The following is a 57,671-nucleotide window of genomic DNA, read 5'->3' as shown; positions in this document are numbered from 1 at the left end:
GTCAGCGGCCTCGACGAGACCGTCGGCCTGTTCGTCACCGCCGGCAACGAGGACTTCATCATCCACGTCGCCGTCCGCGACAATGACGACCTCTACGCCTTCGTCATCGACGGGCTGACCCAGCGCCGCGAGGTCGCGGACGTCCGCACGTCGGTGGTCTACCAGCACCTGCAGGAGCACGTCGTGCTGCCGCTGGAGACCCGCGAGGGCGGCGGGCGGAGGAGCGGAGGCCGCTGACTCCGTGGGCCGATCGTGCGATCTGCAGGTGCGGCGCGCCGGGGAGCGCTCTCCGTCGCACGACCGGCTCCCGGCGGGGCGGATCACCCGCAGATCGCACCGGATCGGCGCGCGACTCCTCGAAAGTCGCGGTAGTCGAGCGCGACTACCGCAACTTTCGAGGAGTGAGTGAGGCGCGAACGAGCCGACCGAGGACCGGCCAGGCGCGAGGGCGTTGACCCGCTCGCGTCGTCGCGCCTAGGCTGCAGAGGCTGCGAAACAGAGGGAAACAGTTTCCTCACTGAGGATCGCACCCGCACTCTCGATCGGATCCACCATGACCGTCACCCCGTTCACCGCCGACTGGACGGTCAGGGCTCCCCGCGGGCCGTTCGCCGCCGCTCAGAGGGGCGCCGATGACGCCGTCGCGGTCACCCTCCCGCACGACGCCCTGCGCGACGCGGAGCGCGCGCCCGACGTGCCCGGCGCCGGCAGCGCCGCCTACTACCCCGCCGGCGCCTTCAGCTACCTCAAGCGGTTCGAGGTCCCGGAGGAGTGGGCCGGCCGGTTGGTCCGGCTCGAGGTCCAGGGGGCGTTCCGGCACGCCATGGTCTTCCTCAACGACGAGTTCGTCGGCAACCGGGCCGACGGCTTCGCGCGCTTCTTCGTCGAGCTGACCCCGTTCCTCCGCTTCGGCGCGACCAACACCCTGAGGATCGAGGTCCGCTCGGGGCAGGACACCCGCTGGTACGCCGGCGCCGGACTGCACCGTCCCGTGCTGCTGCACGTCGACGAGCCGACGCACATCGAGCCCGACGGCGTGCGCATCACGACGGTGCGCGTCGAGGACGACCAGGCCGTCGTCGAGGTGGTCACCAGCGTCGTCAACCGCGGCCTCGTCACCGCGAACCGCACCGTCGAGACGAGCCTCGCCTCCGGAGCGCGCGTGGTTGAGACCGAGCGGACGCCGGTCACCGTCGCGCCGGGCCGCACCGCGGTGGTGCGCCAGCGCCTGTACGTGCAGCAGCCCGAGCTCTGGAGCGTCGAGTCGCCGCACCTCTACACGGCGACGACGACGATCGGCGAGGCGGCCGTCAGGACGGTGCACGGCATCCGCACCGTGACCGTCGACCCGCGCAAGGGCCTGCGGATCAACGGCGAGCCGGTGCTGCTGCGCGGCGCCTGCCTCCACAGCGACAACGGGCCTCTCGGGGCGGCGTCGATCGCACGGGCGGAGTTCCGCCGCATCGAGCTGCTCAAGGAGGCGGGCTTCAACGCCATCCGCACCGCGCACAACCCGGCGTCGCCGTCGATGCTCGACGCCTGCGACCGCCTCGGGATGCTCGTGATGGACGAGGCGTTCGACATGTGGGCGCGCGGCAAGACCGACTACGACTACGCCCTCGACTTCGCCCAGTGGTGGCGGGCCGACCTCGAGTCGATGGTCGCGAAGGACTACAACCACCCCAGCGTGATCATGTACTCGATCGGCAACGAGATCGTCGAGGCCGGGACGCCCCACGGCGCGGTGCAGGCGCGCGACCTCGCCGAGCACGTCCGCTCGCTCGACCCGACCAGGCCCGTGACCAACGGAGTGAACGCGGCCCTCACCGTCCTCGACGAGCTGGACGACATCCTCCAGGCCGAGCAGGGCCTGAACGAGCTGATGGGCGAGTCGGGCGCCGACATGATGAGCGCGATCGGCTCCTCCGACGCCGTGACCCGGCGCACGGCCGAGTCGAGCTCGGTGCTCGACGTGCTCGGCCTCAACTACGCCGACGGGCGCTACGCCGCGGATGCCGAGACGTTCCCGCACCGCGTGATCGTCGGCTCCGAGACCTTCCCGTCGCGGATCGGCGACCTCTGGCCGATGGTGCTCGCGAACCCGAACGTGATCGGCGACTTCACCTGGACCGGCTGGGACTACCTCGGCGAGGTCGGCATCGGCGCCACCTCGTACGCCGAGGACCCGGCCGCGAACGGCGCCCTCGAGCGCGAGTTCCCGTACCTCACCGCCTGGTGCGGCGACCTCGACATCACGGGGCACCGGCGCCCGGTCTCGTACTACCGCGAGATCGTGTGGGGCCTGCGCTCCGAGCCGGCGATCGCGGTGCTCCGCCCCGAGCACCACGGCCACTCGATCACCATGCAGTCGCCGTGGGCGTGGAGCGACTCCGTCTCGTCCTGGACCTGGCCCGGCTCCGAGGGCCGCCCCGTGACCGTCGAAGTGGCGGCCGACGCGGACGAGGTCGCGCTGCTCCTGGACGATGTCGAGGTGGCCCGCGCGACGGTCGGCGGGGTCCGCCCGATGCTGGCGACGCTCGAGACGACCTACCGACCGGGCACGCTCGTCGCCGTTGCGCTGTGCGGCGGAGTCGAGACCGGCCGCACCGAGCTCCGGACGGCGACCGGGGCGGTGCGGCTCGTCGCCTCGGCCGACCGGTCGGCGCTCGAGGCCGGCGACGAGGATCTCGCGTTCGTGTCGCTGGAGCTCCGCGGCGAGAACGGCGTGCTGGTCACCGGCGACGACCGCGCCGTGACGGTCACGGTCGACGGAGCCGCCGTGCTCGCGGGCTACGGCAGCGGCGCTCCGGCGACGACCGAGCGCTTCGACGCCGCGACGCGGACGACGTTCGACGGGCGCGCGCTGGCGATCGTCCGGCCGACGGGGCCGGGCACCGTGACGGTGCGCGCGTCGGCGGAGGGACTGGCCGACGCGGTGGTGGAGCTGACGGTCGCCTGACGCCGAGCTCCGGCTCGCAGGACCACGTCCGGCTCGCTGGATTCGCCGGATCCGACGAGCCGAACGCGATCCCGCGAGCCCGAGGTGCTCCGCGAGCGACCGCGACTGAGCGGGGCCTGTGCGAGTTCTCAGTGTCCACTCCACGGAACGGCGGGAGCGACCGGGGCTGCCTACGGTCGTTCACAGGCACGACGGCGTGCACGACTCCCCCTCGAGATCCGCTCCGACCGGAAGGCCCGCCATGACCGCCACGCTCGACCACGCCCCCGCCGCTCCCACGACCCACCGGGCCGCTCCGCTCGGATCGTCGCTCGGCCTCCTCGTCCTCCGCGTCGCGCTGGGCGCCGTCTTCCTCGCCCACGGCTGGCAGAAGGTCGCGGTCGACGGTCTCGCCGCGACGACCGAGGGCTTCGGAGCGATGGGCATACCGTTCGCGGCCGTCCTCGCCCCCGTGGCGGCGTTCACCGAGCTGCTCGCCGGCGCTGCGGTCATCGTCGGCCTCCTGACCCGGATCGCCGCCGCCGGCCTCGCGATCACCGCACTCGTCGCGCTCGTCGTCGTCCACCTGCCGAACGGCTTCTTCGCGGCGACCGGCGGGATCGAGTTCGTCCTCGTCCTGGCCGCCGGATCCGCGGCGCTCGCTCTCACCGGCGCCGGCCGCCTCTCGGTCGACGCCCTGCTGCGCCGCCGCCGCTGACGCCGGGCCCCCGCAGCACCTCCGGCTCGTCGAATCGTGTTCGGCTCGCGAGAACCGCCGATTTCTAAGAGCCGAACCGGATTCAACGAGCCCGAGGCACCTCCGGACCCGCTTCGGCTCGCAGAACCCGCTTCGGCTCGAGAGAACCGCCGAATCCTGCGAGCCGAACCGGATTTCACGAGCCGGAAGTGCGTCCGAACCTCAGCCCGCCGCCCCGCGCGGCGCCGCCACAGAGGCCCGCTCGATCAGACGCGTCTCCAGCTCCATCCGCGTCGCGCTCGACGACAGCGGCCGCGACGAGCGGTGCGCCTGGTGCAGCATCCGGAAGGCCGCCGCGCCCATCTCGGCGATCGGCTGCTGCACGGTCGTCATCGGCGGCGTCGCCCACGCCGCCTCCTGCACATCGTCGAATCCGATCACGCTCAGGTCCTCCGGGATCCGCAGACCGGCGTCGTCGGCGGCCTCGTAGACACCGAGGGCCATGACGTCGGAGCAGGCGAAGAAGGCGGTGGGCGGGTCGGAGGCGTCCAGCATCGCGCCCGCCGCCGCCCGGGCCCGCTCGCGATCCCAGTCGCAGTAGGCGACGCGGGCGCCCGAGACGCCCGCCGCGCGGAGCGCCGTGCCGAAGCCGTCGATCCGCGCGCTGCTGTAGAGCTGGGTTCGAGCCCCGCCGAGGATCCCGATCCGCCGGTGACCCAGACCGAGCAGGTGCTCGGCCGCCATCCGCCCGCCGTCCCAGTTGGTGGCGCCGATGCTCGCCACATCCGCCGGCGGCCGGGTGCTCGGATCGACGACGACGACGGGGATGTCGGCGCTCGTCAGCAGGTGCAGCTGGGCCGGCGAGACGTCGACCAGCACGACGATCGCGCCGAGGGAGGTCCGGCGCAGGAGGCGGCTGACCCAGCCGCCGTCGGGCCGCGCGCGGGTGAGCACGAGGTCGACCCCCGCAGCCGACGCCTCCTCCTCGATCCCGCCGAGGACAGGGCCGATCCAGCTGCCGCCGAGGTGGCTGACGACCACGTCGACGATGCCGACGACCCGCGGATCCTCGACCGGCGGGCGGAGCTTCGGCCGCCTCCGGTAGCCGAGCTCGTGCGCCACCGCCATCACCCGCAAGCGCGTCGCCTCCGACACGTCCGTGCCTCCGTTGAGCACCTTCGAGACGGTCGGCACACTCGTCGCCGCGAGCTCGGCGATGCGGGCCATCGTGGGCCGCGGAGTCTCGTCGGTGCCGTCCATCCGCCCACCGTACCCGCCCGGTAGTTGCGCAACTAGTGGTCACTCCCGAGCCGCCTCGCCCTTGCCCGCGGTCATGAGCACCGGCAGAATGATCGGACGCCCTGCCGCAGACCATGCGACTTGCGCAAGTTCGAGGACGAACGCGGAGCGATCCGCCCGCCAAGCGAGGACGACGATGACCGACCCCACACCGACCTCCCCCGTGAAGAGGGCGCTCGTCGTCCGCGGCGGGTGGGACGGGCACCAGCCCGTCGAGGCGACCGAGCTGTTCCTTCCCTTCCTCGCCGAGAACGGCTTCGAGGTGCGCGTCGAGGAGTCGACCGCCGTCTACGCCGACGAGGAGTACCTCCGCACCGTCGACCTGATCGTGCAGGCGAACACGATGACGTCGATCGAGTGGCCCGAGTTCGTGGGCCTCCGCACCGCGATCGAGAACGGCACCGGTCTGGCCGGCTGGCACGGCGGCATCGCGGACTCGTACCGCAGCACCGCCGACTACCTCCAGCTGATCGGCGGTCAGTTCGCCTCGCACCCCGGCAAGCACCCCGACGAGCGCACCGGCGAGCAGTCCGACAACTACGTGCCGCACCGGATCGAGATGACGCCGGCCGCCGCCGACCATCCGATCACGCAGGGCATCGGCGACTTCGAGCTGACCACCGAGCAGTACTGGGTGCTGCACGACGACTACAACGACGTGCTGGCGACCACCACCCAGGCCGTCCGCCCGTGGGACCCGTGGCACCGCCCGATCACCTCGCCCGCGATCTGGACCCGCCGGTGGGGCGCCGGCCGCATCTTCGTCTCGACCCCGGGCCACCGCGTCGAGATCCTCGAGGACGCGAACGTCCGCACCATCATCGAGCGGGGGCTGCTGTGGGCCTCCCGCTGAGAGTCGGCATCATCGGAGTCGGGAAGATCAGCGAGCAGTACCTCGCCAACCTCCCGACGTTCCCCGGGCTGCGCCTGGTCGCCGTCGCCGATCTGAACACCGAGCGCGCCCGCGAGGTCGCCGACGGGCAGGGCGTCCGGGCGCTCTCGGTCGACGAGCTGCTCGCCGACCCCGAGGTCGACGCGGTGCTCAACCTCACGATCCCCGCGGCGCACGTCGAGATCGGCACGCGGGCGCTCGAGGCCGGCAAGCACGTCTTCGCCGAGAAGCCGCTGGGCCTCGACCCCGCGGAGGCCGCGCCGATGCTCGACCTCGCCGAGCGCCTCGGCCTGCGCGTCGGCAGCGCGCCCGACACAGTCCTCGGCACGGGCATCCAGACCGCCCGCCGCACCCTCGACTCCGGACTGATCGGCGACCCGATCGCCGCGCAGGTGCAGTGGACGGCGCCCGGGCACGAGCGCTGGCACCCGGCACCCGAGTTCTACTACCAGCCCGGAGGCGGACCCCTGCTCGACATGGGCCCCTACTACCTGACGGCGCTCGTGCACTTCTTCGGACCGGTCGTCCGTGTCACCGGCCTCGCGACGCGCTCCGCCCGCCCGCGGATGATCGAGACCGGGCCCCGAGCGGGAACGCCTCTGCCGGTGGCGGTCGACACGCACATCAGTGCACTGCTCGAGCACGCGAGCGGCGTGACCTCGACCGTCACCGTGAGCTTCGAGGTGTGGCGGAGCCGCGCCCCGCAGTTCGAGATCTACGGCACGGAGGGGACCATCGCGGTCCCCGATCCCAACCGGTTCTCGGACCCCGTCGAGGTCGCGGTGCGCGACGGCGAGTGGCGGAACGTCCCCGACTCGGCCGGCGTCGTCGACACGGGCCGCGGAGTCGGGCTCGCCGATCTCGCCGACGCGATCGAGGAGGATCGGCCGCACCGCGCCTCCGGTCGGCTCGGTCTGCACGTGCTCGAGATCATGGACGCGGTCCTGCGCTCGAGTGCCGACAGGGCGGTCGTGGCGATCGCCAGCACCGCGGAGCGGCCCGCCGTCGTGCCGCTGCAGACGACGGCGGGCGATCTCGTCGCCGAGGACGGAGCACCCGCATGACCACCCTCCGCGTCGCGATGATCGGCCACTCCTTCATGGGCCGTGCCCACGCGCAGGCCTGGCGGACCGCACCGCGCTTCTTCGAGCTGCCCCTGCAGCCGCAGCTCGCGGTCGTCGTCGGTCGCGACGCCGGCCGGGCGTCGGCCGCGGCGCAGAACTTCGGCGCCGAGGAGTCGTCGGACGACTGGCGCGCGGTGATCGCCCGCGACGACATCGACCTCGTCGACATCTGCACCCCGGGCGACCAGCACGCCGAGATCGCGATCGCCGCGCTCGCGGCGGGCAAGCACGTGCTCTGCGAGAAGCCGCTGGCGCGATCGGTTCCGGAGGCGGAGGAGATGACCGCGGCGGCCGACGCCTCGGACGCCCTCGCCATGTGCGGCTTCAGCTACCGCCGCACGCCGGCCCTCGCCCTGGCGAAGCGCTTCGTCGAGGAGGGGCGGCTGGGCGCGATCCGCCACGTCCGCGCGCAGTACCTGCAGGACTGGCTGAGCTCCTCCGAGGCCCCGCTGACCTGGCGCCTCGACAAGCAGAAGGCGGGCTCGGGCGCGCTCGGCGACATCGGCGCGCACAGCATCGACACCGCTCAGTGGCTCACCGGGCAGAGCATCGCGGGCGTCTCGGCGATGCTGCGGACCTTCGTCACCGACCGCCCGGTGCTCGCCGAGCAGGCCGGTCTCGGCGGTCGCGCCGAGGAGGGCGCCGAACGCGGGCCGGTCACGGTCGACGACGCCGCCGCCTTCACCGCGACCTTCGCCGGCGGGGCGCTCGGGGTCTTCGAGTCGACGCGGATGGCTCTCGGGCGCCGCAACGCGAACCGCATCGAGATCAACGGCGAGCTCGGCTCGGTCGCTTTCGACTTCGAGCGGATGAACGAGCTCGAGTACTACGACGGCCGCGATCCCCAGGAGGCGCAGGGCTTCCGGCGCATCCAGGTCACCGAGCCGTCGCACCCGTACACGGGCGCCTGGTGGCCGACCGGTCACGGACTCGGCTACGAGCACGTCTTCAGCCACCAGGTCGTCGACCTGGTCACGGCGATCGCCGAGGGCCGGCAGCCGACGCCGTCGTTCGGCGACGCCCTGCAGGTGCAGCGCGTGCTCGATGCGGTCGAGCGCAGCGCAGCGGATGCGTCGCGGTACACCTCGGTCTGAGCCTCCGCCCCCTCGCCCTCTTCTGCGCCCCCTCGTCCTCTTCGGCCGGTCGAGCACGCGACTTCACCGGCCGTGAACCGCGTCCGTCGAACCGCGCCAGCGGGTCGGGCCCCTTTCGGGGGGAATTACCCGCCGGATAGTCCTAGAATCGGCCTTTCGGGGGGTGTCGCCATGCTCTTCGTCGGGCGCGGGGGGACGGCACGTGGGAGTGGGATTCCGACACGAGGGTGAGCTGCGGAGCCTCTCGGGAGCGCGGCTGCGCCCTGTCGTGGGCCCGGCGCTGACCCGGAACCGTGAGCGCTCCCGCCTCTCGGCGGCCCTGACGATGCCGAGCGGCCCCGGACTGGTGAGGCCGTCGGCCGTCGCCCAGGCGTGGGAGGCACCGCTGATCCGCCTCATCAGGGCGGGCGCTCCCGCCGCCGCGCTGCACGACGCGACCGCCGCCTCGCCCGAGGGATCCCGTCTGGCCGCCGTCATCGAGCTCGTGCGCGATGCGCTCGCGCGCCCCGAGGACGACCGGGCGATCCGCCTCGCCGGCTGGCTGGTGCGCACGCGCTACGACCCGGCCGCCGACCCGTTCCTCCGCCGCTACGGGATCGGTCTCACGGCGCACCTGCCGCTGAGCGCGGGGCTCGACGTCGACGTGCCGCTCGATGCGACGGCTCTGCGCCTGCTCTACGCCGAGCTGGCCTCGGCCGACGACCCGACGGGTGCGACGGCCGCCGTCGAGTCGCTGGAGCCGTCGACCCTCGCGGCATCGACGCTCTCGGCGCTCTACTCGGCCCGGCGGAGGTGGAGCGACGTCGCCCAGTTCTCGGGCAGCGTCGTCAACGTCGACGCGGCGTCGGCGGCGGTGCTGATCCGCCGCGGCATCGCCCTGCGCGAGCTCGGGCTGATCGAGAGCTCCCTCGACGCCTTCGACCGGGTGGTGCGGCCGAACGTGACCACGGCCCGCCCCGTCGAGCTGCGCGTCGAGGCGCTCTTCGAACGGGCGAGCACCCACCTGGCCGACGGCCGCCGCGCACCGGCCCGCCGCGACCTCGAGCGCGTCCTCGCGCTTTACCCCGAGAGCCCGGAGGCCCGGGAGCTGATGGCGGCGGCGAGCCGCTGACGCTGCACGCAGCCGCTGCCTCGCTGATCGAGTAGCCCGGGTCGGAAGCCTGATCTGCTGAAGCCGGCGGGTCTCGATACGCCTCCTGCGGCGGCTACTCGACCAGCAGGCTTGCGAGGGTCTCTTCCCCTTGCATCTGCAGCAGCGACGTCTTTCCCAGCGGCCCCTCTTCGCTGATCGAGTAGCCGCGGAACGCGGCGTATCGAGATCCACCAGCGTCAGAAGTCCAGGGCAGAAGCCCGATCTGCTGACGCCGGCGGGTCTCGATACGCCGCCTGCGGCGGCTACTCGACCCGCCGGGAGAGCGCGCGCTGCTCGGGCTTGCGGAGGCTCAGCCCTCGGCCTTCGACGGCTTCCCGTCGGCCGGAAGCACCTCGACCGGGGTGTCGAGCGCGTCCTCGCCCTCGGCCTGCGAGGGCTTGTCGGGCTGGTCCAGCGGATCCTGCACGGGGCTCGGCGTCTGGTCGTCCATCGACGTCGAGTCGCTCATCGGAATCCCTCCGGCCGGTCCGAGGTGGCCGAGGGCTCGGGGTGCGCCTCGAACTCCATCCAGGCCCGGTCGAGACCGGCCTGGGCTTCGGCGGACTCGCTGGCGAAGTAGCCGTCGTAGATCGCGCGGCCGCCGTGCTCGGGCAGGTCGTCGCGGTCGGCGAAGGCCTGGGCGAACCCGCCCACCTCGTCGTCCCTCTTCTCCTGGTCCCGCAACCATGCGGGGAAGGTCTGCGTCATGGGACACCTCTCTCTGTCGTCCCGCCAGCCCACCGCTTCGCCGCCCGGTTGGCAACCCCTCGACTCCTCGCCACCCCGCGCGTCACGCGGACACCGGGGTCGAGAGGTGCAGGCGGGCGTCGCACCAGCCGGCGACGGAGTCGTCGTGGGTGGCGACGACGACGCTCGCGCCGTGGCCGGCGAGCTCGCCGAGCACGTCGAGGACCATCGCGGCGTTGCCGGCGTCGAGCGCGCCGGTCGGCTCGTCGGCGAGCACGACGGTCGGGCTCTTGACCAGGAGGCGGGCCAGCGCGACCCGCTGCTGCTCGCCTCCGCTGAGTCGCGAGACCCGCTCGCGCCCCCTCCCGCCGAGCCCGACGCGGTCGAGGGCGCTCTCGAAGCGGCCCGCCCTGCCGCGCCGCTCCCCCAGGGCGATCGCCAGGTTCTGCTCGACCGTGGCGGTGTCGACGAGGGCGTAGCTCTGGAACAGGTAGCCGAGCCGGTGCCGGCGGAACCGTCGCCGGCCGCCCGCCCGCAGCCGGGTGATCTCCTCGCCGTCCACCTCGATCGAGCCGGAGTCGGGGGCGTCGAGGAGCCCGAGGCAGTCGAGCAGCGTCGACTTGCCGCTGCCGCTCGCGCCGGTCAGGGCGAGGGTGCTCCCGGAGGCGACGGTCACGTCGAGTCCGCTCCAGAGCGCGCGGCGGCCGTAGCCCTTGGTCAGGTCGGTGGCGAGGATCACGGTGGTCCCTTCGGAGTTCGGAGGTCAGGAGTCGACGGAGCGCGACCGCGCCGCGCGGACGTGGGCGAGGGCGAGGCACGCGAGGAGGAGCGCCCCGCTGAGCGCAGTCAGCCCCAGCGCGAGCGCGGTCTGCTCGACGACGAACGTCTCGGTGTCGACCGACCCGAGGTCGAGCACCGTCCTGACGTCCCGCGGATCCCGGAACCACATCGGCACGACCGCGAGCGCGAGCGTCGCCGACAGCAGCACCCCCTCGAGGAGGAGTCCGCTCCGGTGCGCGGACAGCGGCCCCAGCCCCGAGAAGCGGTGCACGAAGGCGCGCCGGCGGTCCTTCTCGACGAGCACCACGGCGGCGACGAGGCCGGTGAGCAGGACGACCACCGCGGCGCCGACGAGGCCGATGACATTGATCGACAGGGTGCCGAGGGCCCGGCGGTACTGCTCGTTCGCCTGGTAGGCGACCGGCGTGATCGAGGCGACGGCCTCGGTCAGGCCGCGTTCCTCCAGGGCGGCGGGCAGCGCCTCCGGCTCGGTGAAGACGACCGAGCCCCGCGTGATCGCGGAGAACAGCTCGGAGGGGGCGACCGCCGAGATCGAGGGCAGGACGACGACGATCGGATCCTCCAGCATCGTCTCGGTCGCGAAAGGGTCGGAGTCGCCCGCTCGGAACGTGTAGAGCGTCTGGCCCGCGGGGATCGTGCGCTCCTCGACGGCGAGACCGGCGGTCTCGGGTGCGGGATCGGACACCTGCGACTGGATCCGCTGCCACAGGCGGAGCTCCTCGAGCACGGCTCGGGTCCGATCCATCGGAGTGCCGTCGGGCTCGAGGACGGTGACGGCATCGTCGGGGACCTCGGTGATCCGCTCGCCACCGCCGCCCGTCACCTCGACCGCGCGGAGGTAGCCCTCGTCGACGAGGAGCACGCCGCGCTCCTCCCCCAGCGTCTGATCGACGAAGACGGCGTGCCCCGCTGCCGCCTGCGCCTCGACGAGAGCGGCGAAGCCGGGGATGGTGGCGCGGTAGCCGCTCTCGCTCCCGTACCCGTTGATCCCGAGGACGACCGCATCGCCGGCCGCGCTCCAGAACGCGCGCCCCCGGCTCTCGACGTCGGCGACACGGGCGCTCTGCCCGAGCGACGCGACGACGGCGAGGAGGACGAGGACCGCGGGGACACGCACCGCGTAGATCCCGAGCAGGACCCACCAGCCGTCGATCTCGCCCTTCACCTGGTCGACGAGGCGGCGACCGTCGGTCAGGGCGATCCCGATGACGTGGGCGGCCACGGCGGCCGGCAGCAGGATCAGGAGGAGCCGCCCGAACAGCGACGAGGTCGTGGGCAGCTGCGCCAGGCCGTTCAGGACGCCCACCGTGACGGTCACCGCGGCCAGCGACACGAGGGACAGGAGCAGGACGGGCGCGGCGAGTCGCCGCCCCTCGCCGAGGAGGATCCCGAGGAAGCCTGCCCCGTGCAGTCGCTGGACACCGTGCGCCCGACTGCGGAGGACCGTCCCGGCGCCGACGAGGACGAGGATCGCGAGGAGCGCCACGATCAGCGCCCGCATCAGGTCTCCGTACTCCCGGTAGGTGTCGATCTCGATGCCCGAGGCGTACGGGTACACCTCACCCGACCAGCCGGCCTCCTCGATCGCGGCGAGGACCGCCTCGGCATCGACTCGCTCCCCGCCGACCAGGTAGGCGCCCCGAGCATCGAGTGCACCGAGGTCGATGAGAGGTGCGACGGTGGTGGTGATCGAGGTGTCGACGGCGCCGTACCCGTCGCGGAGCAGCTCGGCCGCGACACCGTCACCCGCGACGTAGAGGTGGCGGAGGTGGGCGGGATCGTCGGCGTCGTCCACGTACCGGACGAGGTCGAGCCCCCGGCTCTGAGCGAGACCCGTCAGCTCCCGGTAGAGCTCGTCCGCCGGCATCGTGGGAGCGGCGTCACCCGAGACGCGCAGCTGCCACCCGCCGTTCCAGATCGGACCGCGCGCGTCGAACGCCCGCACGAACGCGACGGCGAACACCGCCGCGAGGACGACGGCCAGCACGTAGCCGAGGACCACGCTCCTGCTTCTCACAGCTCTCCCCTGCTGCAGAGGTGGGCGGGGCCTCTGCCCCGCCCACCGACGGACGGTGACTCAGCAGAAGCTGTAGTAGGCGTAGTCGGTCTGGAAGGGCCGAGCCGGGGCGCTGACGCCGGCCGCCCGCGTCGGGCTCGTGCAGCCGGTCCGGTGGATCGTCCCGTTGTCGACCGACGCCCGGTGCCAGCGCGACGGGTGCTGGTACGACGAGAGGACCGTCCCGTTGCTGACCCCGTGGATCCACGTCCCTCCCTCCGGATACGAGGTCGTGTAGGCCGCCGCGGCCGCCGGCGCGACGAGGATCGTGCCCGTCAGGGCGAGGGCGGCGAGGAAGGAGCGGCGCGAGCCGGGGGCGCGGAAGGACATGGTGGAACCCGTTTCTGATCTCGGTCCGCCGTCGCCGGGGCCGGCGATGCGGGCTGCGAGTGCTGCAGCGAGGGAACCGTACGACCGGACCCAGACGAGTATGCCCATGCAGGGGTGCGAATGAAGAAGTCGGGCGCAGAATCCGCCCTGTGGAGGAGCGTCGACGCCCTCAGAGCTCCGGGCCCACCGCCTCGAACCGCCGCGCCAGCACCCCGAACGCCGCCACCAGCTCGGCCGGCTCCGCTGCCGTCATCTCGCCGCCGAACCTCCCGAACGACGCGGCGAGCGCCTCCCACGACCACGCCCCGAGCGAGAGGCGGCAGCCGTCGTCGCCGAGGTCCTCGACCGCGCCGTCGCCCACGTAGGGCGCCACCTCGCGCAGCGGCATCCGGAGCGTCACGACCCCCCGGCACGGCCAGCCGCCGCCCACCTCGCCGCCGCGGAACCGGGCGTCGAGAAACGCCGCCACGCCCCCTCCGGGCAGCTCCCTCCGCGTGAAGCGCGCGCCGCGAGGCGTCCGCGGCGCCAGCCGGTCGACGCGGAACACCCGCCAGTCGTCGCGGTCGAGATCCCAGCCCACGAGGTACCACCGCCCCTCTCGCGCGACGAGGTGGTGCGGCTCGACCCGCCGCGGAACCTCCCCCGAGCCGTAGTCGAAGCGCAGCACCTCCCTGGCCCGCACGGCCGCGGACACCGCGACGAGCACCTCGGGCGCCACGGCGGGCGCCTCCGCTGCGATCGCGGTGAAGCGGAGCGCGTCGAGCCGGTGCCGGAGGCGCTCGGGCAGCACTTGCCGCACCGCCGCGAGCGCCCGCGCCGCCGCCTCCTCGAGCGCCGCCACGGGGACGGGCGACTGCAGCGCGACGGCGAGCGCCAGCGCCTGCTCGTCGTCGAAGAGCAGGGGCGGCAGCTCCGATCCCGCTTCGAGCCGGTAGCCGCCGTCGGGGCCCTTGATCGCGCGGATCCGGTAGCCCATCCCGCGCAGCCGTTCGATGTCGCGGCGCACCGTCCGCGGCGTGATCTCGAGCCGCTCCGACAGCAGCTCGCCCGGCCACACCCGGCGCAGCTGCAGGAGGGAGAGCAGCTGGAGGGCACGCGAGGAGGCCGAGGTCATGTCTCCGATGCTATGTCGAGAAGAGGACCGCAGTCGTCCTCTTCTGCGACGAGAGTAGGTCTCACCGGGAACGGATCCCGGCCCTTCGAGGAGCAGATCATGAGCATCACCACCACCACCCACCTCAACTTCCGCGGCCAGGCGCGCGAGGCGCTCGCCTTCTACCAGTCCGTCTTCGGCGGACGGCTCGACGCCCTCAGCTACTCCGATGCGCACAACGTCACCGCCCCCGAGGAGGCGGACCAGCTGATGTGGGGCCAGGTCGCCTCCGAGGCGGGCTTCCGCGTGATGGCGTACGACGTGCCGTCGCACACGCCCTACGAGCCCGGCACGATCCCCGTGTTCGTCTCGGTCCGCGGTGCCGACGGCGACGAGCTGCAGGGCTACTGGCAGAAGCTCGCCGAGGGATCCGCGGTCGTCGTGCCGCTCGGGCCCGCCGCGTGGTCGCCGCTGTACGGCATGGTCCGCGACCCCTTCGGCGTCACCTGGGTGCTCGACCTCGAGGTCTCCTGGGGCGAGTGAGCCGAGCGGAGGAGGGGCCGCGCGCCCCTCCTCCGCCCCCGCCGTCTCGACACGCTCCTCCCCAGGCCCTGTCGCGCGCGTTCCTTCCAGAGTTTTCATCGACCCCGGAGGAGGCGGTGAGTCGACCCCCGGTAGCGTGCCGCCATGACAGCGCAGGACGACATCGACGCGGACCGCGCGCCCGCGAAGGACTTCTCGCACGAGCAGGAGGGCTACCAGCACGGCCTGAAGCCCCGTCAGCTGCAGATGATCGCGATCGGCGGGGCGATCGGCACCGGGCTCTTCCTCGGCGCCGGCGGCCGCCTCAACTCGGCCGGGCCCGCGCTGGCGATCGCCTACCTCGTCGCGGGGATCTTCGCCTTCTTCATCCTCCGCGCGCTCGGCGAGCTCGTCCTGCACCGCCCCTCCTCCGGGTCGTTCATCTCGTACGCCCGCGAGTTCTACGGCGAGAAGTTCGCCTACGCGGCCGGGTGGATGTACTTCCTCAACTGGGCGATGACCTCGATCGTCGACACGACCGCCGTCGCCGTGTACCTCAAGTACTGGTCGGCGTTCACCGCAGCGCCGCAGTGGCTCCTCGCGCTGATCGCCCTCGTCGTCGTCCTCGCGGCGAACATGGTGGCGGTCAAGGTGTTCGGCGAGCTCGAGTTCTGGTTCGCCCTGATCAAGGTGACGGCGCTCGTCGCGTTCCTCGTGGTCGCCCTCATCTGGCTGGTCTTCGCCTTCCCCGTGCAGGCCGGCGGCGAGAGCGTGCGGACGGGGTTCTCGATCCTGTCCGACAACGGCGGGATCCTCCCCAACGGACTCCTGCCCGCGGTCCTCGTGATGCAGGGCGTCGTCTTCGCCTACGCCGCGATCGAGCTCGTCGGGACAGCCTCCGGCGAGACGCAGGACACCGAGAAGGTGATCCCGCGCGCGATCAACTCCGTGATCGTCCGCATCGCGGTCTTCTACGTCGGCTCGATCGTCCTGCTGTCGCTGCTGCTCCCCTACACCGCCTACAAGGAGGGCGAGAGCCCCTTCGTCACGTTCTTCTCCTCGATCGGCGGGCCCGAGGTGGGCGCGATCGCCGGGTCGATCATGAACTTCGTGGTCCTCACCGCCGCGCTCTCCTCGCTCAACGCCGGCCTGTACTCGACCGGCCGCGCCCTGCACTCGATGGGCATGAACGGATCGGCACCGAAGTGGACGACGAGGATGTCCCGCGGCGGAGTCCCGTACGCCGGGATCCTGCTCACCGCGTCCTTCACGGTCGCCGGGGTGGTGCTGAACTACTTCGTGCCGAGCCAGGCGTTCGAGATCGCCCTCAACATCGCGAGTCTCGGCATCATCACGGCCTGGGGGACGATCATCCTCTGCCAGATGCGGCTGCGGCAGTGGGCGAAGAAGGGCCTCGCGAAGGAGCCGTCGTTCAAGCTGCCGGGCGCCCCGGTCACCTCGTGGCTCACGCTGGTCTTCCTGGCCGTCGTGCTGGTGCTGATGGCGATCGACTTCCCGGTCGGCACGCTGACGATCGCGTCGCTCGTCATCGTCGTCCCCCTGCTCGTGGCCGGCTGGTTCCTTCAGCGCGACCGCATCCTCCGGATCGCCGAGCTGCGCGACGGAGTGACCGGCCCCTTCCCGGTCACCGGGCGCGACCCCGCCAACCGGGTCCGCCGCGACGACGACGGCACGAGCTGATCCGAGCGGCCTCGACAGTACGCTCGACCGGCGGGCGCCCTCACGCCCGCGGACGGGAGCGGCATGGCCACGGTGGACTCCGCTGAGCGGCGAGCTCGGCTGATCGGGCTGCTCGAGCGCGACGGCGCGATCCGACTCGACGACGCCGCGGCCGAGCTCGACGTCTCGACCATGACGGTGCGGCGGGATCTCGCCGACCTCGAGGCGGAGGGCCGGCTCAGCCGGGTCCGCGGTGGTGCCGTCGCCGCGCTCCGCCCGCGCCCCTTCGCCGAACGCCTCGCCGCGGGAGCCGCCGCGAAGCGCGAGATCGCGCGCAAGGCCGTCGCCCTGCTGCCCTCGTCCGGCGCCGTGGCGGTCGACGCCTCCTCGACCGCGGGCACCCTCCTCGGCACCGCCCCCGAGTCGCCGGGGCTCCTGGTCGCGACGAACTCGCTCGAGAACCACGCCAGCGCCCGCACCACCCGGGCCCGCGTCGTCCTGATCGGCGGCGAGCTCGAGGAGGAGACCGACAGCTTCGTCGGCCCCCTGGCCTGCGCGAGCGCGGCCGAGCTGCACTACGACCGCTTCTTCACCTCCGCCTCCGCCGTCTCGATCGCGGGCACCAGCGAGGTGACGCTGCAGGAGGCGCAGGTGAAGCGGGTCTTCGTCGCCGCCTCGAGCGAGACCGTGCTGCTCGTCGACTCGTCGAAGCTCGAGCGGTCGGCGCTCGCCCGCGCGCTCGACTGGGCGGCGATCAGCGTGATGGTCACCGAGCTCGAGCCGTCCGACGAGCGCCTCGAGCCGTTCCGCGGGCTGGTGGAGCTGCGGTGACGGCGGGAGCCGCACAACGAAGGCTGAGAAGCCGAGAACGGCGAATTCTCGGCGATCCGTCCTTCTCAGCCTTGGTTGTGCGGCTCCGAGCACCGAGACCCGCCCGCCGACCGTTGACGCATCCGGCGGTGGCTGTTAGCTTCTGTGACAGTTAACAAGTTCGTTCAACCCGACGGAGAAGTCATGGCCTCGACCGCCGCAGAGCTCATCGCCCGCTCGAACCGCCTCGGCGCCGACCCGAAGAACACGAACTACGCGGGTGGCAACACCTCCGCGAAGGGTGTCGAGACCGACCCCGTCACGGGCGAGCCCGTCGAGCTGATGTGGGTCAAGGGCTCCGGAGGAGACCTGGGCACGCTCACCGAGGCCGGCCTCGCCGTGCTGCGGCTCGACCGCCTCCGCGCGCTGGCGAACGTGTACCCGGGCCTCGACCGCGAGGACGAGATGGTCGCCGCCTTCGACTACACCCTGCACGGCAAGGGCGGCGCCGCCCCCTCGATCGACACCGCGATGCACGGCCTCGTCGACGCCGCGCACGTCGACCACCTGCACCCCGACTCCGGCATCGCGTTCGCGACCGCCGCCGACGGCGAGAAGCTCACCGCCGAGGCGTTCGGCGGCCGGGTCGCGTGGGTCCCGTGGCGCCGCCCCGGGTTCCAGCTCGGTCTCGACATCGCGGCGATCAAGGAGGCGAATCCCGGCGTCATCGGGGCGATCCTCGGCGGCCACGGCATCACCGCCTGGGGCGACACGAGCGAGGAGGCGGAGGCGAACTCGCTCGAGATCATCCGGGCCGCCGCCGCCTACATCGCCGAGCACGGCGCTCCCGAGCCCTTCGGCCCCGCCCTCGACGGCTACGCCGCCCTGCCCGAGGAGGAGCGCCGCGCGAAGGCCGCCGCCCTCGCCCCGCACCTGCGCGCCGTCGCCTCGCACGACCGCCCGATGGTCGGCCACTTCACCGACTCGACCGAGGTCCTCGACTTCCTGGCGAGCACCGAGCACCCCCGCCTCGCGGCGCTCGGCACCTCCTGCCCCGACCACTTCCTCCGCACCAAGGTGAAGCCGCTGCTGGTCGACCTGCCCGCCACCGCCTCCGCCGCCGAGATCCTCGAGCGCCTCCCCGCGCTGCACGAGGCGTACCGGGCCGACTACCAGGCCTACTACGACGCCCACGCGACGCCCGAGAGCCCCGCCATCCGCGGTGCCGATCCGCTCGTCGTGCTGGTGCCCGGCGTCGGCATGTTCTCGTACGGCGCGAACAAGCAGACCGCCCGCGTGGCCGGCGAGTTCTACGTGAACGCGATCAACGTGATGCGCGGTGCCGAGGCGATCTCGACCTACGCGCCGATCGACGAGGCCGAGAAGTTCCGCATCGAGTATTGGGCGCTCGAGGAGGCGAAGCTGCAGCGGATGCCGAAGCCGAAGCCGCTCGCGTCGCGGATCGCGCTCGTCACGGGCGCCGCCTCCGGCATCGGCAAGGCCATCGCCACCCGTCTCGCCGCCGAGGGCGCGTGCGTCGTCATCGCCGACCTGGACCTCGCCAAGGCGCAGGCCGCCGCGGCCGAGCTCGGATCGACGGACGTCGCCGTGGGCGTCGCCGCGAACGTGTCGAACGAGGCCGCCGTGCAGTCGGCGATCGACGCCACCGTGCTCGCCTTCGGCGGACTCGACCTGGTCGTCAACAACGCCGGACTCTCGCTCTCGAAGTCGCTCTTCGACACCACAGAGGCCGACTGGGACCTGCAGCACAACGTGATGGCGAAGGGCTCGTTCCTCGTCTCGAAGGCGGCCGCGCGGGTCCTCGTCGACCAGAAGCTCGGCGGCGACATCATCTACATCTCGTCGAAGAACTCGGTCTTCGCCGGCCCCAACAACATCGCGTACTCGGCTACCAAGGCCGACCAGGCGCACCAGGTCCGCCTTCTCGCCGCCGAGCTCGGCGAGTTCGGCATCAAGGTCAACGGCATCAACCCCGACGGAGTCGTCCGCGGCTCCGGCATCTTCGCCTCGGGCTGGGGCGCGAACCGCGCCAAGACCTACGGCATCGAGGAGGAGGACCTGGGCAGGTTCTACGCCCAGCGCACCATCCTCAAGCGCGAGGTCGTCCCCGAGAACGTCGCGAACGCGGTGTTCGCGCTGTGCACCTCGGACTTCTCGCACACGACCGGGCTGCATGTGCCCGTCGACGCGGGCGTGGCGGCGGCCTTCCTGCGATGACATCGTCATCGCGGGAACGCCGCCGCCGCGCCCGAAAGGCGGCAGCCCTCACTCCGGTAGATCGTGGAACGCAACGGCGACCCTCAATGGGTCGCATCCCGGTCTCCCGAGAGATCCAGCGCCCAGAGACGTCAGCACTCCGAGGAGTCCTCCGATGAAGGCCGTCGCGGCCGTCGACCTCGGCGCGACCAGCGGCCGGGTCATCCTCGGCTACGTCGGGCGCGACGAGCTGCGGATGCGGCACGTGGCCCGCTTCCCGAACCAGCCGGTGCGGGTGACCGAGGGGAACACCTCCGGACTGCACTGGAACGTGCTCGAGCTCTACCGCTCGCTGAGCGCCGGGCTCGCCGATGCCGTGCGCGAGGAGCCCGACGTGGTGTCGATCGGCGTCGACTCCTGGGCCGTCGACTACGCGCTGCTGCGCGGGGGGCGGATGCTCGGCACGCCGTACCACTACCGCGACGAGCGCGCCGCGCGGGGCGTCGCCGACGTGCACGCCCGCATCGGCGCCGACGAGCTGTACCAGCGCAACGGGCTCCAGCACCTCGCGTTCAACACGCTGTTCCAGCTCGCGGCCGAGCGCGAGACGCTCGCGCTCGCCGATCGGGCGCTGCTGATCCCGGATCTGATCGGCTACTGGCTGACCGGCGTCGCCGCGACCGAGATCACCAACGCCTCGACCACGGGGCTGCTGCGCCCCGACACCCGCGCGTGGGACGACGAGCTCCTCGCGCGCCTCGACCTTCCGCACGAGATCCTCGCGCCGCTGATCGAGCCGGGCTCCGCGCTCGGCCCGCTGCTGCCCGAGGTCGCCTCCGAGTTGCCCGGCGCGCCCGCGCGGCTCGGCGTCGTCGCCGTCGGCTCCCACGACACGGCCTCGGCCGTCGTCGCGGTGCCGTCCACCGACGACGACATCGCGTACATCTCGAGCGGAACCTGGTCGCTCGTCGGCGTCGAACTCGAGAAGCCGGTGGTCTCGCTGGAGGGTCGGGCCGCCAACTTCACCAACGAGGGCGGCGTCGACGGGCGTGTCCGATTCCTGAAGAACGTATCGGGACTGTGGCTCCTGTCGGAGTCGATCCGCACCTGGGAGAAGCAGACGGGCGAGCGGATCGACCTGACGGCGCTGCTCGCCGCGGCCGCCGCCATCCGCGGACCGATCACGACCTTCGACGCGGCCGACGAGCGCTTCACGCCGCCGGGCAACATCCCCGGCCGGATCGTGGAGTGGTGCGTCGAGCGCGGTCTCGCCCAGCCGCGGACCCGGGCGGAGTTCGTGCGCTCGATCCTCGAATCGCTCGCGGAGGCGTACGCGACGACGCTCGAGCAGGCCGCGGCGCTCTCGGGCACGCGGATCGCCGCGGTGCACGTCGTCGGCGGCGGGTCGCAGAACGAGCTGCTCTGCCAGCTGACCGCCGACCGCACCGGGCTGCCCGTGCTCGCCGGCCCGGTCGAGGCGACGGCGATCGGCAACATCCTCGTGCAGGCGCGGGCGCAGGGCCTGGCCTCGGGGTCGCTGGAGTCGCTGCGCGCCCTGGTGCGGGCGGCGTTCCCTCCGGTGCGCTACACGCCGCGCGGGCGCTGAGAGCACTCCGGCGCCACCTCGGGCTCGCAGGATCCCGTTCGGCTCGTCGGAACCGGCTGATTCCGCGAGCCGAAGGACGTTTCGCGAGCCCGACGTGATGTCGCGAGCCCAAGGTGATTCCGCGAGCCCGACGTGAGCGCTCGGGCGTGCTCAGCGACGCGACCGGTCGGGCGCGCTCTCCTCCGGCGCGGGCTCGGGAGACTCGCCGACAGGAGCACGGCCCGAACCGGCCTCCCCGGACTCCCCGGAGGCCGGCTCCCCGCGCAGGTACTGCGCGGAGATCACGCGGAACGACCGGGTCCCGAGCGCCGCGGCCGCCGCGAGGATCATGATGATCCCGCCGATCAGGAACACCAGCGCGATGCCGCGGCCGATCCCGTCGCCGAGCAGCCCTCCCCAGGCCGACCGTCCCTCCGCCGACTCCATGTAGGGGATGAGCGCGAACTCGGCGATCGGCGCGATGAGGAACGCCGTGACCGGAGCCGCGGCCGACTCGAAGGCCGCCGCGAAGCCGAAGACCCGCCCCTGGGTCTCGAACGGCACGACCTTCTGGATCACCGTCTGCTCGGCGGCCTCGACCGCCGGGATCAGCGTCATGTAGATCCAGATGCCGCCGGCGTAGAGCCACCACCAGTCGCGGAGGGTGAACACGGCGCCGATCAGGCCCATCGCCATCACGAGCAGCAGCATCGTCCGGACCGGGTTCCTCCCGAGGCCGAACCTCGCGACCAGCAGACCGCCGATGATGAAGCCCGTCGCGGTCACGCCGAGCACGATCCCCCACACCTCCACGGGGAAGAGCTCCAGCCCGTACGGATCCATCAGCGCCATGTAGACGCCGCCGATCAGGTTGTTGAAGGTCGAGAAGACGATCAGCGCGAACAGTCCGGTCGCCGCCCGCACCGCCGACACGCTGCCCCGCAGATCGATGAACGGGGCCTGCTCGCCGTCCGTCGCGGGCCGGTCCTCCGGGATGCTCAGGAACAGCAGGTGGACGAGGGCGGCGGCGGAGGCGGCGATCGCGATCAGCATCGTCCACCCCATGCCGAGCACGCCGATCGACAGTCCGCTGAACACGCTCGTGACCACGAAGGCGAGCCCCTGCACCGTGCCGACCAGCCCGTTCGCGTTCGCGTGGCGCTCCACCGGGACCAGGAGCGTCACCGAGGTGGACAGGGCGATGTTGCGCATGTTCTCGATGACGGCGCCGAACAGGATCGTGCCCGAGAACACCCAGAACCAGGGACCGCCGAAGTCGAGCAGCACCGACTCCGGGAGCACGAGGTACAGCCCGCCCGCGACGCCGAACGACACGAGCGTGACCGCGCCGGCGAACAGCATCACCCGGTACTTGCGGTGCCGGTCGACGATGCTGCCGAAGGCCATCGCGAAGATCGCGACGAGCAGCATGTAGGCGCCGCCGATGATGCCGGTCGCGAGCACCGACCGCGTCTCGAGGTACACCCAGAATGTGAGCGCGAACCAGAGGAAGCTCGTCGTCACGTTCGCGAACGCCGTGTTGACGAGGATCTGGTGGAAGGTGCGGAGGCTCGTCCTCCCGAGATCCGCGGTCTCGGGGGCGGGAGTGTCGGAGGACATGCTCACCTTCCGCTCGATGACGGTAGCGCGCTCTCCGGCGAGCCCGCAGCAGCCACTCTAGGCTCGCGTTCCCGCCCGGTCGAGGGCCACCGGCGCGCCCGGTCTACTCGCCGAAGAGGGCGAGGATGTTCCCCCTCGCTGTCGCGCACGGACGCCGGTCGACAGGTGGGCTCGGCATCGCCGCGGAGCCGGCCCTTCCGTTCGCCGGCGACTCGGCACTAGTCTTGTCGTCTCGTGCCAAAACGTTTTGGCGGCCGCCGGTGGACATCGTCCGCCGAGCGACCTGCACTCGAAGAGGAGACAGCATGTCCACCCCCGTCCTCAGCCGCCGCACCGTCCTCCGGGTCGCGGCGAGCATCAGCACCGTCGTCGCCGCGTGGTCCGGTCAGCTCGAGCCGGCTGCCGCTGCCGCTGCCGCCCCGGTCGCCGCGGGCCGCCGCTCCGTCCCGGTGGGCCTGCTGTGACCGCCGCCGTCGCGACGACGTCGAGCGACGCCCGTGTCTCGAACGTCTACGACGTCACCGACTGGAAGGTGCGCGGCCGGAAGGTGACCGCGCAGAGCGATCTGGGCGCCGTGATCAACGACATCATCGCCGAGATCAAGCGCACGCAGCCCGCCCAGGCCGACAAGCCCGGCGCCGTCGTCTACATCCCGCCGGGGACCTACTCGCTGAAGACCCGCGTCGTCGTCGACATCAGCTACCTGACGATCCGCGGATCCGGCCACGGCTTCACCTCGCTCAGCATCCGCTACAACGCCGGCGTCACCTCGGCGTGGAAGGAGCTGAACCCCGGCGGCAGCCACGTCCGCGTCGAGAACACCGACGGCACCTCGGAGGCGTTCCTCGTCACCCGCACGGGCGACCCCCGCCTCAACTCGGTCACCTTCGAGAACTTCTGCCTCGACGGAGTCTCGTTCGGCGCCGACGAGAACTCCTACCGCAACGGCAAGGTCGGCATCCGGTTCGCCACGGCGACCGACGCGACGCGGGTGCGCGGCATGGGCATGGTCTACCTCGAGCGCGGGCTCATCGTCCAGGACGCCGACGCCCTCGACGTCTCGGGCAACTTCCTCGCCGAGTGCGGCAGCTGCATCGAGCTCGTCGGCTCGGGCCAGGCGTCGAAGGTGAGCGACAACCACCTGGGGGCCGGTCCCGTCGGCTTCTCGCTCTTCGCGGAGGGGCACAACGGACTCCTGATCACCGGGAACAACGTGTTCCCGCGCGGGATCGACTCGGTGCACCTGAAGAACTGCTACCGCTCGAGCGTCTCGTCGAACCGCCTGCACTCCTTCTACCCGGGCATGATCACCCTCGAGGGGAACTGCAAGGAGAACCTGATCGCCTCCAACGTGCTCGAGCGCCAGGTCGAGACCTTCGGGCCCTTCATCGGGGTCGGGAACGGGCGCGACGACCTGTTCGGCGTCGTCCAGGTGAACGGCGACGGCAACACGATCACCGCGAACCACGTCTCGCTGATCATGCCGCCGGAGCAGGTCGCGCCGGCGGGAGCGACGCCCGCCGTCTTCCGCGTGCAGTCGGGGGACCAGAACCAGATCGGCGCGAACCACGTGATCACGAACCTCGTCGTCCACACCGTGGTGCTCGACGCCGGCACGACGAACTCGCACGTGTTCGACAGCGGCACCGAGGCGCAGTTCAGGGCCGCGACGACCAGCTACGGATTCCGTCCGACACCCTGACCTGCAGAGGCAGAGACAGGAGGGGGGCGCGGCCGCCCGCCGCGCCCCCCTCCACCCCAGCACCGACCCGAGAGCGAGAGAGACACCCATGCCGTCCGCCAACCTCTACGACGTGACCACCTGGCCGATCGGCGATCCCTTCGAGGACATCGGCGAGGTCTTCACCAGCATCCTCGCCGACATCAAGAGCCGGCAGACGGCCACCGATGACGACAGCCGCGGCAAGCCGGGGGCCGTGATCGTCGTGCCGCCCGGCGACTACCCCCTCCTGACGCAGGTCGTGATCGACATCAGCTACCTCAGGATCCAGGGCTCCGGGCACGGCTTCACCTCGTCGAGCATCCGCTTCAACGTGCCCGAGGAGGAGTGGCCCGACCTGCACGAGCTCTGGCCGGGGGGCAGCCGGATCATGGTCCGGATCCCCGTGGCCGACGGCGCCGACGAGAGCGAGGGGGCGGCGTTCCTCGTGAAGCGCGAGGGCAGCCCCCGGATCAGCTCGGTCGAGTTCGCGGACTTCTGCATCGACGGGCTGCACTTCGAGGCGGACGGCTCCGACCGGCACCCCGAGAACACCTACGTCAACGGGAGGACCGGCATCCGCGTCGCCGGCGCCAACGACTCGTTCCGCGTCACCGGCATGGGGTTCGTCTACCTCGAGCACGCCCTCCGGATCGACAACGCCGACGCGCTCTCGATCCACGACAACTTCATCGCCGAGTGCGGATCCTGCATCGAGCTGCGTGGCTGGGGTCAGGCGTCGAAGATCACCGACAACCTGATCGGAGCCGGACCCCGCGGTCACTCGATCTACGCCGAGAACCACGGCGGGCTGCTGATCACGGCGAACAACGTCTTCCCGCGCGGCGAGAGCAGCGTCCGCCTCCGCGGCGTCACCCGGTCGAGCGTGACCAACAACCGGCTGCACTCCTTCTACCCCGGGATGGTCGTGCTCGAGGCGGGCAGCTCCGAGAACCTCGTCGGCTCGAACCACCTCCTCCGCGACCACGAGCCGTGGACGCCGTTCCTGGGCGTCGACAACGGGCGGGCCGACAGCGACGGGCTCCTCGTCCTCGACGGCAGCGACAACTCCGTGATCGGCAACTTCTCCGAGGTGGTCGACTCGCAGAAGGTCCGTCCCGCCGGCGAGCGACCGGTCGTCATCCGGCTGACGGCGGGGACCGGGAACCACATCGCCGCCAACCACATGGTGGGCAAGGACGTGCGCGCGGCCTCGGGCGGCTCGGCCTTCGAGGCGCAGGTGGACGCGCTGCTGCACACCGGAGCCGCCGGCGGGCTCGCCCTCGCGACCGTCGTCGTCGACGCCGAGTCGGTCGGCAACACGATCCTCGACTCCGGGACCGACGCCGAGGTCGTCGCCGACCGGAGCGTCAACGCCGTCAGAGCCACGCCCGGGATCGGGGACTGACGGAGGGCGGGCGCCGCTCGATCAGGCGAGCGCCCGCGCCTCCGCCCGCCCGCCGACGGCGCGGGCGCTCGTCGCCGGGGCGATCGGCCCGCCCAGCACTCCGGCCGAGGTCACGACCTCGAGGACCGGCCCGTCGAGGAGCACCTCGAGGCGACCGCCGCGGTGGGGGGCGCTCGAGGTCTCCGCGCCTGAGCGCTCGAGCGCGACCGCGGCACCGTCCCAGACCAGCGCCGTCGCCGCCCCGAGCTCGAGCCGGTCGCCCGCGCCCTCCGGGGTCCAGCCGATCAGCACCGGGGCACCCGTCAGATCCTCGAGGTCGACGGGAGCACCGGGGGCCGACGCCCACGCGGGGTGGGGCAGCACGACGAGCCGGTCGTCGCGGATCCCGAGCAGGTGCGGGACGCTGAGCGCACCGGTCCAGCCCGCCTCCGCGTCCTCGACGCCGCGCATCCAGAACATCAGGCAGGGGCGGCCCTCCGCGTCGCGGAAGAACGACGGGGCGTAGTAGGAGTCGCCGAAGCTGAGCCGCCCCCAGTCGCGCGCCTCGAAGCGGCCGTCACGGTACTCGCCGATCCCGTAGGCCGCGTAGTGCAGGACGTCGGCGTCCCACACGGAGCTGATCAGCACGTGCCGACAGTCGATCTCGACGATCTGCGGGCACTCCCAGAGCGCCCCCGTCCACACCGGCTCGCGCTCGCTCGTCGAGCGGCGGGCGGCGACGCCGTCGTACTGCCACGAGTCGAGGTCGGCGGAGGTGTAGGTGATCGCGAGCGCGTCGCCGGAGGAGGTGCCCGCGCCGACGAACATCCGCCACCCGGCCTCCTCGCGGAGCACGAAGGGATCGCGGAAGACCACGAGGTCGAGGTCGGCGGGCGGCCGGAGGAGGACGTCGCCCTTCTCCCACACGTCCCAGCTCGGATCGGTCGGGCGCGCGACGCGGATCCGCCCGAGCGCGTAATCCTCCGCGATCGTCGAGGTGTAGAGGATGCGAGCACCGTCCTCCGCATCGACGAGGCTACCGGTCCAGATCCCGCCGTCGCCGTCGCCCGGGGCGAGTGCGATCGGGCGGCGCTCCCAGTGCAGCAGGTCCGTCCCGACCGCGTGGCCCCAGTGGCAGGTCGGCTGCCAGACCGCGCTGCCGGGCACGTACTGGTGGAACAGGTGGTACCGCCCGTCGTGGACGGTGATCCCGTGCGGATCGTTGATCCAGCCGGACTCGGCGGTGAAGTGGATGCGGGGGCGTTCCGCCCGAGGCGCGGGGGCGCCGTCGAGACGTCCAGCCGCGTCGATGGAGGTCGAGGTCATGAGGTGACAATACGTTTTGCCAAAACGTCTTGTCAAACGTCGGCATCCCGTGCATGCTGTCCTTCGTCGGCATCCGTCGACCCCCCGGCACCCCCGCACAGCGCTCTCGATTGGAGCCGAATCAATGTCGCTTCGCAGAACACCCCGCCCCCTCGCCCGGCGCAGAGTCCTCCTGGTCGGCGCCGTCGCCCTCGCCTCGACCACCGTCCTCGCCGGCTGCGGCGCGGGCGGCGGCACCGGCGCCTCCGGCGATGCCGACACGGTCATCGTCCTGGTCGAGGCAGGCGGTCTCGTCGAGCTCCAGCCCATCGCGGACAAGTTCACCGAGGACACGGGGACGACCGTCGACTTCGTCGAGCTGCCCTACGACGGGCTCTACAACCGCCTCAACAGCGAGTTCTCCGCGGGCAGCGTCTCGTTCGACGTGGCGGCCCTCGACGCGATCTGGCTGCCCGCCTTCGCCGGCGCCGTGACTCCGCTCGACGACCTCTACACCGACGACGTCGTCGCAGACCTCTTCCCCTCCCTCGTCGAGGAGGCGGACGTCGACGGCAGCTACGTCGGCATGCCGGCGTGGACAAACTCCGAGATCCTCTACTACCGCACCGACCTCTTCGAGGACCCCGCTCAGCAGGCGGCCTTCAAGGCCGAGTACGGCTACGACCTCGTCCCGCCGACCACCTGGCAGCAGTACCGCGACGCAGCCGCCTTCTTCACCCAGGACACCGACGGCGACGGCACGACCGACCTGTACGGGACCGACGTGAAGGGCGCCGTCGAGACGGAGTGGCTCGCGACGCTGTCGCAGACCGGCGAGACGACCATGGTGACGGACACCGAGGGAGCCGTCTCGCTCGGCGACGCCGAGAGCAAGGAGGCGCTCGACTTCTACACGAGCCTGCTGCCCTACGCTCCTCCCGGCGCCGCGCAGCTCGACTGGGCCGGGGCGCAGAACCTCTTCAACCAGGGCCAGACGGCCATGATGCGCTTCTGGGCGCACGCCTACCGGCAGATCCCGGCCGACGCCGCGGTCGCCGGCAACGTCGGAGTCGCGCCGATGATCGGCGGCGAGGCCGGGCCCGCGGGAGTGCCCGGCGCGTGGTACCTCTCGGTCGCGGAGGCGAGCGAGAAGCAGGAGAAGGCACTCGAGTTCGTGCAGTACGCCTACGACAACAACGAGCTCAGCGCCGAGACCAGCCTGGGCCTCGCCTCGCGCATCTCGGTCCTCGAGAAGTACCAGGACGTCGAGGGCTTCGAGAACTACAAGCCGCTGCTCGACACCCTGAACTCCCCCGCCACCCTCCCGCGCCCCGCGGTCGCCGAGTGGCAGCAGATCGTCGACACGGTGCTGATCCCGATGCTGCAGAAGTCGGTCGAGCCCGGAGCCGACAACCAGCAGCTCCTCGACGACGCCGCGCAGCAGGTCGAGACCCTGGTGGCGAAGTGACCTCCGCCACTCAGGCGCCGGCCGCGGGCCGGACGGGGACCTCCCCCTCCGGCCCCCGGCCGGACCGGCCCCCGCGCCGCTCGCTGAGCGACAAGCGCTTCGCCACCCTCCTGATGGTCCCGGCGACGCTGTTCCTGGCCGTCTTCGTCGGCTGGCCGCTGCTGCAGTTCGTCGGCGACTCGTTCTTCTCGATCGACCCGATCGGCGGGACGCGCGACTTCATCGGGCTCGGCAACTACGCCGCAGCGTTCGCCTCGCCCGACTTCCTGAACGCGTCGTGGCGGACGGTCGTCTACACGATCATCGTCGTCGCCCTCGAGTTCGTCCTCGGCCTGGGTGTCGCGCTGCTCTTCACGGCCCTCGGCGACGCGTCCCGGGTCTTCCGCACGATCTTCCTGTACCCGCTGATGATCGCGCCGATCGTGGCCGGGCTGCTCTGGCGGTTCCTCCTGATCGACAACGTCGGCATCGTCAACGAGGTGCTCGCCCGGATCGGGATCCTCTCCTCGCCCGGCCAGATCGCCTGGCTGAGCGACCCCTCGATCGCGCTGTTCTCGGTCGCCATCCCCGACATCTGGCTGACCACCTCGTTCATCACCCTCGTGCTGTTCGCCGGCCTCCAGAACATCCCCGGCGACATCATCGAGGCCGCCCGCCTCGACGGAGCGCGCTACCCGGCGATCCTCTTCCGGATCGTGATCCCGCTGCTGCGCCCCGTCATCGCCGTCGCACTGATCCTGCGCGGGATCGACGCCGCCCGCGCGTTCGACGTGATCCTCATCCAGACCAACGGCGGACCCCAGCAGAGCACCGAGACGATGTCGCTGCTGATCTACCGCACCATGATCCGATTCGGAGATCCGGGTCTCGCCAGCGCGATGGGCACGATGTACCTCGTCGTCATGCTCGCCGTCGCGCTCGTCGCGATCCTCGCGATCTGGCGACCCGGTGGAGAGCAGAACTCATGAAAGGCCTCGAAGCCACCCGCGTCGGCCCGCGCGCGATCATCTGGATCGCCCTCGCCCTCGCCGTCGTCCTGTACGGATTCCCGTTCGTCTACATGCTGCTGACGTCCTTCAAGACGCCGCTCGAGACGATCTCGGTCCCGCCGCGGATCCTGCCGACCCAGTGGACGCTCGACAACTACTCCGCGGCGCTCTCCCGGGACGGAGTCGTCGCCTCGTTCATCAACAGCATCGTCACCGCGGTGCTGAGCACGGCCGTCTCGCTCGTCCTCGCTATCCCTGCGGCCTACGCGGTCACGAGGTTCCGGACCCGCCTGGGGCGCGTCTTCATCGTCGGCGCGCTGGTCATGCGGATGGTCCCGCCGATCGTCGTCGGGGCGCCGATGATCTCGATCTTCCGGAGCCTCGGCATCGCCGACACGTCCCTCGCCCTGGCGATCGCGCACACCACGATCTCGCTGCCCCTCTCGATCTGGCTGATGTCGAGCTTCTTCGAGGCGGTCCCGGCCGAGCTCGAGGAGGCGGCGAAGATCGACGGCGCGAGCCGGCTCGGCGCACTGTGGCGGGTCGTGATCCCGGTCACGGCGGGCGGAGTCGCGGTGACCGCGATCTTCGCGTTCCTCGCGTCGTGGAACGAGTTCCTGTTCGCGCTGCTGCTCACCGCCGTCCGCGCGCAGACGACTCCGATCGTGATCGCGAACTTCCAGACCCAGTTCGGCCTCGACTGGGGCGCGATGACCGCCCTCGCCGTCCTGTACTCGGTGCCCGTGATCCTGCTCACCCTGGTGCTCCAGCGCCACATCGTCGCCGGGCTCACGCTCGGCGCCGTCAAGGGCTGACGCCGGTAGTCTCGGCGGCGGCGAACGATCGAGGAGGTGTCGGACATGGCGCAGAAGGCAGTCGGCATCCGCGACGTCGCTCGCGAGGCGGGCGTCTCCGTCACCACGGTCTCGCACATCCTGAACGACGTGGAGTCGGCCCGGGCGAGCGTCGAGACCCGGGAGCGGGTGCGGGCGACCGCGGCCCGCCTCGGCTACGGAGCGAACCGGATCGCGCGGAGCCTGCGTCGGCAGCGGACCGAGATGATCGGCCTCATCAGCGAGGAGATCGCCACCACCCCGCACGCCGGCCGGATCATCCTCGGCGCACAGGAGGCGGCGCACGCCCACGGGCTGACGCTGGTCCTGATCAATACCGTGCGCGAGTCGTCCGACCTGAGCGCGGACATCGACACGCTGCTCCGCCAGCAGGTCGACGGGATCCTCTTCGCCACGATGTTCCACCGCGAGGTCTCGCTCCCCCACCCGCCGTCGGTGCCGACCGTCCTCATCGACGCGCGCGACCTCGGCGGGCTCATCCCCTCCGCGGTCCCGGACGAGGTCGGCGGAGCGAGGGCCGCGGTGTCGGAGCTGGTCGACGCCGGGCACCGGCGCATCGGGTTCCTGACCAACCGGGAGGACGTGCCCGCGACCCGCCTGCGCCTGCAGGCCTACCGCGAGATCCTCACCGAGGCCGGTATCCCGATCGACGAGTCGCTGATCGTCGAGGAGCTCTCCGAGAGCCCGGGCGGCTACCGAGCGGGCAAGCTGCTGCTCGAGCGGGCCGACCGGCCCACCGCGCTCTTCTGCTACAACGACCGCATGGCGATGGGCGCCTACCGCGCCGCCGCCGAGCTGCACCTCGAGATCCCCCGCGACCTCTCCGTCGTCGGCTTCGACAACCAGGAGATCATCGCCGAGGGCCTCTACCCGCCCCTCACCACCGTCGCCCTCCCGCACTACGAGATGGGCGCCTGGGCGGTCGACACCCTCGTCGGCCTCCTCGCGGGCCGCGGCGAGGAGCTGCTGCTGGCATCGCACCCCGTCCTGCTGCCCTGCCCGCTGGTCCGCCGCGACTCCGTGCAGGCACCGCCCGCCCCCTGACCGAGGGGTGCACCGCAGCCGCCGCACGCGGCGGAGCCGCTTCGCCCCCCCCCCCCTGCTGGTCGAGTAGCCCCGCAGGGGCGTATCGAGACCCACCAGCGTCAGCGGATCGGTCTTCTGCCCCGGCCTACTGACGGACGTCGATCTCGATACGCCGCGTCCCGCGCTACTCGATCAGCGAAGAAGAGGACCACACGCAGGAGGTCAGCAGATCAGGCGTCAGCCCCGGGCTTCTGATGGACGTGGATCTCGATACGCCGCGTTCCGCGGCTGCGGGCTCGATCAGCGAGGGAGGGGACCATCCCCAGAAGGTCGATTCTCCTCACAGACCTTCGCAAGCTCGCTGGTCGAGCCCGCAGCCCCGCAGGGGCGTATCGAGACCCATCTCCCTTCGAACGTCGGCCGGCGCCGGCGCCCCCTCCGCTCGAGAGGAGCACGCGAGCCGCCCGTCAGGCCTCCGGGCTCGCCGAGACGAACGGCTCGAACGGGTCGGCTCCGCCGGCCTCGAGCCAGTCGTACTCGACACTCTCGCCGCCGATGCACCAGGTCGACGGAGTGGGCGAGTCGAGCCAGTCGACCGGCTCCACGCCGCCGGGGGCGCCTCCGTCGAGCGCGATCCGGAGGGCCGCCGCCAGGTCGTCGTCGACGGCGGCCGAGCGGGTCGAGGGGTCGACCGAGACGAACAGCGCGGTGCCGCTGCGGGCGACGAGGTCGAGGAACCGGCGGTTCAGCTCCCAGTCGGTGCCCGGTGTGCTCGCCACGCAGTCGGGGTCGGCGGTGAAGAAGGCGCCGTGCTGCGCGAGCCGGAAGGCGATGGTGTTGACGCCCACGCGGCGGGTGCGGTCCCAGTCGAGTCCTGAGGTGTCGTCGCCGATCCGCTGGGCGTGCACGAGGCCCGCCGCGAGGTGCCCGACGACGTCGCAGCCGAGGACCATCGCATCACCGGAGGCGGCCAGTGCCGCGCGGTAGAAGCCGACGAGCGCCTCCGCCGTGGTCGCCGAGGGATCGTGCAGCGCCGGCCCGCCGCCCGGTGACGCTCCCATCTCGGGGCCCCACTGGCCGAGCAGGTCGTAGGTCGAGAAGTCGTGCTTGATGAGCTCGAAGCCCCAGCCGCTCAGCCGGGCGAAGTCCTCGGTGACGAGCTCGAGGACCGCGGGCGAGCTCGGGTCGAGCGCGATCGCACCGTCCCGGGCAGCACGGGCGCCCTCGATCGAGGAGTCGCGGGTCAGCAGCGGCCGGAACCAGACGCCCGGTCGCACGCCCTCCTCCCGGATCGCTGCGGCGGCCGCGGCCATGTCGGGGAACTCCCGGGGTCGACCGCGCCGCCACGGGCCCGGGGAGGAGGCGAGACCGTCGGCGGTGCCCTCGAGGCTCCAGCCGTCGTCGATGACGCCGAAGGGGCGCACCGCGTGGTCGCCGGCGAGGTCGGCGACCAGGCGCGCGTCGCGGACCACCGCGTCGAGCCCGAAGTCGCGACCGTAGGCGTAGTACCAGTTGTTGGCGCCGACCAGTGGCCCCGCCGTGTCGAGCGGATCGGCGCAGAGGAGGCGCATCAGCTCCTGCTGCGCGCGGAACGCTCCGGCGTCGGACGTCGTGCGGCGGACGGTGGCGGCGTGGATCGCGCGGTCGCCCGGGCGGACGGCCGCTCCTCCGCTCCGCAGGTCGAGCGTCAGCGTGACCCCGTGCGGGTCGACCTGCCAGAACGCGAAGGCGCCGCCGCGGACCTCGACGCCGAAGCCCCGGGTGACCCCGGAGACCGGGTCGGCGACCAGCGCCGTCCACGGCAGCACGCGCTCCGGTCGCACCGCGCACCACTCCAGCTCGCCGTACGAGCGCTCCCATGCGTCGCCGAGCACGCGGGCCGAGGAGGGCGTCGCCTCGTGCCAGCGCAGGGCGACCCGCGCGACTCCGGCGAGCGCCGCGACGTCGATCCGGAGGCCGTGACCGACCCCCGTCAGCGCGACCCGCACGCCCGAGCGATCGCTCGCGACGAACGGGCCGGAGGGGTCGACCTGCACCCGGATCGAGTCGGGGGCGGGGACGGACAGCTCTGTCACGGGGGCTCCTTCTCGCCGCGGCCTGCCGAAGAACGACAAGCGACGGCTATATGTCACGACATTGGCGCAAACCTTGCGCGCCAAGAATCTACCCGTGTAGCTTCCCTCTTGGCTACACGAGTAGCTAAAGGCCCGACCGGGCAGCACCACGGCATTCGACGAAGGAGTCACCGTGCACTCACATCCGACCCGCGCCCCCCGCGGCGAGCGGCGCAGCCGATGACCGCGACCCGCCCCGCCCTCCCCGCGAAGGTCTCCCCCGGCCGCCGGGCCGCCAAGCGCCGCGAGATCCTCGTCGCCCTCGCGTTCGTGCTGCCGGCGGCGATCGGCTTCGGCGCGTTCTACGTCGCCCCCGCCGTCCGCGGCATCTACCTGAGCTTCACCGACTACAACCTGATGAGCGCCCCGTCGTTCATCGGCCTCGACAACTACGTGCGCCTCGCCTCCGACCCGCTGTTCTGGAACTCGGTCGGCGTGACCCTGCAGTACGTCGCCATCAACATCGTCGTGCAGACGATCGTCGCCGTCGGTCTCGCCGTGCTGATGCACCGCTTGACGCAGTCCGTCGTCATCCGCGGCACGATCCTCCTGCCGTTCCTGATCTCGAACGTGATCGCGGCGATGATCTGGTTCCTGCTGCTCGACTACCAGCTCGGCTTCGTGAACAGCGTGATCGAGTGGCTCGGCCTCACGCGGATCCCGTTCTTCGCCGACTCCGGCTGGGCGATCCCCACCATCGCGCTGGTGAACGTGTGGCGGCACATGGGCTACACCGCCCTGCTCGTCTTCGCCGGGCTGCAGATGATCCCGCCGTACGTCTACGAGGCGGCGGCGATCGACGGCTCGAGCGAGTGGCGCTCGTTCTGGAGGATCACCCTCCCGCTGCTGCGGCCGATCCTCGCGCTGGTGCTCGTCATCACCGTCACCGGGTCGTTCCAGGTGTTCGACACCGTCGCCGTGACGACCAGGGGCGGGCCGGTCAACGCCACCCGGGTGATCCAGTACTACATCTACCAGGTCGGCTTCGGCGAGAACGACTTCGGCTACGCCAGTGCGATCTCGGTCGTCCTGCTCCTCATCCTCGCCTGCGTCGCGTTCTTCCAGCTCCGGCTGATGCGCGCCGACCAGTCCGACCTCGCCTAGGGATCCCCGATGACCTCCACCCTGATCGCCGACGCCGTCGTCGGCCCCGCCGCCCCCGACCCCGGCTCGCCCCGCCGAGCCGTCCGCCGCCGCCGCCCCTCGTTCGGCCGGGTCCTCGCCTGGACCGCGATGATCGTGGCCCTGTTCGTGACGCTGTTCCCCTTCTTCTGGATGATCCGCACGGCCTTCTCGACCGAGAACGCCCTCGCGAGCAACCCCACCTCGCTCCTGCCGGTCGAGTTCACCTGGGGCGCGTTCGCCCGGGTGCTCGGCTTCGCGACGCAGGAGCAGGCGATCGCCGAGGGCGGCTCGGGCGCCTCCGTCGACTTCTGGCTCTACCTGCGCAACTCCGTCGCCTACGCGACGCTCGTCACCGCCGGTCAGCTGCTGTTCTGCTCGCTCGCCGCCTACGCCTTCGCCCGCCTGCGCTGGCCGGGTCGGAACCTCGTGTTCTCGGCGTTCCTGACGGCGCTGATGGTCCCGCCGATCTTCACGGCGCTGCCGAACTTCGTGCTGATGCGCGACCTGGGGCTGCTCAACACGATCCCCGGGCTCGCCCTGCCGACCCTGCTGATGACCCCGTTCGCGGTGTTCTTCCTCCGCCAGTTCTTCCTCGGCATCAGCCGCGAGATCGAGGAGGCGGCCGAGCTCGACGGCGCCGGCAAGCTCCGCATCTTCTTCCGGCTGATCGTGCCGATGAGCGTCGCCCCGCTCGCCACGCTCGGGATCCTCACCTACATCAACACCTGGAACGACTACTTCTGGCCGCTGCTCGCCGGCAACACGGAGGAGTCGCGCGTGCTCACCGTCGCGCTCGGCGTGTTCCGCTCGCAGACCCCCAACGGCAGCCCCGACTGGGCAGGGCTCATGGCCGCGACCCTCGTCGCCGCCGTCCCCGTCCTGATCCTGTTCCTCGCGTTCGGGCGCCGGATCGTCGACTCCATCGGCTACTCCGGCGTCAAGTGACGCCCTCCCGAACCCCTCGCACCCCCTCCCTCGCAATGAAGCAGAAAGGTCGCAGCACCATGTCCAGAACCCTCCAGAGGTCCGCCCTCACCCTCGCCGGCGTCACCGCCCTCGGACTCTCCCTCGCCGGCTGCGTGGGCGGCGGCTCCGGCACCGGGACCGCCGACAGCGCCGACATCGACACCAGCGCCGCCTCGGGCACCATCGACTACTGGCTCTGGGACAACAACCAGAAGGCCGCCTACCAGAGCTGCGCCGACGGATTCCAGGAGGCGAACCCCGACGTCACCGTGACCATCTCGCAGTACTCGTGGGACGACTACTGGACCAAGCTGACCAACGGCTTCGTCGCCGGCACCGCGCCGGACGTGTTCACCGACCACCTGTCGAAGTTCGCCGACTTCGTCAACAACGACCAGCTCGTCGCCCTCGACGGCGTCGTCGAGAAGGACGGCATCGACGTCACGCAGTACCAGGACGGCCTCGCCGACCTGTGGGTCGGCCAGGACGGCAACCGCTACGGACTCCCGAAGGACTGGGACACCGTCGCCGTCTTCTACAACCAGGCGCTCATCACCGACGGCGGCTACACGCCCGAGCAGATCGCCGCCCTGCAGTGGAACCCGGACGACGGCGGCAGCTACGAGCAGGCGATCGCGCACCTCACGGTCGATGTGAACGGCGTCCGCGGCGACGAGCCCGGCTTCGACAAGAGCCGGGTCGCCGTCTACGGCCTCGGCCTCGACAGCGGCTCGGGCGGCGGCAACGGCCAGACCCAGTGGAGCATGTACGCCGGCACCACCGGCTGGACCTACACCGACAAGAACCCGTGGGGCACGCAGTACAACTACGACGACGAGCGCTTCCAGGACACCATCGGCTGGATGGCCGGACTGATCGAGAAGGGCTACATGCCCTCGGTCGCCGCCGTCACGGGCAGCGACTCGACGCAGACCTTCGGCGCCGGCAAGTACGCGATGCTCACGAACGGCTCGTGGAACATCAACTCGTTGACCGGTCTCAGCGGAGTCGAGGTGGGCATCGCCCCGACGCCGGCCGGCCCCGACGGCACCCGCTCGACGATGTTCAACGGCCTCGCCGACTCGATCTGGTCCGGCTCCGACAACAAGGACGCCGCGGCGGCCTGGGTCGAGTACATGGCCTCCCCCGCCTGCCAGGACGTCATCGGCGAGCAGGGCGTGGTGTTCCCCGCCATCCCGAGCGGCACCGAGAAGGCCCAGGCCGCGTTCTCGGAGCGCGGCATCGATGTGAGCGCGTTCACCCAGCAGGTCGACGACGGGACCACGTTCCTCTTCCCGATCTCGGACAACGCAGCGAAGATCACGGGCATCATGACGCCCGCCGTCGACGCCGTCCTCGAGGGCCAGGCCGACCCGTCCTCGCTCACGGACGCCAACGAGCAGGTCAACGCGCTGTTTGAATAGCCGAAGCGGTGGGGGCCCGGATCGTCCGGGCCCCGGGCCGTGGCCGAGGAGGCCGACCGTGACGAGCGCACCACGATCCCCGCGGGCTCCCACCCGCAACGACGTCGCGGAGCGGGCGCAGGTGAGCACCGCGGTGGTCAGCTACGTCCTCACGGGGGCGAAGAACGTCACCCCCGAGAAGCAGCGCCGCGTGCGCGAGGCGATCGCGGAGCTCGGCTACCGGCCCAACAGCAGTGCGCGGGCGCTGCGGACGGGACGGACCCACGTGCTCGCCCTGCTCATGCCCGACAGCAGCAACCCGTACTTCGCCGAGTTCGCGATGCAGATCGAGAGCGCCGCCGCCGAGCGCGGCTACGCCCTGATCATCACGAACACCCACGACGACCCCGAGCGCGAAGTGCGACTCCTGAACGAGATGCACTCGCGGGGCGTCGACGGGGTGATCCTCGCGAGCGTGTTCCACGAGAGCCTGCAGCCCGCGGCCGACCCGGCGATCCCGACGGTCCTGATCGACTCGTTCAGCCCCGTCGCCGGGGCCCCCTCGATCGGCCTCGACGCCGTCGCCAGTGCGCACGCGGTCGTCCGGCACCTCGTCGAGGCGCACGGCTGCCGGTCGATCGACCTGGTGCTCGGCGCGAGCTCCGACCCGACCGGCGCCACCGACCCCCGCGAGATCGGCTGGGCCGAGGCACTCTCGGCCGCCGGCCTCCCGCTCGGCTCCGTCGAGATCACCAGCTGGACCAGGGAGGGCGGGCTGCTCGCCGCCGAGCGCCTGCTCTCGGGCTCCCGGCGGCCCGACGCCGTCTTCGCCGGCTCGGACCTGCTGGGGATCGGACTCCTGCGCGGAGCCTCCGACCTGGGGATCCGCGTCCCGGAGGAGCTCGCGATCATCTCGTACGACGGCACCTCGGAGTCGGCGTTCAGCATCCCCCGCCTCACCACCCTCGAGCAGCCCGTCGCCGCCATGGCGCGCCGGGCCATCGACCTCGTCACCTCCCCCTCATCGCCCCACTCCGGTCACACCGCGTTCCACGGCGAGCTCGTCCTCCGCGAATCCTGCGGATGCGGCGCTCGCAGCGCGGCTGGCCACTCGGAAGGACCCTCCTCATGACCGGCACCACCTCCCCGACCGGAGTCGTCCTGCGCGCCGCCGGCGTTGCCCTCGTCCTCGACCTCGGCGACTCCCTCCTCCCCGCGGTCCTGCACTGGGGCACCGACTGCGGCCCGCTCGACGCCCGCGCCTTCGAGGCGCTCGCGCTCTCGGCGGCCGCGCGTCCCGGCCCGAACGACATGGACGAGCCGGTCAGGCTCGCCCTGCTCCCCGAGGAGTGGACCGGCTGGAGCGGCAGGCCCGGCCTGAACGGCTCCCGCGCCGGCGCCGACTTCTCGCCCCGCTTCCGGGTCGTCAGCGCCCTGGCCGACGGCGAGCCGTTCACCGGAGTCGCGGAGGCGCGCGCGCTGACGGTGCGCGCGGAGGACCCGGTCGCCGCCCTCGCGCTCGATCTCGAGGTCGAGATGGACGCCTCCGGGATCGCTCGGCTGCGCGGCGAGGTGACGAACCTCGGCGCCGAGGTCTACCAGCTCGACGAGCTCCTCCTCGCCCTGCCCGTCACCCCCGCGGCGAGCGAGATCCTCGACTTCGCCGGGCGCTGGGGCAAGGAGCGGGTCCCGCAGCGCTCGAGCGTGACCATCGGCGCGCACCGCCGCGAGGGCCGGCACGGTCGCACCGGAGCCGACGCCGCGACGCTGCTCTCGGTCGGCGAGCCCGGCTTCGGCTTCGCCGGCGGCGAGATCTGGAGCCTGCACGTCGGCTGGTCGGGCAACCACGTGCACCAGGTCGAGCGCGTCTCGACGGGCGTGCAGACGCTCGGCGGAGGCGAGCTGCTGCTCCCGGGCGAGGTGCGGCTCGCGCAGGGCGAGAGCTACCGGAGCCCCTGGCTCTACGCCGCCCACGGAGTCGGCCTCGACGCGGTGGCCCGCCGCTTCCACCGCCTGCTGCGGGCGCGGCCCCAGCACCCCTCCTCCCCGCGCCCCGTCACGCTGAACGTCTGGGAGGCGGTCTACTTCGACCACGACCTCGACGTCCTCGTCGAGCTCGCCGAGCAGGCCGCCGCGCTCGGCGTGGAGCGCTACGTCCTCGACGACGGCTGGTTCGGCAGCCGCCGCGACGACACCTCGGGGCTGGGCGACTGGACCGTCTCGACCGACGTGTGGCCTCAGGGCCTGCACCCGCTCGTCGACCGCGTCCGCGCCCTCGGCATGCAGTTCGGGCTCTGGTTCGAGCCCGAGATGGTCAACACCGACTCCGATCTCGCCCGCGAGCACCCCGAGTGGATCATGGCGACCGGCGGACGCCTCCCGGTCTCCTCGCGGAACCAGCAGGTGCTGAACCTCGGGATCCCCGAGTGCTTCGAGCACATCCGCGGCGCGATCTTCGCGATCCTCGACGAGTACGACATCGCCTACGTCAAGTGGGACCACAACCGCGACCTCGTGGACGCCGGGACCTCCCCCGGCGGCCGGGCCGGCGTGCACACGCAGACGCTCGCCTTCTACCGGCTGCTCGACGAGATCAGGGAGCGGTACCCGGCCCTCGAGATCGAGTCGTGCTCCTCCGGCGGCGCCCGCGTCGACCTCGGGGTGCTCGAGCGCACCGACCGGGTCTGGGTGTCCGACAACATCGATCCGCTCGACCGTCAGCAGATGAACCGCTGGACGACCCAGCTGATCCCGCCGGAGCTGATGGGCTCGCACATCGCCTCGGGCGTCTCGCACACGACGGGCCGCTGGCACGACCTGTCGTTCCGCGCCGTCACCGCACTGTTCGGCCACCTCGGCATCGAGTGGGACCTGCGCGCGGCGAGCGACGCGGAGCGCGCCGAGCTCGGCGCGTGGATCGCCTTCTACCGGGAGCACCGCGCCCTGCTGCACGGCGGCGACCTGGTGCGGCTCGACCACCCGGACGAGACCCTCGCGGTGCACGGCGTGGTCGCCTCCGACCGGAGCGCAGCCCTCTACTCGTACGTCTCGCTCGCGCGCTCGGGAGTGGTCTCGCCGGGACGCCTCCGTCTGCCGGGCCTCGACCCGGAGGCGGTGTACCGGGTGACGCCGGTGACCATCGGAGGCGGCGGCGACCGCGTCACGCCGGCTCCGTGGTGGGGCGAGTCCGGCATCGAGCTCTCGGGCGGACTGCTCGGGAGCGCAGGCCTCATGGCGCCGCTGCTGCGGCCCGAGACGGGAGTCGTGTACTCGGTGCAGCGCGTCGGCGGGTGAGCGGCGGCGCGTCCGTCGGCCTGTGACGTGCGCCCCGGGGGCGAGAGGTTCGTGACATAGGAGGGGTGCGATGCGCTCCCGGGGGTCCGTTCGCCGACTCTCGCCCCGGTGCTCTCGTCCGAGCGGCGAGAAGTGGCGAAGGGCGTGCCCGGTGGTGTCCAACGGTGCGTCGATTCGGCGGCTCCCCGCCTCGCGCATCGTCGCGGCCCGGTCGCGTCGGCTCGAGGACATCGAGGCCGCCCTCATGCGCGCCGCCTCTTGTCAGGCGCGACCCCCGGCCGCTACGGTCGTCGGAGCCGATCTACGAAAGGAGCCTGGCCATGCAGCACGCAGCGCAGTTCACCACAGTGCACTTCACCACCGCCGGCTTCTTCGGCGCCCTCTCCGACTGACCGGTCGAGCCTCCCGCTCGTCATCGCTCAGACGGTGACGGCGCTGAAGAAGCTCCCGGTCCCACGGTCTCGCCGTGCGGATCGACGTCCCGTCCGGGACCCTCGCAGGTCCTCCGCGCCGCCTCCTCGGCGGTGCCTCCGCGCGCCCTCGGCGCGCTCCTCGCCGCGCCCTCAAGGCGCTCTTCGGCGCGCCTGCGCGCCCTGCCAGAAGGACATTCTCGTGAACACCGCACTCGGAGCGACCGCACTCGCCCGACCACGACGCCGCACCGCCGGACTCCTCGACCGCCTCGCCCTCCGCCTCGGAGTCGCGCTGGTGGCGTGGAGCCGGCGCGACCGGCGCCTCCCCCTCACGCACGCCGACGTCGCCGCGCTGCGCCGCGAACGCGCCGACCTGCTCGAGCGCGAACGGAGGTACCGCCTCCTGAACACGCCCCGCTGACCGGTGCTGCCGCCGGGCACCTCCGGCTCGCGAGAACGCGTTCGGCTCGTGGAATCGGCGCGTTCTCGCGAGCCGAACGCGATTCCGCGAGCCGGACCTCGGCCGCCGGGACGCTCGGGCTCGTCAGAGCACGTTCGGCTCGTGGAATCGGCGCCTTCCCACGAGCCGAACGCGATTCCGCGAGCCGAACCTCGCCTCCCGGGCTCCGCGCCGCTTCAAGGCTCGACGACTCCGCAGAAGTTGCGGTACTCGCGTGCGACTACCGCGACTTCTGCTGAATCGGCGGGTCAGTCGCGCGGGAAGCGCGCGTCGCGCTCGTAGTCCCGGCGCCGCAGCTCGAGAGCCGCCGCGACCTGGGCCGGCGCGTCGTCGCCGACGAGCAGGCGGAGGCGGTCGTCGCCGGACGCGACGTGCGCCAGGATCGCCCGCGCGGCCTCGCCCGGTGCCAGCCCCTCGCCTCCGGAGCTCGCGGGCCACGGCACGGTCGGCGTCCCGAACAGCTCGGTCCGCAGCGGGTCGTACGCGGGCAGCGGGCGGCTGAAGCGCATCCCGCTCCCCGCCCAAGCGGTGTCGAGGGCGCCCGGCTCGACGATCGTCACGCGGATGCCGAAGGCCCGCACCTCGGCGGCCATGGCCTCACTGAATCCCTCGAGCCCCCACTTGGCCGCGTTGTAGAGGCCGAGCGTCGGCATCGTCCCGACCGCGCCCACGGTCGAGATCTGCACGAGGTGCCCGGAGCCGGCGGCCCGCATCACCGGGATCGCCGCCTGGCACAGCCAGAGCGGTCCGAGCAGGTCGGTGTCGAGGATCGTGCGCGCCTCCTCCTCCGACACCTCCTCCGCGGCGCCGATCAGACCGTGCCCGGCATTGTTGACCAGCACGTCGAGCCCGCCGAAGGCCTCGACCGCCCGCGCCACGGCCTCGGCGGCCCCTGCTCGCTCGCGCACGTCGAGCCGGTGCACGACGAGCCGGTCGTGCGGAGGCAGATCGTGCTCGCCGCGCACCGTCGCGACGACCGCGTGCCCCTCCTCGAGGGCCGCCTCGGTCAGTGCCCGGCCCAGTCCGCGGCCCGCGCCCGTGATCATCCAGGTGGCATCGGTCATGCCGCCCACCCTACTCAGAACTGGACGCACCGTCTCGTATCGTCGAGTACCCTCGAACCCGTGGCGCGCCTCCGGACTCAGACCCTCGTGCACACCGCCGCCCTGGCACTCGCCGAGACCGGCCCCCTCACCATGGAAGGCATCGCCGCGCGCGCAGGAGTGAGCAAGCAGACGCTCTACCGCACCTGGCCGTCGACCGGCGCGATCCTCTTCGACGCACTGCTCGCGGAGAGTCTCGGCGCCGACGGGCGGGTCGCCGTGCCCGACACCGGCGACCTCGCCGCCGATCTCGAGCTGCTCGTCACCGGGACGATCGCCGAGCTGACCGCTCCGCCCCGGGAGGCGCTGCTGCGCACTCTCACCGCCGCGATCCAGACCGATGCCGCCCTCGCCGAGCAGTACCGCGAGCGCCTCCTCGCGCCCCAGCTCGCCGCCGTCGCCGACCGGCTGCGCCGCGGAGGCGTCCCCGACGCGGAGGAGGCGGCCGAGCTCCTCCTCGGCCCGGTCCTGCACCGGTGGCTGCTGCGCTCGCGCCCCTTCGAGCCGGGCTGGCCGGCCGCGCACGTCGAGCGCGTCCTCCGCGCGCTCTGACGCTCCCTCGGGCACCGACGCATCCCGGGAGTCCGACAGTCGTCGTACTCGAGCGCTGAGCACGACGACTTCTGGAGGGTCGACGGCGCCCGCCTTGAGCGCGTCCAGGGAGTTAGGTTAGGTTAACCTTCGCAACCCGTCACTCCCTCAGAAGGATCGTCCGTGCCCTCCTCCCGCACCCCCCTCCGCCTCACCGCCGTCGCCTCGCTCGGCCTCACCGCCCTGCTGCTCACGGCCTGCTCCGGAGGCGCCGACGCCGGTGCGACCGATGCCGCCACGGCCGGCGGCGGAGCGTTCCCCGTCACCGTCGAGCACGCGTTCGGCGAGACCACGGTCGAGTCGGCCGACCGCGTCGTCGCGATCAGCTGGACCAACCAGGACGTCGCCCTCGCGCTCGGCGTGACCCCGGTCGGCTTCACCCGCGCCTCCTACGGCGACGAGGACGGCGACGGACTGCTCGCCTGGACGAAGGACGCACTCGACGCGGCCGGCGACGAGACTCCGACGCTCTTCGACGAGACCGACGGGATCCCCTACGAGGCCATCTCCGACCTCACGCCGTCCGTGATCCTCGGCGCCTACTCCGGCATGACGCAGGAGGACTACGACACCCTGTCGCAGATCGCGCCGACCGTCGCCTACCCGGGCCTGGCCTGGGGCACGACCTGGCAGGACTCGGCGAAGCTCGACGGCGCGGCTCTGGGTCTCGAGGACGAGGCGGAGGCGGAGGTCGCCGACGTCGAGTCCGACATCGACGCCGCGGTCGCCGAGCACCCCTCGCTCGAGGGCAAGACCTTCACGTACGGCTGGTACGACCCGACCGACGCCAGCTCGTTCACCTACTACACGGCGAACGACGCCCGCGTGAAGTTCGTCGAGGACCTGGGTCTCGAGCTCGCGCCGAGCGTCGTCGACCTCACGGGCGACTCCGAGGCGTTCAGCGGCACCCTCAGCTCCGAGAACGCCGACCAGCTCGACGCCGACGTGCTGATCGTCTACGGCGACGACACCACGCTCGCCGCGCTGCAGGCCGACCCGCTGCTCTCGAAGATCCCGGCCGTCGCGCGCGGCTCGGTCTACGTGCTGACCGACGACTCCTCCGAGGCCATGGCGACCTCGTCGCCCAACCTGCTCAGCATCCCGTGGGTGCTCGACGAGTACACCGCGGGCCTCGCCGCCGCCGCCGACAAGGTGTCGTGAGCACCGGTACCTCCCTGCCGCACCGGCGCCCCGCCCCCGACGACACTCGCGGGCGGGGCGCCGGTCGCACGAGGGCCGTCGCGCTCGTCGTCGTGATCGCGGCGCTGGCCGTCGCGATGGTGCTCTCGCTCGTCTACGGCTCGCGCGAGATCCCGTTCGGCGAGATCTGGCCGGCGCTGACCGCCCCCGATCCCGACTCGATCGCCGATGCGGCGGTGCAGGGCCGCGTGCCGCGCACGGTGCTCGCCCTGCTGGTGGGCGCCTCCCTCGGGCTGGCCGGTGCGGTGATGCAGGGCATGACCCGCAATCCGCTCGCCGACCCGGGCATCCTCGGCCTCAATGCCGGCGCGTCGCTCGCGGTCGTCCTCGGCATCGCGACCGTCGGAGCGACGACGCTCCCCCAGTTCATCTGGCTCGCCTTCGTCGGCGCGGCCGCGGCCGGCGCGTTCGTCTACGCGGTCGCCTCCCTGGGTCGCGAGGGCGCGACTCCGCTCAAGCTCGCCCTGGCCGGTGCCGCGACGGCCGCCGCGCTGACCTCCCTCCTCACCGCCGTGCTGCTGACGCAGGAGGCGACGCTCAACCGCTTCCGCTTCTGGCAGGTCGGCGGAGTGGGCGGCGCCGAGACCGTCGGCATCGTCCAGGTCCTCCCGTTCCTGGCCGTCGGCGCGGTACTCGCGCTCGGCAGCGCCCGCGGCCTCGACGCCCTCGCGCTCGGCGACGACCTCGCCACCGGACTCGGCCGCCGCGTGGGGCGCACCCGCCTCGTCGCGGGCGTCGCCGCGGTGCTGCTCTGCGGCGCGGCCACGGCGATCGCGGGGCCGATCGGCTTCATCGGCCTGATCGTCCCGCACCTCGCGCGCCGCGTCACCGGACCGGCGCACTCCTGGCTGCTCCCCTTCTCGGCCCTGCTCGGCGCGCTGCTCCTGCTCGTCGCCGACGTACTCGGGCGCGTCGTCGCCCGCCCCAGCGACATCGAGGTCGGCATCGTCACCGCCCTGATCGGCGCCCCGGTGCTGATCGCGATCGTCCGCCGCTCGAAGGTGCGGGCCCTGTGAGCGCCGTCGCGCCTCCCGGCATCGTCGCCGGGCGCCGGCAGCGGCTGCGCCGCACGGTGATCGGATGCACGGTCCTCGCGCTCCTCGCCCTCGCGCTGGTCGTGGTCTCGCTCACCGTGGGCAACACCGTCTACTCGCCGCTCGACGTGCTGCGGGTGCTGCTCGGCGAGACCGTGCCCGGCGCCTCCTTCACCGTCGGCACTCTGCGCCTGCCGCGCACCATCACCGCCGTGCTCGTCGGCGTCGGGTTCGGGATGGGCGGCGTGATCTTCCAGACGATGCTGCGGAACGCGCTGGCCAGCCCCGACATCATCGGCATCACCTCGGGCGCGAGCGCGGCCGCCGTGGTCGCCATCGCGTTCTTCGGTCTCTCGGGCACCACGGTCTCGGTGATCGCGGTCGCGGCCGGGCTCGCGACGGCGCTGCTGATCGCCTCCCTCGCCGACGGCGGCGGGGTCGTCGGCGCGCGCCTGATCCTGATCGGCATCGGCGTCGGCGCGATGTTCCAGAGCGTGATCGCGTTCGTGCAGACCCGCGCCGACTTCGAGGACGTCCAGGAGTCGCTGCGCTGGCTGACCGGCAGCCTCAACACGGCGCTGTGGGACGGCGTGCCCCCGCTCGCGATCTCGATGCTCGTGCTCGTGCCGCTCGCCCTGCTCCTCGCGGGCCGGCTCGCGGTGCTGCAGCTCGGCGACGAGTCGGCGACCGCGCTCGGCATCGACGTGCGCCGCAGCCGTCTCGCGCTCCTGGCCGTCGGAGTCGGACTCGTCGCCGTCGCCACCGCCGCCACCGGGCCGATCGCGTTCGTCGCCTTCGTGTCGGGGCCGATCGCGCGGCGGATCGTGCCCGACGCGCGATCGCTGCTGATCCCCTCCGCCCTCGTCGGCGTGGTCGTCGTGCTCACGGCCGACCTCGTCGCCCAGTACGTCGCCGGCCTCGTCTTCAGCGGCGCCCGCTTCCCCGTCGGAGTGGTCACGGGCGCCATCGGCGCGCCGTTCCTGCTCTGGCTCCTCGCCCGCCGCAACCGCACCGGAGGCTCCCTGTGACCGTCTCAATTGGAATCGCCCGCACCCTGTCGGTCGACTCCGTCACCCTCGCCTACGACGAGCGCGTGGTGGTCGACGGCCTCTCGCTGACCGTGCCGACCGGCGCGATCAGCGTCATCGTCGGCGCGAACGCCTGCGGCAAGTCGACGCTGCTGCGGGCGATGGCGCGGCTGATCACGCCGCGCGAGGGCGCCGTGCTGCTCGACGGGCAGGCGATCCACCGCCTCCCGACGCGGCAGGTCGCCCAGCAGGTCGGGCTGCTGCCGCAGACGCCGATCGCGCCGGAGGGGATCGCCGTGTCGGATCTGGTCGCGCGCGGCCGGTACCCGCACCGCGGCTGGTTCGGCCGCGGCGCCTCCGCCGACGACGACGCCGTGGTCGAGGACGCCCTGCGCGCGACCGGCACCCTCGAGATCGCGGACCGGCCGGTCGACGAGCTCTCAGGCGGCCAGCGCCAGCGCGTCTGGATCGCGATGGCGCTGGCGCAGCGCACCGACGTGCTGCTGCTCGACGAGCCGACCACCTACCTCGACGTCTCGCACCAGATCGAGGTGCTCGACCTGCTGACCGACCTCAACCGCTCCCGCGGCACCACGATCGTGATCGTGCTGCACGACCTCAACCTCGCCGCGCGCTACGCCGACCACCTGTTCGCGGTGCGCGACGGCGCGCTGTACGCCTCCGGGACGCCGGGCGAGGTGGTGACGCCCGAGACGGTGCGCGCCGTCTTCGGGATGGAGTCGCGCGTGATCGAGGACCCGGTGTCGCGCACCCCGCTGGTGCTGCCGATCGGGCGGCACCACTCGGGCTGACGCGAGGCGACTCCCGGATCTCCCGCCTCGACTCCGCAGTAGGCGCGGCGACGGGGGGGGCAGGATCGGGGGATGGCCCTCCGCGATCTCTCACCCGCCGACCTCGCGACACCGCGGTTCCTCGAGCTGCTGCGGATGGCGGCAGAGCTCCCCGACGAGGAGCTCGCCCGCCTGCGCGACGAGGAGCTGCCGACGCTCTCGATCATCGGAGCGGTGGGGGACGGGGGCCTCGACGCGTTCGCTGCGGTGCGGATCCGCGAGGACGGACTCGAGATCGAGTACATCGCGTCCCGGGTGCGGGGGCTGGGGTCGGCGCTCGTGAGCGAGCTGCGGCGGAGGCATCCGGGAGTCGTCATCGTCGCCGAGACCGACGACGACGCCATCGGCTTCTACCGGCGTCTCGGATTCACGGACGTCCCCGCTCCCGCCGACCCCCGCTGGCCGGGCCGGCCGCGGTACCGGTGCACGCTGCCTGCGTTGTGACGAACGGCGAAACCGCTTCGCGCCTCGGTGATGAGTAATAGGAGCGCCCGCCCCCTGCCTGCTGGTCGAGTAGCCCTGCAGGGGCGTATCGAGACCACTGTCCGCCAGCAGATCGGCCATCCGACCGGTTCTTCTGACGCTGGTGGATCTCGATACGCCCGCTCCACGGGCTACTCGATCAGAAGGTTCTGGCCGCACCCTCGACTCCGCGGGCGGTCACCCGGGGTCGAGGGTCACCCGCGCGTCCAGTCGCAAGCGATCCAGGAACGTCTCGTCGTGGCTCACCACGAGCAGAGCGCCGCGCCAGGCCGCGAGCACGTCGACGAGGTGGTCGGTCGTGGCCATGTCGAGGTCGTTCGTCGGCTCGTCGAGCACGAGCAGCTGCGGAGCGGGCTGCGCGAGGACCAGGCCGGCGAGCGCCACGCGGAAGCGCTCCCCGCCCGACAGCGCCGCGGCCCTCCGGTCGACGATCGCGCCCCGGAGGAGCAGCCGGGCCAGCGCGTTGCGCAGGTCGCCCGTCGGCACGGCGGGCGCCGCGCGGGACACGTGCTCGAGCACGGTGCGGTCGTCGTCGAGCAGCCCGTCCCGGCGCTGCGGGAGCCAGCCGATCCGGTCGGTCAGCGCGGTCGCGCGAGTGTCGACGATCGGATGCGGGCGGGCGTCCCGAGCGCCGACGAGCTGCTCGAGCAGGGTCGTCTTCCCCGTGCCGTTGGCCCCGACGACGGCGATCCGCTCCGGTCCCTGCAGCACGGTGGTCCGCCCGCGCACTGTGAGCTCGGCCAGCCGCCGCCCCGCCGGCAGCCCCGGATCGGGGAGCTCGATCCGGACCGTGTCGTCGTCGCGGATCGCCCGCGAGGCCGCGTCGACCTGCTCGCGGGCGCGCGCCTCCGCCTCGCCGTGACCGGCCCGCAGACGCCCGGCGGTCGTCTCGGCCCTGTTCTTCCGGGCGTTCGCGAGGATCTTCGGCATCGACTCCGCCGATCGGGCGCCCGCCTTCGCCCGGCGCGCGATGGTCGTCTCGGCCTCGATCCGCTGCCGGCGCTCGGCGCGCAGCAGTTGGTCGGCGTCGCGCAGATCGCGCTCGGCCGCCGCGCGCTCGAGAACGAGCCGCTCCTCGAACACCGACCACGAGCCTCCGGAGGTGCGGAGCGCACCGTCGCGCAGCTCGGCGATCTCGTCGACGTGCTCGAGCAGCTCGCGGTCGTGACTGACGACGATCAGCGTGCCGCGCCAGCGGTCGACGAGGTCGAGGAGCAGCCCGCGCGACCGGCGGTCGAGGTCGTTCGTCGGCTCGTCGAGGACGGCGATCGGCGCATCGCGCAGGCGGACCCCTGTGACGGCGGTGAGGACCGCCTGCCCGCCGGACAGCGTCGCGACCGGACGCCGCAGATCGTCGAGGTCGAGACCCACGTCGTGCAGCGCGGCGACCGCCCGGGCCTCGAGGTCCCAGTCGTCGTCGAGCGCCTCGAAGTGCCGTGGATCGGCGTCGCCGCCGAGGATCGAGTGCAGGGCGTCGAGTTCCGGGCGGATCCCCAGCAGGTCGGCGACGGTGTCGTCCGGTCCGCGATCTAGACGCTGCGGCAGCAGATCGACCGGCCCCGTGGTCGAGACGGTTCCCCTCGAGGGGAGGAGATCGCCGGTGACGAGCCGGACGAGCGTGGACTTGCCGGCGCCGTTGGCTCCGACGAGCCCGGTGCGGCCGCGCCCGAAGGCGGTGGTGACGCGGTCGAGGACGATCGAGCCGTCCGGCCAGGCGAACGAGCAGTCGGTGAGGACGACGGAGGGTGCGATGACAGTGGGCATGATGCTCCAGGTGTCGGTGTCGGCGCGCGACGAACCACCACTCCCGGGAGGGGAGACGCCCCTCAGGGGGCGGGCACGGGGGTCGTCAGTGCGAGGGCAGCGTCTGCGTCGTGGACGCAGTACCGGTGCTGATGCGCAAGGGACCGTCTTCCGTGCGGGGAGCCCCCGTGTCCGCGAGCCGCCTGGTCGGCCGGTGAGGTGGCCGCGCCGACGTCGCGGCTCGCGACGAGGTACCCGTGCACGCTACGCGCAGCCGTCGCGCAGCCGCAAGGTCCCCCTCGACCTGACGCGTGTTCGATCCGTCACGAACGCACCGTCCGAGTCGAGCGCACGGTGCATCTCCGACGGATCGATCGCGCCGGGCGCGAGGCGTGGCGCGTGTGGCACGCTCGACGGGAAGCGCGCCCGCGGGCGGTGCGCGGGAGCGGAGCGGCAGATGATCGGGCTGGATCTCACGGGGAAGACGGCACTCGTCACGGGTTCGGGGCAGGGCATCGGCCTCGCCATCGCGATCGGGCTGGCGCGGGCCGGCGCCGCGGTCGTGGTGAACGCGCGGTCGCAGGAGTCGGTGGACCGCGCGATCGGGGAGGTGACCGCGACCGTGCCGGGCGCCTCCGTCTCGGGGGTCGCCGCCGACGTGTCGAGCGACTCCGGCACCGACGCACTGCTCGAGGCCGTGCCGACGGTCGACGTGCTCGTCAACAACCTCGGGATCTTCGGCAGCGCCGAGGCGCTCGACATCACCGACGACGAGTGGCGCCGCTACTTCGAGGTCAACGTGCTGACCGGCGTGCGCCTCACCCGCGCCTACCTGCCCGGCATGATCGGGCGGGGCTGGGGGCGCGTGATGTACATCGGCAGCGACTCAGCCGTGGTCACTCCCGCCGAGATGATCCACTACGGAGTCTCGAAGACGGCCTTGCTCGGCGTCTCGCGCGGCTTCGCGAAGACGGCGGCCGGCACCGGAGTCACGGTCAACAGCGTGCTCGCGGGGCCGACGCACACTGGCGGCGTCGAGGACTTCGCCCGCTCGCTCGTCGGCGACGACCTGCCGTGGGACGAGGCGGAGCGCGAGTTCATGCGCCTGCACCGCCCGCAGTCGCTGCTCCAGCGCCTGATCGAGCCGGAGGAGATCGCCCACATGGTCGTCTACCTCGCGTCTCCGCTCGCCTCGGCGACGACCGGCGCGGCCGTCCGCGTCGACGGCGGCTACATCGACTCGATCGTCCCCTGAGGTCGGTCTTCTGAGGCCGGTCTTCACGGAGCGGAGTGACGGGGCCGCGCCGGTCGACCGGTCGCGAACCGGGGCCCGGTCGCCCCGCAGACCCCGGTGCGCGTCCGTTCCTGGCGTCGCCCGCGTGTGGCCGGGCGGCGACCGCAAGGGGAGGCCGAGCCGGACGCGCCGCGGCAGAGTGGTGACATGACTTTCACCGGGTTCGGGACGGACGCGAGCGCGTTCCTCGCCGCTCTGACGAAGGACAACTCGCGGCAGTTCTTCGACGAGCACCGCCAGGAGTACGTCGAGGTCCTCCGCCAGCCCCTCGAGGACCTGCTCGCGGAGGCAGAGGCCGAGTACGGACCCGGTCGGGTCATGCGCCCCAATCGGGACGTGCGGTTCAGCCACGACAAGTCGCCGTACCGGACCAGCGCCAGCATGTGGGCCGGCAGCGTCGGAGGCGTCTACCTCAGCGTGAACGCCGCGCACCTCGAGGTCGGCGGCGGACTCTACGAGCCCAGCCGCGACCAGCTGGCGCGGGCACGGGCCGCTATCGACTCGGTCCCCACCGCCGCGTCGCGCCTCGCGGAGATCGTCGACGCGCTGACGAGCGCGGGGTTCGAGCTGGCGGGCCCGTCGCTGCAGACGGCCCCGCGGGGGTACGACCGCGACCACCCGCGGATCGCGCTGCTCCGCCTCAAGCACTACGCGGCGCTGACCCGCCTTCCCGTCATCGCGCCGCCCGCGGCGATCAAGGACGCCTGGTCGGCCGTCGAGGACCTGATCGCCTGGGTCGACACGCACGCGCAGGCCGCGCGACCTCAGCCCTGACCCGGGTGGCAGTGACACGCGAGTACTCCCTCCTCGCTGCGCCCTCGTGCGGGTGGCCCCCCTTGCTGATCGAGCCCGCAGCCCGCGTAGCGGGCGTATCGAGATCCACCAGCGTCAAAGGGGGAGACCTGAGGACCGAGGTGCTGACGCGGGTGGGTCTCGATACGCCGCCTCCGGCGGCTACTCGACCAGCATGCCGGCAGCCCCTCCCTCGCTGATCGAGCCCGCAGCCCGCGCAGCGGGCGTATCGAGATCCACCAGCGTCAAAGGGGGAGACCTGAGGACCGAGGTGCTGACGCGGGTGGGTCTCGATACGCCGCCTCCGGCGGCTACTCGACCAGCATGCCGGCAGCCCCTCCCTCGCTGATCGAGCCCGCAGCCCGCGTAGCGGGCGTATCGAGATCCACCAGCGTCAAAGGGGGAGACCTGAGGACCGAGGTGCTGAAGCGGGTGGGTCTCGATACGCCGCCTCCGGCGGCTACTCGACCAGCATGCCGGCCGCTGCGGGCTCGGCCTGCATGGAGGGGCCGGGCGCCCCTCGCTGATCGAGTAGCCCGCGCAGCGGGCGTATCGAGATCCACCAGCTCCAGAAGGCGAGGCCTGAGGACCGAGGTGCTGGAGCGGGTGGGTCTCGATACGCCCCTCCGGGGCTACTCGACCAGCATGCCGGGGCTGCGGGCTCGGCGAGCACGGCGGCGAGGGAACCGGCTGCCGTCGAGACCGCCCGTTGGAGCTGGCGGCCTCGACGGGAGCCGGCTCCCTCGGGAGCGGACGGGGCGCGGCGGCGCGCGTCAGGCGCGCGGCGGCGCGACCGAGCCGCCGGGGCGCCAGGGGCCGCCGATGCGCTCCTGGAGGAGCGGCGCGGCGGGGTCGGCGAGACGGGCGAGCAGCGCCTCGACGCCGCGGCGGCCGAGGGCGTGGCCGGGGCCGACGAGCAGGTCGAGCGCCGGGTCGGCGAGGTCGGCGACGTCGGGGTCGGAGGCGAGCAGCACGATCGAGAGGTCGTCGGGGACGCTCACGCCTCGGTGCCGCAGCTCGTGTGCGAAGCCGATGGCGGCGCCTCCGTTGATGATCACGACCGCCGTGACCGCGCCGACGTCGAGCGAGCGCGCCAGGGCGCGGCCGCCGGCCGGCGACTCGTCGCAGCGGAGGAGGGACCCGGCGAGGCCGCGCGCGGCGCACATCCGCGCGAACGCCTCCTCGGTGCGCGCGTACGGGCCGAAGTCGGAGCCCTCGCCGCCGAGCACCAGCGCGATGCGGGAGTGGCCGAGCCCGGCCAGGCGCTCGATCGCCTGGCCGACCATGCCCTCGAAGTCGATGTCGACCCAGTCGAGGGCCGAGGGATCGCGGGTGCGGCCGATCAGAGCGAACGGCGTGCCGGCGTCGCGGAGGATCGCGACCCGCTCGTCCTCGGACGCCACCTGCATGAGGATCACCCCGTCGATCAGTCCGTCGGAGCGCAGGTCGGCGAGCCGCTCCGATCCGCCGACGGTCGGCCAGAGCACGATCGAGTAGCCGTTCTCGGCGGCGGCCTCGGCGGCACCGGTGAAGAAGGCCGTGGCCGTGGTGAGCGGGCGGCCCGGGACGAGCGGATGGACGACCGCGACGATGCGGGAGCTGCGGCGGGCGAGGGCGCGGGCGAGCGCGTTCGGGCGGTAGTCGAGCTCGCGCATCGCCGCCTGCACGCGCTCGCGGGTCTCGGGGGTCACGGGCTTCGAGTCGTTGACGACGAAGGACACTGTCGTCATCGAGACGCCGGCGAGGCGCGCGACGTCCTTCATCGTGGCCACGGCGACTCCTCGCGATCGGGTGCCGGTGCGCGGTTGACGCAGGGCGGGGGTCTCCCGCAGTCTAGGAGCGCGCACCGGTGAAGCGCTTAACCGCAGTAGCACCCGGTCCCACGACGCAGCGCCTCCATCGATGAAGAAGGAACCCCCGTGACCACCTCCGCCACTCCCGTCCGCGTCCTCGTCTGGGGCGAGAACCGCCACGAGCAGATCGAGGAGAAGGTCCGCGCGATCTACCCCGATGGCATGCACACGACCATCGCCGAGGGAATCCGCGAGAACCTCGGCGACGCCGTCGTCCGCACCACCACCCTCGACGAGCCCGAGCACGGCCTCACCGAGGAGGTCCTCGCCGCCACCGACGTGCTGGTCTGGTGGGGGCACGCCGCCCACGGCGAGGTCGCCGACGAGGTCGTCGAGCGCGTGCACCGCCACGTCCTCTCGGGGATGGGCCTGCTCGTGCTGCACTCCGGCCACTGGTCCAAGATCTTCGGCAAGCTGATGGGTACCACCTGCACGCTGCGCTGGCGCTCGGAGGAGGACCGCGAGCTGGTCTGGACCGTCGACCCCACGCACCCCATCGCCCAGGGCGTGCCGCACCCCTTCGTCATCCCGCAGCAGGAGATGTACGGCGAGTTCTTCGACGTGCCCGCGCCCGACGAGCTCGTCTTCCTTTCGACGTTCTCGGGCGGCGAGGTGTTCCGCTCGGGCATGACCTACAAGCGCGGTCACGGCCGCATCTTCTTCTTCTCCCCCGGCGACCAGGACTACCCCGTCTACCACCACGAGCACGTGCGCCGCGTGATCGCGAACGGCGTCGAGTGGGCGCGGACTCAGCGGCCCGAGCGCCGCCTCCCGGTGCTGCAGCGCTACGAGAACGAGCAGTTCTACCTCGGCCACGACTACGAGGGAGCGCTCGTCCGATGACCGTGCGCCTGGTCCAGGTCGGCGCCGGCGCGATGGGGCGCGCCTGGATCCGCACGATCCGCGACTCCCCGGACGCCGAGCTGGTCGGGCTGGTCGACCTCGACGTCGATCTGGCCACGAGGGCGGCAGCGGAGGAGGGAGTCGGCCCGATCGCGGTCGGCGGCAGTGTCGCCGAGGTCGCCGCCCGCTCCGGTGCCGACGCGGTGGTCAACGTGACCGTGCCGCGCGCGCATCTGCCGGTCAGCTCCGAGGCGCTGTTCGCCGGGCTGCCGGTGCTGTCCGAGAAGCCGATCGCGCCGACCATCGCCGAGTCGCTGATCCTCGCGGCGACCGCCGAGGTGGCGGGGCAGCTGCTGATGACGAGCCAGTCGCGGCGCTACTACGCGGCGATCAACGCGTTCCGCGAGCAGATCGCGGGGCTCGGGCAGCTGGGCACCGCGTCGGTGACGTTCGCGAAGGCACCGCGGTTCGGAGGCTTCCGCGACGAGATGGCGCACGTGCTGCTCGTCGACATGGCGATCCACGCCTTCGACGCGGCGCGCTACCTGCTCGCCAGCGACCCGGTCGCCGTCTACTGCGAGGAGTACAACCCCGGCTGGAGCTGGTACGCCGACGGAGCCGCGGCGAGCGCCGTCTTCGAGTTCGCCGACGGAGTGCGCTTCAGCTACACCGGCAGCTGGTGCGCCGATGGCCTCGAGACGTCGTGGAACGGCGACTGGCGCGTCAACGGCGCCGGCGGCACGGCGCACTGGGACGGCGACGAGGCTCCGGAGTGGCAGGCGCGGGAGTCGGAGGCGGTGCAGGTCGCGTCGCTGGATCCGGTGCCGGAGGAGATCGCGGGCTCGCTCGCGGAGTTCGTGCGGGTGCTGGGCACCGGCGAGGTGCCGTCGGGCGAGGTGCACGCGAACGTGCGGAGCCTCGCGATGGTGGAGGCGGCGGTGCGCTCCTCCGAGACCGCGGCGCGGGTGCGGATCGAGGACGTGCTCGAGGAGGGCTACGCCGAGGCGCTCGGACTGGCGCGCGACGAGCGCGTGCGGGCGGCGCTGGCCGCCTGGGGCTCGGCGCGCGAGGGGCTCACCCCCTCCTCTCGCTGATCGCGTCGGAGAGCCGACGTTCGCAGGGAGACGGGTCTCGATACGCCGCCTGCGGCGGCTACTCGACCAGCATGGATGGCGGCGTCACGTCACCCGAGGCGCCCCCTTCTTACTGATCGAGTAGCCCGCGCAGCGGGCGTATCGAGATCCACCAGCGTCAGCAGGGGAGGCGTGCAGACCCGATCTGCTGCCGCCGACGCGTGTTCGCCGCGCGGACACCTTCGTGAGCCCGGCTGTTCACCCGGGGCCGCGAGCGTGGGCGGGTTCCCTTCGAAACCGCTCAGGAGACCCGTGCCCCGTCACACCGCCCCCCGTCGCGCCGCCGGCGCCGCGATCGCCCTCACCCTCGCGAGCTGCACGATCGGTGCCGCTCTGCCCGCCGCCGCCGCGGGCGACTCCTTCTTCACGCGCATCGCGACCGTGCCCGCGTACCTCAACGCCGCCGACCCGGCCGTCGACTCCGCCGTCGCCGAGATCTCGAGCGCGTCGCCCGACGGCCGCCTCGTCTACTCGACCGACTCGGCCGGTCAGCGCATCAACGTCCTCGACATCAGCGACCCCGAGGCACCCAAGCCCCTGGGCGGCGTGGGCGTCGGAGGCGAGCCCACCTCGGTCTACGCGACCGGCGAGTACGTGCTCGCGGTCGTCGACACCAGCGACGGCGACTTCGCGAACCCCTCCGGCCACGTCAGCGTCCTGCACGCCGACGACCTCGCACCGGTCGCGACGATCGAGCTCGGCGGACAGCCCGACTCCATCGACGTGACCACGGCCGGCGACACCGCCGTCATCGCGATCGAGAACCAGCGCGACGAGGAGTTCACCCCCGAGGGCGGCGACGAGGGCGACCTCCCGCAGGCGCCCGCCGGCGAGCTCGTGGTGATGGACCTCGCGGGCGACCCCACCGCGTGGGTCGCCGAGCACGTCGACATGACCGGACTCGCCGGCCTCGACACCCCGAGCGACCCCGAGCCCGAGTATGTCTCGATCAACCCGGCCGACACCGCCGTCGCGGTGACCCTGCAGGAGAACAACGCCGTCGCGATCGTCGACCTGGCCACCCGCTCCGTCGTCACCTCGTACTCAGCGGGCACCGCCTCCGTCAGCGGGATCGACACCCTCGACGACGACCACATCGAGCTCACCGGCTCGATCACCGACGTGCCCCGCGAGCCCGACTCGATCGGCTGGGTCGGCGACGACCACCTCGCCATCGCGAACGAGGGCGACTGGAAGGGCGGAACCCGCGGCTGGTCGATCCTCGACGCGGCCACCGGCTCCATCACCTGGGACGCCGGCAACACGTTCGAGCACCTCGCGGTGAGCCTCGGCCTCTACCCCGACAAGCGCTCCGACGCCAAGGGTGCCGAGCCCGAGGGCCTGCTCTCGGCCACCTACGACGGCGTGCCCTACGTCTTCGTCGGCGCCGAGCGCGCCAACTTCGTCGCGGTCTACGACGTCAGCGACCCGGCCGCGCCGCGCTTCGTGCAGGCGCTGCCGTCCACGCCCGGTCCGGAGGGGCTCCTCGCCCTGCCCGAGCGCGACCTGCTGGTCGTCTCGAGCGAGACCGACGACGCCGAGGCGGCCGTCCGCGCGAGCGTGCAGCTCTACGCGATGGGCGCCTCCTCGCCCGCGTTCCCGACCATCGCGTCGGCGGACGTCGACGGATCGCCGCTGCCCTGGGGCGCCCTCTCGGGCCTCTCGACCGACCCGGCCGACGCCGACCGTCTCTTCGCGGTCAGCGACAGCGCCTACGCGCCGAGCGAGATCTACTCGGTCGACACCTCCGTCACCCCGGCGCTGATCGACTCGTCGCTCACCGTCACCGAGGCGGGTGAGCCGGCGGCCCTCGACCTCGAGGGCATCGCCGCGCGCGCCGACGGCGGCTTCTGGGCCGTCACCGAAGGGGCGACCGGCCCCGAGAACGCGCTCCTCGAGCTCGACGCCGACGGCGCGGTGCAGCAGCGCATCGCCCTGCCGACCGAGGTCGCCGACGCGCTCGGCTCGCAGGGCTTCGAGGGCGTGACCATCGAGCAGGGCGCCGAGGGCGAGATCGTCTGGACCGCGCTGCAGCGCGAGGCCTCGATCGACGCCGACGGCATCGTGCGGATCGGACGCTACGACGTGGCGGACGAGAGCTGGAGCTTCTTCGGCTACCCGCTCGAGGCCGCCTCCGGCGTCGAGGGCGACTGGAACGGTCTCTCCGAGATCACGCTGACCCCGGCGGGCACCCTCGCCGTGATCGAGCGCGACAAGCGCAACGGTCCGGATGCGGCGCTCAAGGCGGTCTACACGGTTCCGCTGCCCGGCGGAGCCGGTGCCGCCGTCGGCGAGGAGCTCCCGGTGCTCGAGAAGACGCTCGCGGCCGACGTGCTGCCCGCGCTCGAGGCCGGCAACGGCTGGACGCAGGAGAAGCTCGAGGGGCTCGGCATCACGGGCTCCGGCGAGGTGTTCGTCGTGACCGACAACGACGGTGTCGACGACGCGAACGGCGAGACCGTGCTGGCCTCGCTCGGCAGCGCGACCGAGGTGTTCGGCGCCGCGCCGGTTCCGACGCCGACCGCGACTCCGACCGCTGAGCCGACCGCGACGCCCACTGCTGAGCCGACCGTCGCGCCGACTGCCGCGCCGACGACCGCGCCGACCACGGCACCCACCGCT

The 57,671-nt window shown here is 72.3% G+C and carries 49 protein-coding genes (1 of these 49 running past the window's edge); 36 read left to right on the top strand and 13 right to left on the bottom strand.

The window, feature by feature from the left end; all coding sequences use genetic code 11:
- The 3 genes from GRS92_RS17885 to GRS92_RS17875 all read left to right on the top strand — a co-directional run.
- A protein-coding gene (locus tag GRS92_RS17885) for an Lrp/AsnC family transcriptional regulator (RefSeq protein ID WP_235022112.1) crosses the window boundary here: on the top strand, window positions 1-237 show its 3' end. The gene continues 288 nt to the left of window position 1, outside the view; 237 of the gene's 525 nt are visible here — the last part of the coding sequence; the start codon falls outside the window, past its left edge; it ends in the stop codon at window positions 235-237.
- Window positions 238-553: 316 nt separating this feature from the next.
- Entirely contained in the window at window positions 554-2,959 is a 2,406-nt protein-coding gene (locus GRS92_RS17880; RefSeq protein WP_159859403.1) for a glycoside hydrolase family 2 TIM barrel-domain containing protein, read from the top strand.
- Between the two features lie 241 nt (window positions 2,960-3,200).
- Entirely contained in the window at window positions 3,201-3,656 is a 456-nt protein-coding gene (locus tag GRS92_RS17875; protein WP_159859401.1) for a DoxX family protein, read from the top strand.
- A gap of 201 nt (window positions 3,657-3,857) precedes the next feature.
- On the opposite strand, the gene GRS92_RS17870 is transcribed toward GRS92_RS17875, so the two are convergent.
- Window positions 3,858-4,895: a LacI family DNA-binding transcriptional regulator gene (locus tag GRS92_RS17870; RefSeq protein WP_204162428.1), complete on the bottom strand. Its 1,038-nt coding sequence runs from the start codon at window positions 4,893-4,895 to the stop codon at window positions 3,858-3,860.
- Window positions 4,896-5,070: 175 nt separating this feature from the next.
- Here GRS92_RS17870 and GRS92_RS17865 point away from each other — a divergent pair, with 175 nt between their 5' ends.
- From GRS92_RS17865 to GRS92_RS17850, 4 genes are all read left to right on the top strand, one after another.
- Entirely contained in the window at window positions 5,071-5,787 is a 717-nt protein-coding gene (locus tag GRS92_RS17865; protein ID WP_159859399.1) for a ThuA domain-containing protein, read from the top strand.
- A complete protein-coding gene (locus tag GRS92_RS17860; RefSeq protein ID WP_159859397.1) occupies window positions 5,772-6,890 on the top strand; it encodes a Gfo/Idh/MocA family protein in 1,119 nt (372 codons plus the stop codon). Before GRS92_RS17865 ends, GRS92_RS17860 begins: the two co-directional genes overlap by 16 nt.
- Window positions 6,887-8,044: a Gfo/Idh/MocA family protein gene (locus GRS92_RS17855; RefSeq protein ID WP_159859394.1), complete on the top strand. Its 1,158-nt coding sequence runs from the start codon at window positions 6,887-6,889 to the stop codon at window positions 8,042-8,044. The genes GRS92_RS17860 and GRS92_RS17855 overlap by 4 nt, the downstream gene beginning before the upstream one ends.
- Window positions 8,045-8,252: 208 nt before the next feature.
- Window positions 8,253-9,155, top strand: a complete 903-nt coding sequence (locus GRS92_RS17850; protein ID WP_159859391.1) for a tetratricopeptide repeat protein — start codon at window positions 8,253-8,255, stop codon at window positions 9,153-9,155.
- Between the two features lie 331 nt (window positions 9,156-9,486).
- Here the strand turns inward: GRS92_RS17850 and GRS92_RS17845 are convergent, their stop codons facing one another.
- The 6 genes from GRS92_RS17845 to GRS92_RS17820 form a co-directional block, all read right to left on the bottom strand.
- Entirely contained in the window at window positions 9,487-9,645 is a 159-nt protein-coding gene (locus GRS92_RS17845) for a hypothetical protein (RefSeq protein WP_159859388.1), read from the bottom strand.
- Window positions 9,642-9,884 carry a hypothetical protein gene (locus tag GRS92_RS17840; protein WP_159859385.1) on the bottom strand — a complete coding sequence of 81 codons (243 nt, stop codon included), beginning with the start codon at window positions 9,882-9,884 and terminating at the stop codon, window positions 9,642-9,644. The genes GRS92_RS17845 and GRS92_RS17840 overlap by 4 nt, the downstream gene beginning before the upstream one ends.
- Before the next feature lie 82 nt (window positions 9,885-9,966).
- A complete protein-coding gene (locus GRS92_RS17835; RefSeq protein ID WP_159859382.1) occupies window positions 9,967-10,602 on the bottom strand; it encodes an ABC transporter ATP-binding protein in 636 nt (211 codons plus the stop codon).
- Window positions 10,603-10,626: 24 nt separating this feature from the next.
- A complete protein-coding gene (locus GRS92_RS17830; RefSeq protein ID WP_159859380.1) occupies window positions 10,627-12,681 on the bottom strand; it encodes a hypothetical protein in 2,055 nt (684 codons plus the stop codon).
- 60 nt (window positions 12,682-12,741) lie between these two features.
- Window positions 12,742-13,050: a lactococcin 972 family bacteriocin gene (locus GRS92_RS17825; protein WP_159859377.1), complete on the bottom strand. Its 309-nt coding sequence runs from the start codon at window positions 13,048-13,050 to the stop codon at window positions 12,742-12,744.
- A 169-nt stretch (window positions 13,051-13,219) separates the two neighbouring features.
- Window positions 13,220-14,164: a helix-turn-helix transcriptional regulator gene (locus GRS92_RS17820; protein ID WP_159859374.1), complete on the bottom strand. Its 945-nt coding sequence runs from the start codon at window positions 14,162-14,164 to the stop codon at window positions 13,220-13,222.
- 99 nt (window positions 14,165-14,263) lie between these two features.
- Here GRS92_RS17820 and GRS92_RS17815 point away from each other — a divergent pair, with 99 nt between their 5' ends.
- The 5 genes from GRS92_RS17815 to GRS92_RS17795 all read left to right on the top strand — a co-directional run bounded on the left by GRS92_RS17815 (window position 14,264) and on the right by GRS92_RS17795 (window position 20,978).
- Window positions 14,264-14,686, top strand: a complete 423-nt coding sequence (locus tag GRS92_RS17815) for a VOC family protein (RefSeq protein WP_159859371.1) — start codon at window positions 14,264-14,266, stop codon at window positions 14,684-14,686.
- Window positions 14,687-14,830: 144 nt separating this feature from the next.
- Window positions 14,831-16,366: an amino acid permease gene (locus GRS92_RS17810; RefSeq protein ID WP_159859368.1), complete on the top strand. Its 1,536-nt coding sequence runs from the start codon at window positions 14,831-14,833 to the stop codon at window positions 16,364-16,366.
- 63 nt (window positions 16,367-16,429) lie between these two features.
- Complete coding sequence (locus GRS92_RS17805; RefSeq protein ID WP_159859365.1) at window positions 16,430-17,176, top strand: DeoR/GlpR family DNA-binding transcription regulator; 747 nt, start codon at window positions 16,430-16,432, stop codon at window positions 17,174-17,176.
- A gap of 183 nt (window positions 17,177-17,359) precedes the next feature.
- The gene (locus GRS92_RS17800; RefSeq protein WP_159859362.1) at window positions 17,360-19,393 is read left to right on the top strand and encodes a bifunctional aldolase/short-chain dehydrogenase; all 2,034 of its coding nucleotides are present in this window, start codon (window positions 17,360-17,362) and stop codon (window positions 19,391-19,393) included.
- A gap of 154 nt (window positions 19,394-19,547) precedes the next feature.
- The gene (locus tag GRS92_RS17795; protein ID WP_159859359.1) at window positions 19,548-20,978 is read left to right on the top strand and encodes a rhamnulokinase; all 1,431 of its coding nucleotides are present in this window, start codon (window positions 19,548-19,550) and stop codon (window positions 20,976-20,978) included.
- 150 nt (window positions 20,979-21,128) lie between these two features.
- Here GRS92_RS17795 and GRS92_RS17790 read toward each other — a convergent pair whose 3' ends face one another.
- Entirely contained in the window at window positions 21,129-22,577 is a 1,449-nt protein-coding gene (locus GRS92_RS17790) for an MFS transporter (RefSeq protein ID WP_159859356.1), read from the bottom strand.
- A gap of 305 nt (window positions 22,578-22,882) precedes the next feature.
- On the opposite strand from GRS92_RS17790, the gene GRS92_RS17785 reads away from it, so the two are divergent.
- From GRS92_RS17785 to GRS92_RS17775, 3 genes are all read left to right on the top strand, one after another.
- On the top strand, window positions 22,883-23,041 hold the full coding sequence (locus GRS92_RS17785; protein ID WP_159859353.1) for a hypothetical protein: 159 nt from the start codon (window positions 22,883-22,885) through the stop codon (window positions 23,039-23,041).
- Window positions 23,038-24,279, top strand: a complete 1,242-nt coding sequence (locus GRS92_RS17780) for a NosD domain-containing protein (protein ID WP_159859351.1) — start codon at window positions 23,038-23,040, stop codon at window positions 24,277-24,279. The genes GRS92_RS17785 and GRS92_RS17780 overlap by 4 nt, the downstream gene beginning before the upstream one ends.
- Before the next feature lie 88 nt (window positions 24,280-24,367).
- Entirely contained in the window at window positions 24,368-25,705 is a 1,338-nt protein-coding gene (locus GRS92_RS17775; RefSeq protein WP_159859348.1) for a NosD domain-containing protein, read from the top strand.
- A 21-nt stretch (window positions 25,706-25,726) separates the two neighbouring features.
- Here GRS92_RS17775 and GRS92_RS17770 read toward each other — a convergent pair whose 3' ends face one another.
- Window positions 25,727-27,010, bottom strand: coding sequence for a glycoside hydrolase family 32 protein (locus GRS92_RS17770; protein ID WP_159859345.1), 1,284 nt, complete (start codon window positions 27,008-27,010; stop codon window positions 25,727-25,729).
- Between the two features lie 124 nt (window positions 27,011-27,134).
- On the opposite strand from GRS92_RS17770, the gene GRS92_RS17765 reads away from it, so the two are divergent.
- The 4 genes from GRS92_RS17765 (at window position 27,135) to GRS92_RS17750 (ending at window position 31,344) form a co-directional block, all read left to right on the top strand.
- Window positions 27,135-28,457 (top strand): ABC transporter substrate-binding protein, encoded by a 1,323-nt coding sequence (locus GRS92_RS17765; RefSeq protein WP_159859342.1) that lies wholly within the window; start codon window positions 27,135-27,137, stop codon window positions 28,455-28,457.
- 113 nt (window positions 28,458-28,570) lie between these two features.
- Window positions 28,571-29,425, top strand: coding sequence for a carbohydrate ABC transporter permease (locus tag GRS92_RS17760; RefSeq protein WP_159859413.1), 855 nt, complete (start codon window positions 28,571-28,573; stop codon window positions 29,423-29,425).
- Entirely contained in the window at window positions 29,422-30,261 is an 840-nt protein-coding gene (locus GRS92_RS17755; protein WP_159859339.1) for a carbohydrate ABC transporter permease, read from the top strand. The genes GRS92_RS17760 and GRS92_RS17755 overlap by 4 nt, the downstream gene beginning before the upstream one ends.
- A 45-nt stretch (window positions 30,262-30,306) precedes the next feature.
- A complete protein-coding gene (locus GRS92_RS17750; protein WP_159859336.1) occupies window positions 30,307-31,344 on the top strand; it encodes a LacI family DNA-binding transcriptional regulator in 1,038 nt (345 codons plus the stop codon).
- 449 nt (window positions 31,345-31,793) lie between these two features.
- Here the strand turns inward: GRS92_RS17750 and GRS92_RS17745 are convergent, their stop codons facing one another.
- Window positions 31,794-33,401, bottom strand: a complete 1,608-nt coding sequence (locus tag GRS92_RS17745) for a hypothetical protein (protein ID WP_159859333.1) — start codon at window positions 33,399-33,401, stop codon at window positions 31,794-31,796.
- 219 nt (window positions 33,402-33,620) lie between these two features.
- On the opposite strand from GRS92_RS17745, the gene GRS92_RS17740 reads away from it, so the two are divergent.
- The 6 genes from GRS92_RS17740 (at window position 33,621) to GRS92_RS17715 (ending at window position 41,062) form a co-directional block, all read left to right on the top strand.
- The gene (locus GRS92_RS17740; RefSeq protein WP_159859330.1) at window positions 33,621-34,544 is read left to right on the top strand and encodes a carbohydrate ABC transporter permease; all 924 of its coding nucleotides are present in this window, start codon (window positions 33,621-33,623) and stop codon (window positions 34,542-34,544) included.
- Window positions 34,545-34,553: 9 nt separating this feature from the next.
- Window positions 34,554-35,510, top strand: a complete 957-nt coding sequence (locus tag GRS92_RS17735; protein WP_159859327.1) for a carbohydrate ABC transporter permease — start codon at window positions 34,554-34,556, stop codon at window positions 35,508-35,510.
- Between the two features lie 59 nt (window positions 35,511-35,569).
- Complete coding sequence (locus GRS92_RS17730) at window positions 35,570-36,955, top strand: ABC transporter substrate-binding protein (protein ID WP_159859324.1); 1,386 nt, start codon at window positions 35,570-35,572, stop codon at window positions 36,953-36,955.
- Window positions 36,956-37,013: 58 nt separating this feature from the next.
- The gene (locus tag GRS92_RS17725) at window positions 37,014-38,066 is read left to right on the top strand and encodes a LacI family DNA-binding transcriptional regulator (RefSeq protein WP_159859321.1); all 1,053 of its coding nucleotides are present in this window, start codon (window positions 37,014-37,016) and stop codon (window positions 38,064-38,066) included.
- Window positions 38,063-40,228: an alpha-galactosidase gene (locus tag GRS92_RS17720; RefSeq protein ID WP_159859319.1), complete on the top strand. Its 2,166-nt coding sequence runs from the start codon at window positions 38,063-38,065 to the stop codon at window positions 40,226-40,228. Before GRS92_RS17725 ends, GRS92_RS17720 begins: the two co-directional genes overlap by 4 nt.
- Window positions 40,229-40,840: 612 nt before the next feature.
- Window positions 40,841-41,062: a hypothetical protein gene (locus GRS92_RS17715; protein ID WP_159859316.1), complete on the top strand. Its 222-nt coding sequence runs from the start codon at window positions 40,841-40,843 to the stop codon at window positions 41,060-41,062.
- 287 nt (window positions 41,063-41,349) lie between these two features.
- On the opposite strand, the gene GRS92_RS17710 is transcribed toward GRS92_RS17715, so the two are convergent.
- On the bottom strand, window positions 41,350-42,165 hold the full coding sequence (locus GRS92_RS17710) for an SDR family NAD(P)-dependent oxidoreductase (RefSeq protein ID WP_235022111.1): 816 nt from the start codon (window positions 42,163-42,165) through the stop codon (window positions 41,350-41,352).
- Between the two features lie 60 nt (window positions 42,166-42,225).
- Here GRS92_RS17710 and GRS92_RS17705 point away from each other — a divergent pair, with 60 nt between their 5' ends.
- The 6 genes from GRS92_RS17705 (at window position 42,226) to GRS92_RS17680 (ending at window position 47,352) form a co-directional block, all read left to right on the top strand.
- A complete protein-coding gene (locus tag GRS92_RS17705; protein WP_159859313.1) occupies window positions 42,226-42,756 on the top strand; it encodes a TetR/AcrR family transcriptional regulator in 531 nt (176 codons plus the stop codon).
- 162 nt (window positions 42,757-42,918) lie between these two features.
- Window positions 42,919-43,956: an iron-siderophore ABC transporter substrate-binding protein gene (locus GRS92_RS17700; RefSeq protein ID WP_159859311.1), complete on the top strand. Its 1,038-nt coding sequence runs from the start codon at window positions 42,919-42,921 to the stop codon at window positions 43,954-43,956.
- Window positions 43,953-45,011, top strand: coding sequence for an iron ABC transporter permease (locus tag GRS92_RS17695; protein WP_159859308.1), 1,059 nt, complete (start codon window positions 43,953-43,955; stop codon window positions 45,009-45,011). The genes GRS92_RS17700 and GRS92_RS17695 overlap by 4 nt, the downstream gene beginning before the upstream one ends.
- The gene (locus GRS92_RS17690; RefSeq protein ID WP_159859305.1) at window positions 45,008-46,057 is read left to right on the top strand and encodes a FecCD family ABC transporter permease; all 1,050 of its coding nucleotides are present in this window, start codon (window positions 45,008-45,010) and stop codon (window positions 46,055-46,057) included. Before GRS92_RS17695 ends, GRS92_RS17690 begins: the two co-directional genes overlap by 4 nt.
- Window positions 46,054-46,869: an ABC transporter ATP-binding protein gene (locus GRS92_RS17685; protein ID WP_442966248.1), complete on the top strand. Its 816-nt coding sequence runs from the start codon at window positions 46,054-46,056 to the stop codon at window positions 46,867-46,869. The genes GRS92_RS17690 and GRS92_RS17685 overlap by 4 nt, the downstream gene beginning before the upstream one ends.
- A 72-nt stretch (window positions 46,870-46,941) precedes the next feature.
- Window positions 46,942-47,352, top strand: coding sequence for a GNAT family N-acetyltransferase (locus GRS92_RS17680; protein ID WP_159859302.1), 411 nt, complete (start codon window positions 46,942-46,944; stop codon window positions 47,350-47,352).
- Between the two features lie 216 nt (window positions 47,353-47,568).
- Here GRS92_RS17680 and GRS92_RS17675 read toward each other — a convergent pair whose 3' ends face one another.
- Window positions 47,569-49,155 carry an ATP-binding cassette domain-containing protein gene (locus GRS92_RS17675; protein WP_159859299.1) on the bottom strand — a complete coding sequence of 529 codons (1,587 nt, stop codon included), beginning with the start codon at window positions 49,153-49,155 and terminating at the stop codon, window positions 47,569-47,571.
- A gap of 439 nt (window positions 49,156-49,594) precedes the next feature.
- Here GRS92_RS17675 and GRS92_RS17670 point away from each other — a divergent pair, with 439 nt between their 5' ends.
- On the top strand, window positions 49,595-50,389 hold the full coding sequence (locus GRS92_RS17670) for an SDR family NAD(P)-dependent oxidoreductase (RefSeq protein ID WP_159859407.1): 795 nt from the start codon (window positions 49,595-49,597) through the stop codon (window positions 50,387-50,389).
- A gap of 186 nt (window positions 50,390-50,575) precedes the next feature.
- Entirely contained in the window at window positions 50,576-51,202 is a 627-nt protein-coding gene (locus GRS92_RS17665; RefSeq protein ID WP_159859296.1) for a DUF2461 domain-containing protein, read from the top strand.
- Between the two features lie 791 nt (window positions 51,203-51,993).
- On the opposite strand, the gene GRS92_RS17660 is transcribed toward GRS92_RS17665, so the two are convergent.
- Complete coding sequence (locus tag GRS92_RS17660) at window positions 51,994-52,983, bottom strand: LacI family DNA-binding transcriptional regulator (RefSeq protein WP_235022113.1); 990 nt, start codon at window positions 52,981-52,983, stop codon at window positions 51,994-51,996.
- A gap of 156 nt (window positions 52,984-53,139) precedes the next feature.
- Between GRS92_RS17660 and GRS92_RS17655 the strand changes: the two genes are divergently transcribed.
- The 3 genes from GRS92_RS17655 to GRS92_RS17645 form a co-directional block, all read left to right on the top strand.
- Window positions 53,140-53,916: a ThuA domain-containing protein gene (locus GRS92_RS17655; protein ID WP_159859290.1), complete on the top strand. Its 777-nt coding sequence runs from the start codon at window positions 53,140-53,142 to the stop codon at window positions 53,914-53,916.
- On the top strand, window positions 53,913-55,010 hold the full coding sequence (locus tag GRS92_RS17650; RefSeq protein WP_159859285.1) for a Gfo/Idh/MocA family protein: 1,098 nt from the start codon (window positions 53,913-53,915) through the stop codon (window positions 55,008-55,010). The genes GRS92_RS17655 and GRS92_RS17650 overlap by 4 nt, the downstream gene beginning before the upstream one ends.
- Before the next feature lie 291 nt (window positions 55,011-55,301).
- A partial coding sequence (locus GRS92_RS17645) for an esterase-like activity of phytase family protein (protein WP_204162427.1) occupies window positions 55,302-57,671 on the top strand: 2,370 nt, incomplete at its 3' end.

The sequence above is a fragment of the Rathayibacter sp. VKM Ac-2754 genome (genome assembly GCF_009807095.1).
Lineage (GTDB): Bacteria > Actinomycetota > Actinomycetes > Actinomycetales > Microbacteriaceae > Rathayibacter.
Note: the sequence above shows the minus strand (reverse complement) of the source record. Positions and strands in the feature narration are given on the sequence as shown.

What these genes read in the sequence shown, in the direction of transcription:
- GRS92_RS17880 (WP_159859403.1), top strand. Translation starts at nt 554, where the DNA reads ATGACCGTCACCCCGTTCACCGCCGACTGGACGGTCAGGGCTCCCCGC.
- GRS92_RS17875 (WP_159859401.1), top strand. Translation starts at nt 3,201, where the DNA reads ATGACCGCCACGCTCGACCACGCCCCCGCCGCTCCCACGACCCACCGG.
- GRS92_RS17870 (WP_204162428.1), bottom strand. Translation starts at nt 4,895, where the DNA reads ATGGACGGCACCGACGAGACTCCGCGGCCCACGATGGCCCGCATCGCC.
- GRS92_RS17865 (WP_159859399.1), top strand. Translation starts at nt 5,071, where the DNA reads ATGACCGACCCCACACCGACCTCCCCCGTGAAGAGGGCGCTCGTCGTC.
- GRS92_RS17855 (WP_159859394.1), top strand. Translation starts at nt 6,887, where the DNA reads ATGACCACCCTCCGCGTCGCGATGATCGGCCACTCCTTCATGGGCCGT.
- GRS92_RS17845 (WP_159859388.1), bottom strand. Translation starts at nt 9,645, where the DNA reads ATGAGCGACTCGACGTCGATGGACGACCAGACGCCGAGCCCCGTGCAG.
- GRS92_RS17840 (WP_159859385.1), bottom strand. Translation starts at nt 9,884, where the DNA reads ATGACGCAGACCTTCCCCGCATGGTTGCGGGACCAGGAGAAGAGGGAC.
- GRS92_RS17825 (WP_159859377.1), bottom strand. Translation starts at nt 13,050, where the DNA reads ATGTCCTTCCGCGCCCCCGGCTCGCGCCGCTCCTTCCTCGCCGCCCTC.
- GRS92_RS17820 (WP_159859374.1), bottom strand. Translation starts at nt 14,164, where the DNA reads ATGACCTCGGCCTCCTCGCGTGCCCTCCAGCTGCTCTCCCTCCTGCAG.
- GRS92_RS17815 (WP_159859371.1), top strand. Translation starts at nt 14,264, where the DNA reads ATGAGCATCACCACCACCACCCACCTCAACTTCCGCGGCCAGGCGCGC.
- GRS92_RS17810 (WP_159859368.1), top strand. Translation starts at nt 14,831, where the DNA reads ATGACAGCGCAGGACGACATCGACGCGGACCGCGCGCCCGCGAAGGAC.
- GRS92_RS17805 (WP_159859365.1), top strand. Translation starts at nt 16,430, where the DNA reads ATGGCCACGGTGGACTCCGCTGAGCGGCGAGCTCGGCTGATCGGGCTG.
- GRS92_RS17800 (WP_159859362.1), top strand. Translation starts at nt 17,360, where the DNA reads ATGGCCTCGACCGCCGCAGAGCTCATCGCCCGCTCGAACCGCCTCGGC.
- GRS92_RS17795 (WP_159859359.1), top strand. Translation starts at nt 19,548, where the DNA reads ATGAAGGCCGTCGCGGCCGTCGACCTCGGCGCGACCAGCGGCCGGGTC.
- GRS92_RS17790 (WP_159859356.1), bottom strand. Translation starts at nt 22,577, where the DNA reads ATGTCCTCCGACACTCCCGCCCCCGAGACCGCGGATCTCGGGAGGACG.
- GRS92_RS17785 (WP_159859353.1), top strand. Translation starts at nt 22,883, where the DNA reads ATGTCCACCCCCGTCCTCAGCCGCCGCACCGTCCTCCGGGTCGCGGCG.
- GRS92_RS17775 (WP_159859348.1), top strand. Translation starts at nt 24,368, where the DNA reads ATGCCGTCCGCCAACCTCTACGACGTGACCACCTGGCCGATCGGCGAT.
- GRS92_RS17770 (WP_159859345.1), bottom strand. Translation starts at nt 27,010, where the DNA reads ATGACCTCGACCTCCATCGACGCGGCTGGACGTCTCGACGGCGCCCCC.
- GRS92_RS17765 (WP_159859342.1), top strand. Translation starts at nt 27,135, where the DNA reads ATGTCGCTTCGCAGAACACCCCGCCCCCTCGCCCGGCGCAGAGTCCTC.
- GRS92_RS17760 (WP_159859413.1), top strand. Translation starts at nt 28,571, where the DNA reads ATGGTCCCGGCGACGCTGTTCCTGGCCGTCTTCGTCGGCTGGCCGCTG.
- GRS92_RS17755 (WP_159859339.1), top strand. Translation starts at nt 29,422, where the DNA reads ATGAAAGGCCTCGAAGCCACCCGCGTCGGCCCGCGCGCGATCATCTGG.
- GRS92_RS17750 (WP_159859336.1), top strand. Translation starts at nt 30,307, where the DNA reads ATGGCGCAGAAGGCAGTCGGCATCCGCGACGTCGCTCGCGAGGCGGGC.
- GRS92_RS17740 (WP_159859330.1), top strand. Translation starts at nt 33,621, where the DNA reads ATGACCGCGACCCGCCCCGCCCTCCCCGCGAAGGTCTCCCCCGGCCGC.
- GRS92_RS17735 (WP_159859327.1), top strand. Translation starts at nt 34,554, where the DNA reads ATGACCTCCACCCTGATCGCCGACGCCGTCGTCGGCCCCGCCGCCCCC.
- GRS92_RS17730 (WP_159859324.1), top strand. Translation starts at nt 35,570, where the DNA reads ATGTCCAGAACCCTCCAGAGGTCCGCCCTCACCCTCGCCGGCGTCACC.
- GRS92_RS17720 (WP_159859319.1), top strand. Translation starts at nt 38,063, where the DNA reads ATGACCGGCACCACCTCCCCGACCGGAGTCGTCCTGCGCGCCGCCGGC.
- GRS92_RS17710 (WP_235022111.1), bottom strand. Translation starts at nt 42,165, where the DNA reads ATGACCGATGCCACCTGGATGATCACGGGCGCGGGCCGCGGACTGGGC.
- GRS92_RS17680 (WP_159859302.1), top strand. Translation starts at nt 46,942, where the DNA reads ATGGCCCTCCGCGATCTCTCACCCGCCGACCTCGCGACACCGCGGTTC.
- GRS92_RS17675 (WP_159859299.1), bottom strand. Translation starts at nt 49,155, where the DNA reads ATGCCCACTGTCATCGCACCCTCCGTCGTCCTCACCGACTGCTCGTTC.
- GRS92_RS17665 (WP_159859296.1), top strand. Translation starts at nt 50,576, where the DNA reads ATGACTTTCACCGGGTTCGGGACGGACGCGAGCGCGTTCCTCGCCGCT.
- GRS92_RS17660 (WP_235022113.1), bottom strand. Translation starts at nt 52,983, where the DNA reads ATGAAGGACGTCGCGCGCCTCGCCGGCGTCTCGATGACGACAGTGTCC.
- GRS92_RS17650 (WP_159859285.1), top strand. Translation starts at nt 53,913, where the DNA reads ATGACCGTGCGCCTGGTCCAGGTCGGCGCCGGCGCGATGGGGCGCGCC.